Source organism: Bradyrhizobium campsiandrae (genome assembly GCF_014529705.1).
Taxonomy (GTDB): Bacteria; Pseudomonadota; Alphaproteobacteria; order Rhizobiales; family Xanthobacteraceae; genus Bradyrhizobium; species Bradyrhizobium campsiandrae.
On record NZ_JAANIH010000031.1, the window covers coordinates 55,626 to 96,147 of the forward strand.

General features: G+C 63.6%; 38 protein-coding genes and 1 pseudogene (1 of these 39 running past the window's edge). 10 read left to right on the top strand and 29 right to left on the bottom strand.

Annotation, left to right across the window (positions count from 1 at the left end; genetic code table 11):
• Together G8O24_RS22835 and G8O24_RS22840 are read left to right on the top strand one after the other, a co-directional pair.
• Positions 1-152 carry the end of a helix-turn-helix domain-containing GNAT family N-acetyltransferase gene (locus tag G8O24_RS22835; RefSeq protein WP_188103230.1) on the top strand. 721 nt of this gene lie to the left of the window's left edge, so only the last 152 of its 873 coding nucleotides appear in the window; its start codon lies off the left edge, out of view; it ends in the stop codon at positions 150-152.
• A gap of 58 nt (positions 153-210) precedes the next feature.
• A complete protein-coding gene (locus tag G8O24_RS22840; RefSeq protein ID WP_188103231.1) occupies positions 211-597 on the top strand; it encodes an ester cyclase in 387 nt (128 codons plus the stop codon).
• A 17-nt stretch (positions 598-614) separates the two neighbouring features.
• On the opposite strand, the gene G8O24_RS22845 is transcribed toward G8O24_RS22840, so the two are convergent.
• Positions 615-1,841 carry an MFS transporter gene (locus tag G8O24_RS22845; RefSeq protein ID WP_188103232.1) on the bottom strand — a complete coding sequence of 409 codons (1,227 nt, stop codon included), beginning with the start codon at positions 1,839-1,841 and terminating at the stop codon, positions 615-617.
• Between the two features lie 184 nt (positions 1,842-2,025).
• Between G8O24_RS22845 and G8O24_RS22850 the strand changes: the two genes are divergently transcribed.
• Entirely contained in the window at positions 2,026-2,487 is a 462-nt protein-coding gene (locus G8O24_RS22850) for a cupin domain-containing protein (RefSeq protein WP_188103233.1), read from the top strand.
• A gap of 11 nt (positions 2,488-2,498) precedes the next feature.
• Here the strand turns inward: G8O24_RS22850 and G8O24_RS22855 are convergent, their stop codons facing one another.
• Positions 2,499-3,077 carry a DUF308 domain-containing protein gene (locus G8O24_RS22855; RefSeq protein WP_188103235.1) on the bottom strand — a complete coding sequence of 193 codons (579 nt, stop codon included), beginning with the start codon at positions 3,075-3,077 and terminating at the stop codon, positions 2,499-2,501.
• An 80-nt stretch (positions 3,078-3,157) separates the two neighbouring features.
• Complete coding sequence (locus tag G8O24_RS22860; RefSeq protein ID WP_188103236.1) at positions 3,158-3,742, bottom strand: TetR/AcrR family transcriptional regulator; 585 nt, start codon at positions 3,740-3,742, stop codon at positions 3,158-3,160.
• Positions 3,743-3,820: 78 nt separating this feature from the next.
• Here G8O24_RS22860 and G8O24_RS22865 point away from each other — a divergent pair, with 78 nt between their 5' ends.
• The gene (locus G8O24_RS22865; RefSeq protein ID WP_188103238.1) at positions 3,821-4,330 is read left to right on the top strand and encodes a peptide deformylase; all 510 of its coding nucleotides are present in this window, start codon (positions 3,821-3,823) and stop codon (positions 4,328-4,330) included.
• A gap of 41 nt (positions 4,331-4,371) precedes the next feature.
• On the opposite strand, the gene G8O24_RS22870 is transcribed toward G8O24_RS22865, so the two are convergent.
• Complete coding sequence (locus G8O24_RS22870) at positions 4,372-5,250, bottom strand: AraC family transcriptional regulator (RefSeq protein ID WP_188103240.1); 879 nt, start codon at positions 5,248-5,250, stop codon at positions 4,372-4,374.
• A 173-nt stretch (positions 5,251-5,423) separates the two neighbouring features.
• On the opposite strand from G8O24_RS22870, the gene G8O24_RS22875 reads away from it, so the two are divergent.
• The gene (locus G8O24_RS22875; protein ID WP_244645958.1) at positions 5,424-5,915 is read left to right on the top strand and encodes a GFA family protein; all 492 of its coding nucleotides are present in this window, start codon (positions 5,424-5,426) and stop codon (positions 5,913-5,915) included.
• A gap of 33 nt (positions 5,916-5,948) precedes the next feature.
• Here G8O24_RS22875 and G8O24_RS22880 read toward each other — a convergent pair whose 3' ends face one another.
• Positions 5,949-6,602, bottom strand: a complete 654-nt coding sequence (locus G8O24_RS22880) for a glutathione S-transferase (protein WP_188103244.1) — start codon at positions 6,600-6,602, stop codon at positions 5,949-5,951.
• A gap of 113 nt (positions 6,603-6,715) precedes the next feature.
• Between G8O24_RS22880 and G8O24_RS22885 the strand changes: the two genes are divergently transcribed.
• On the top strand, positions 6,716-7,279 hold the full coding sequence (locus G8O24_RS22885) for a TetR/AcrR family transcriptional regulator (RefSeq protein ID WP_188103245.1): 564 nt from the start codon (positions 6,716-6,718) through the stop codon (positions 7,277-7,279).
• A gap of 181 nt (positions 7,280-7,460) precedes the next feature.
• Here the strand turns inward: G8O24_RS22885 and G8O24_RS22895 are convergent, their stop codons facing one another.
• The 13 genes from G8O24_RS22895 to G8O24_RS22955 form a co-directional block, all read right to left on the bottom strand.
• On the bottom strand, positions 7,461-7,703 hold the full coding sequence (locus tag G8O24_RS22895; RefSeq protein ID WP_188103249.1) for a type II toxin-antitoxin system Phd/YefM family antitoxin: 243 nt from the start codon (positions 7,701-7,703) through the stop codon (positions 7,461-7,463).
• A gap of 119 nt (positions 7,704-7,822) precedes the next feature.
• Positions 7,823-8,422 carry a hypothetical protein gene (locus G8O24_RS22900; protein WP_244645959.1) on the bottom strand — a complete coding sequence of 200 codons (600 nt, stop codon included), beginning with the start codon at positions 8,420-8,422 and terminating at the stop codon, positions 7,823-7,825.
• Between the two features lie 876 nt (positions 8,423-9,298).
• The gene (locus G8O24_RS22905; RefSeq protein ID WP_188103250.1) at positions 9,299-10,174 is read right to left on the bottom strand and encodes an ABC transporter permease; all 876 of its coding nucleotides are present in this window, start codon (positions 10,172-10,174) and stop codon (positions 9,299-9,301) included.
• Positions 10,171-11,004: an ABC transporter ATP-binding protein gene (locus tag G8O24_RS22910; RefSeq protein ID WP_188103252.1), complete on the bottom strand. Its 834-nt coding sequence runs from the start codon at positions 11,002-11,004 to the stop codon at positions 10,171-10,173. The genes G8O24_RS22905 and G8O24_RS22910 overlap by 4 nt, the downstream gene beginning before the upstream one ends.
• Positions 11,001-12,053, bottom strand: a complete 1,053-nt coding sequence (locus G8O24_RS22915) for an ABC transporter substrate-binding protein (RefSeq protein WP_244645960.1) — start codon at positions 12,051-12,053, stop codon at positions 11,001-11,003. The genes G8O24_RS22910 and G8O24_RS22915 overlap by 4 nt, the downstream gene beginning before the upstream one ends.
• Positions 12,050-13,189, bottom strand: coding sequence for a 3-isopropylmalate dehydrogenase (leuB, locus tag G8O24_RS22920; protein ID WP_188103254.1), 1,140 nt, complete (start codon positions 13,187-13,189; stop codon positions 12,050-12,052). Before leuB ends, G8O24_RS22915 begins: the two co-directional genes overlap by 4 nt.
• Positions 13,190-13,220: 31 nt before the next feature.
• The gene (gene leuD / locus G8O24_RS22925) at positions 13,221-13,847 is read right to left on the bottom strand and encodes a 3-isopropylmalate dehydratase small subunit (RefSeq protein WP_188103256.1); all 627 of its coding nucleotides are present in this window, start codon (positions 13,845-13,847) and stop codon (positions 13,221-13,223) included.
• Positions 13,848-15,257 (bottom strand): 3-isopropylmalate dehydratase large subunit, encoded by a 1,410-nt coding sequence (gene leuC, locus G8O24_RS22930; protein ID WP_188103258.1) that lies wholly within the window; start codon positions 15,255-15,257, stop codon positions 13,848-13,850. It abuts the gene before it with no gap.
• A 166-nt stretch (positions 15,258-15,423) separates the two neighbouring features.
• The gene (locus tag G8O24_RS22935) at positions 15,424-16,377 is read right to left on the bottom strand and encodes a LysR family transcriptional regulator (RefSeq protein ID WP_188103260.1); all 954 of its coding nucleotides are present in this window, start codon (positions 16,375-16,377) and stop codon (positions 15,424-15,426) included.
• 673 nt (positions 16,378-17,050) lie between these two features.
• A complete protein-coding gene (locus G8O24_RS22940; protein WP_188103262.1) occupies positions 17,051-17,338 on the bottom strand; it encodes a hypothetical protein in 288 nt (95 codons plus the stop codon).
• 39 nt (positions 17,339-17,377) lie between these two features.
• A complete protein-coding gene (locus G8O24_RS22945) occupies positions 17,378-18,538 on the bottom strand; it encodes a cytochrome P450 (protein ID WP_188103263.1) in 1,161 nt (386 codons plus the stop codon).
• Positions 18,525-19,877 (bottom strand): FAD-dependent oxidoreductase, encoded by a 1,353-nt coding sequence (locus G8O24_RS22950; RefSeq protein WP_188103265.1) that lies wholly within the window; start codon positions 19,875-19,877, stop codon positions 18,525-18,527. The genes G8O24_RS22945 and G8O24_RS22950 overlap by 14 nt, the downstream gene beginning before the upstream one ends.
• 24 nt (positions 19,878-19,901) lie before the next feature.
• Positions 19,902-21,212 (bottom strand): MFS transporter, encoded by a 1,311-nt coding sequence (locus G8O24_RS22955; RefSeq protein WP_188103267.1) that lies wholly within the window; start codon positions 21,210-21,212, stop codon positions 19,902-19,904.
• A gap of 109 nt (positions 21,213-21,321) precedes the next feature.
• Here G8O24_RS22955 and G8O24_RS22960 point away from each other — a divergent pair, with 109 nt between their 5' ends.
• Complete coding sequence (locus G8O24_RS22960; protein ID WP_188103268.1) at positions 21,322-22,281, top strand: LysR family transcriptional regulator; 960 nt, start codon at positions 21,322-21,324, stop codon at positions 22,279-22,281.
• 196 nt (positions 22,282-22,477) lie between these two features.
• Here G8O24_RS22960 and G8O24_RS22965 read toward each other — a convergent pair whose 3' ends face one another.
• The 10 genes from G8O24_RS22965 to G8O24_RS23010 form a co-directional block, all read right to left on the bottom strand.
• The gene (locus tag G8O24_RS22965; RefSeq protein WP_188103270.1) at positions 22,478-24,172 is read right to left on the bottom strand and encodes a GMC family oxidoreductase; all 1,695 of its coding nucleotides are present in this window, start codon (positions 24,170-24,172) and stop codon (positions 22,478-22,480) included.
• Positions 24,173-24,235: 63 nt separating this feature from the next.
• Positions 24,236-25,567, bottom strand: coding sequence for an MFS transporter (locus tag G8O24_RS22970; protein WP_188103272.1), 1,332 nt, complete (start codon positions 25,565-25,567; stop codon positions 24,236-24,238).
• Positions 25,568-25,644: 77 nt separating this feature from the next.
• A complete protein-coding gene (locus tag G8O24_RS22975) occupies positions 25,645-26,451 on the bottom strand; it encodes an enoyl-CoA hydratase/isomerase family protein (RefSeq protein WP_188103274.1) in 807 nt (268 codons plus the stop codon).
• A 31-nt stretch (positions 26,452-26,482) separates the two neighbouring features.
• Positions 26,483-28,027 (bottom strand): AMP-binding protein, encoded by a 1,545-nt coding sequence (locus tag G8O24_RS22980; RefSeq protein ID WP_188103276.1) that lies wholly within the window; start codon positions 28,025-28,027, stop codon positions 26,483-26,485.
• Positions 28,020-28,538, bottom strand: coding sequence for a (2Fe-2S)-binding protein (locus tag G8O24_RS22985; protein ID WP_188103278.1), 519 nt, complete (start codon positions 28,536-28,538; stop codon positions 28,020-28,022). The genes G8O24_RS22980 and G8O24_RS22985 overlap by 8 nt, the downstream gene beginning before the upstream one ends.
• Positions 28,535-29,350, bottom strand: coding sequence for an FAD binding domain-containing protein (locus tag G8O24_RS22990; RefSeq protein WP_188103280.1), 816 nt, complete (start codon positions 29,348-29,350; stop codon positions 28,535-28,537). Before G8O24_RS22990 ends, G8O24_RS22985 begins: the two co-directional genes overlap by 4 nt.
• The gene (locus G8O24_RS22995; protein WP_188103282.1) at positions 29,347-32,349 is read right to left on the bottom strand and encodes a xanthine dehydrogenase family protein molybdopterin-binding subunit; all 3,003 of its coding nucleotides are present in this window, start codon (positions 32,347-32,349) and stop codon (positions 29,347-29,349) included. Before G8O24_RS22995 ends, G8O24_RS22990 begins: the two co-directional genes overlap by 4 nt.
• Positions 32,350-32,492: 143 nt before the next feature.
• Complete coding sequence (locus G8O24_RS23000; RefSeq protein ID WP_188103284.1) at positions 32,493-33,332, bottom strand: helix-turn-helix transcriptional regulator; 840 nt, start codon at positions 33,330-33,332, stop codon at positions 32,493-32,495.
• Positions 33,333-33,456: 124 nt separating this feature from the next.
• On the bottom strand, positions 33,457-34,878 hold the full coding sequence (locus G8O24_RS23005; RefSeq protein WP_188103286.1) for a UbiD family decarboxylase: 1,422 nt from the start codon (positions 34,876-34,878) through the stop codon (positions 33,457-33,459).
• A gap of 29 nt (positions 34,879-34,907) precedes the next feature.
• Positions 34,908-35,528 carry a UbiX family flavin prenyltransferase gene (locus G8O24_RS23010; protein WP_188103287.1) on the bottom strand — a complete coding sequence of 207 codons (621 nt, stop codon included), beginning with the start codon at positions 35,526-35,528 and terminating at the stop codon, positions 34,908-34,910.
• 164 nt (positions 35,529-35,692) lie between these two features.
• Here G8O24_RS23010 and G8O24_RS23015 point away from each other — a divergent pair, with 164 nt between their 5' ends.
• Both G8O24_RS23015 and G8O24_RS23020 read left to right on the top strand, forming a co-directional pair.
• Complete coding sequence (locus tag G8O24_RS23015) at positions 35,693-36,664, top strand: LysR family transcriptional regulator (protein ID WP_188103304.1); 972 nt, start codon at positions 35,693-35,695, stop codon at positions 36,662-36,664.
• A gap of 211 nt (positions 36,665-36,875) precedes the next feature.
• Positions 36,876-37,916, top strand: coding sequence for a Bug family tripartite tricarboxylate transporter substrate binding protein (locus G8O24_RS23020; protein WP_188103289.1), 1,041 nt, complete (start codon positions 36,876-36,878; stop codon positions 37,914-37,916).
• 182 nt (positions 37,917-38,098) lie between these two features.
• Here the strand turns inward: G8O24_RS23020 and guaA are convergent, their stop codons facing one another.
• Positions 38,099-39,697, bottom strand: coding sequence for a glutamine-hydrolyzing GMP synthase (gene guaA, locus G8O24_RS23025; RefSeq protein ID WP_188103291.1), 1,599 nt, complete (start codon positions 39,695-39,697; stop codon positions 38,099-38,101).
• Positions 39,698-39,848: 151 nt separating this feature from the next.
• Here guaA and G8O24_RS23030 point away from each other — a divergent pair.
• Positions 39,849-40,219, top strand: a pseudogene (locus G8O24_RS23030) (nuclear transport factor 2 family protein).
• Positions 40,220-40,522: the final 303 nt, after the last annotated feature.

Below are 40,522 nucleotides of genomic sequence, written 5' to 3' on the forward strand. Positions count from 1 at the left end.
CCGCGCGCACGATCGGCATCACGCTGCTGCGTCTCGACACCAACAGCGCGCTGCCGGAGGCCGGTCAGCTCTACCGCACCACCGGCTGGCGCGAGATCGCGCGCTTCAATGATGATCCCTATCCGGATCTGTTCTTCGAAAAATCGCTCTAATCGGCGCGCCAATTCCCTTGCTCCCGCGTTAAGCCCCGGGGACCGCAGGAGCATCGCCATGACGTCAGCCGAACTCGCCGATCTCTATCGCAGCTACATTGCCTGCCTGAACCAGCAGGATTGGACGATGCTCGGGCAGTTCGTGCACGATGACGTCAGCCACAATGCGAAGCCATTGGGGCTCTCCGGCTATCGCGCCATGCTGGAGCAGGATTTTCGCCAGATTCCGGATCTGCAGTTCGACATCGAACTGCTGGTCTGCGAGCCGCCGCGCATTGCCGCAAGGCTCAAATTCGACTGCAGACCTGTCGGGCTTTTCCTCGGGCTTGCCGTCAACGGCAAGCGCGTGTCGTTTTGCGAGAACGTGATCTACGAAATCCGTGACGGAAAGATCTACCAGGTGTGGTCGATCATCGACAAGGCGGCGATCGAGGCGCAGCTCTGAGGCTGGCCTCGACCAACTCAGGCCGCCAAAGGCGCCGGTGCCGGCTCGCTTTGCGGCTTCGGGAACGGGCGGAACGTCATCGCCATCAGGAACGCGCCAAGGCCCATCGCCCAGGAGCCGATATAGAGCCAGGCGTAGCTGGAGAACGCATCGTAGATCATGCCGCCGGCGAGCGGCCCGGTCGCCATCCCGAGACTGCCGGCCATCGCGGTGCCGCCGATCACGGTGCCCATCATGCGCAGCGGAAAGTTCTCGCGGATGATCACCGCGTAGAGCGGCATGGTGCCGGCATAGATGAAGCCGAACACCATGGCGACCGCATAGAAGGTCGTGAGCTGGTGGGCGAAGACATAGGCGAGCGCGCCGAAGGCTTGCGCGAGCAGGCCCGAGACCAGCACGCGCTTGGCACCGAGACGGTCGCCCATCAGGCCGAAGGCGATGCGGCCGCCGAGACCGGCGAGGCCCTCGACGCTGTAGATCGTCACCGCCGAGATCAGCGGAATGCCGCAGGTCACGGCGTAGCTGACGGTGTGGATGATCGGGCCCGAATGGGTGGCGCAGCAGAAGAAATTGGTGGCGAGCAGGATCAGGAATTGCGGCGAGCGCAGCGCCTCGCTCCTGGACATCTCGGCTTGCGCGCCGCCCTCGCCCGCAGCCGCCATCGGCGGATTCGCCAGCGCCGGCGGACGGCGCACCAGGAGCGCGACCGGAATCATGATGGCGCCGACCACCAGCGCCACGATCTGCATCGCGGTGCGCCAGTCATGGTGCGAGACGAGCCAGGCCGCAAACGGCGACATCGTCATCGGGGCGACGCCCATGCCGGCCGAGACCAGCGACACCGCAAGGGCGCGATGGGTGTCGAACCAGCCGGTGACGGTCGCCATCATCGGCGCGAAGATCGCCGCGCAGGAGGCGCCGGTCAGGAGGCCGAACACGAACTGGAACACGATCAGCGAGGTCGCATGGCTGGCGGCGAACAGGCTCAGCGCCAGCACGGTCGATCCCGTCAGCACCACCGGCAGCGGACCGAACTTGTCCGTCAGCGTGCCCCAGATCATGCTGCTGAAGGCCATCGCCAGAAAGCCGATGGTCATGGCGCTGGAGATGCCGGTCACGGACCAACCGGTGTCCTTGGCGATCGGCTGCAGGAACACCGGCAGCGAAAACATGCCGCCGATGGCGACGCAACCGAGCAGGCCGCCGGCGGCGACGATCACCCAGCGATAGTTGGAAGAAGTCATTGTTGTCTCCCGTCAGGTCTGTCTCACGTGGAAGACGAATGGGAATGGCGAAAGCAGACAGCCGAGCCTAATTTATTTCGCGGGCCGCCGCGACCGCCGCCGGGAAATGGTTCCACCGCGACACCGCTGGGCGTGCGCGTCCGCGCTGCCGACTTTCCGGCAGCAGATGTCAGGAAGATCATTCATGCCAAAAATCGAAATTGCCGCTGTCCCGACCCGCAAGGGCTCCGGCTATCCTGCGCCCTTCGACGCCCCTTGCACCGAGCGCATCCGCAAGCGGCTCGGCGATGCCGGCGGCCTGTCTGATTTCGGCGTCAACTTGATGCGCCTGCCGCCGGGGAACTGGTCGAGCCAGCGGCACTGGCATTCGCATGAGGACGAATTCGTCTACGTGCTCGAAGGCGAAGTGATCCTCGTCGAGGACCACGGCGAAACCGCGCTACGCGCGGGCGACTGCGCCGCCTTCCCAAAGAACAGCGGCAACGGCCACCACATGATCAACCGCTCGGATAAGGTCGCCATCTATCTCGAAGTGGGGTCACGCTCGCCAGACGACCTCACCACCTGCTCCGACATCGACATGATGAGCGCAAATGCTGACGGACGGTTCGTGCACAAGGACGGCACGCCCTATCCCGAGACGTAAATCGCAAGGCGTCATGTCGCGACGCGCTTACGCCAATCAGCCACGGTGAGCCATAAGGCCGAGACCAGGAAATACAGCGCCCCCACCCCGGCATATCCGGCGACATTCGCGATCGACGGAACTGCCGGCGTCGTGGCCTGAAAGATGAAGAAGCCGCCCGCAAGCGCCGACTGACCGCCACTGAGCACCATGGCCCATTGCGCGCCGAAATTCTGCCAGCGCCGGATCGCGGTTCCCAGCTGGAGCAGGCCGGATAGGATCGCCCAGGCGCCGAACACACCAAGCACCCAATTCATACTCATTTGCAAGGCAAGGATGACCGCGACGGCGGTCACGAGGCTGACCAGGACGTTGAGCGCCTGCGTGCGGTTTTGCGAGAGGCCGCCGCTGCGCAAGGCGTCCACGCCATTGGCTGCGGCGTCCCATGCCGGATAGAGCACGAGCAGGACGCCGGCGATGACAGGAGATGACGATGCAACGGCAAAGGCGGCAACGACCCAGGCGACGGAGAACGCCGCCCGGAGGAAATAATATTGCTTGAGCCATTGTTCGCGATCGTCGCGAACGAGATCCATTTGATGATGAGCCATTGTCGTCTCCTTTACCTACTAGTTGGTAGCCTTAACCCACGGAGGCATGCCGGGCGTCGTTGCCGTCTCGCCGATGTCTCTCAGTGCTTCGCGGACAGCCGCTCCAGCAGCGGAGCGGTGATGACGCCAAACATCTTGGGATCGCCATAGGCGCGCGCCGACAGCATCGCGCCGTGAATGGTCGCCATGAATCCTTCCGCCTCGACCCGCGCCGTGCCGGAGAGCTTGAACTGTCCCTTCCGCTTGCCGCGCTCCAGCACCGATGTCAGCCAGGACGCCAGCGCGCGGAAATGCGAGCGGACTTCGAGCGCCACCTCCTCGGGAAGGATCGGAAGCTCGCTAGCCAGCAGCACGCAAACGCAGAAAGGCGCCGTCGCATCGCTGATGCACGCCTCCCAATACGCGACATAGCTCTCGAGCTGCTCGCGCGGATCGGGGACGTTGCGCTCGAGTGCTGCCAACCCCACCTCGGCCTCCTCGCGATAGCGTGACACGAGGATACGGACGAGATCGACCTTGCTGGCGAAATGGTGGTGGATGCTCGGCTTGCGGATGCCGACCACCTCCGCGACGTCGGCGTAGCTGAAGCCGTTGTAGCCACCCGCGATGATCAGCTTGCGGGCACAGGCCAGAATGTCGTCGGCGGTGGAGGAAACGTTGCTCATGCCCGTATAGCTACCTTCTAGTTGGTAGATCGTCAAGAACGGGATGCTTCACTCCCGCGTGAGTGCTAGGAGCCTTGAATGACCATTCGCCCGATCGTCCGCTATCCCGACCTCCGGCTCGCCCTGCCCGCTCGTCCCGTCACCACCTTCGACGACGGCTTGCGCGCGCTGGCGATCGATCTGCTGGACACCATGCGCGCCGCGCCGGGCATCGGGATCACGGCGCCGCATATCGGCGTGCCCCTGCGCGTCGTCGTGCTGGAGCTCGACGCCAAGACGGGAGCGCAGACCTATATCAATCCCAGGATTGAATGGGCCTCGCCCGAGATGATCCTTCACAAGGAGGGCAGCGTCTCGATGCCGGGCGTGAATGACGAAGTGCAGCGCCACGCGCGCGTGCGGATCAGTTATCAGGATCTCGACGGCGCCACGCAAACCGAGGAGTCCGACGGCTTGCGCGCCGTCTGCCATCAGCACGAGATCGACCAGCTCGACGGGATGTTCTGGATCCAACGGCTGTCGCGGCTCAAGCGTGAGCGGCTGGTGAAGAAGTTCGAGAAGATGTCGCGGAACTCACAGGTCTCGTAGGGCGAATCACCGCAAGCGTGATCCGTCCTGTCCGCGGTGCATCACTTCAGCGGCAGGAACACGTCCGCGACCGTCTCATGCTCCGGCACATCAGGGAAGAAGCTCAGCCGCTGGCAATAGATCGGGAAGTCACGCGCCTCCTCGCCGCTGGCCGGAAGCCAGTCGCGATAAAGAAACAGCGCGGCGGGCTCGAGATTGTCGGTGTAGCCGACGACGCGCAGCACGGCGCAGCGTCCGCCGGGGATCTCGCCGGCCTTGATGTCTTCGCCGCATCCGGCGATCGGCTGGTCGGTGCCGACGCAGAGGTCGATGCTGTAATCGGAAGGCTGCTCGGGCCGCCGCTCGGAGCGCCAGACCGTGAAGGTCGGATGAGCGCTGGGGTGCAGGCCTGTTGCCTTGCGCCAGGCGATGAAGCGCTGGATGGTGGCGCCCAGCGTTGCAGGGCTGCCCCGATGCTCCATGATCGCCACCCGCGTGGTGGGCACCTCGTGGATCGTCACGTCGTCAGGTGTAAAAGTCTTCATGAGCTTGCTCCTCGCGATGTCCAGAGGCCCGAAGGCCGCAAGCCACGGCTCCCAATCGGGAGATTTCTGGAACGATGACGGCGATTGGCCGAACCGTTGCCGAAAGGCGCGGGCGAAGGCATCGGGCGCGTCGTAACCGGCATCCATCCCAATCTCCGTGACGCTTTGGGCGCCAGCAAACGCCAGCCGGTACGAAGCCCGCTTCATGCGGGCCAGCTGGACATAGCGATGCACCGACAGCCCGAAGGTCGCGGTGAACTGCCGGTGGAAATGGAATTTCGAGAAGGCCGCAACCGCACTCAAGCTGTCCAGATCCAGATCAGCGTCGAGATGCCGGTCGATATGATCCAGCACCCGCCGCATCCGGGCCTGATAGTTCTGCAGTGCCGCCGTCATCGTCCCTCCTCCGTGGCGGCTCCAGTTCATCGCGGACGGGCCTGATGTGCTCGACCGATCTTGCGGTTTTGGACGGGAGATTTTCAACGACCAATTTCGAAAGAAAGCGCGTAGGATCGGAGCGCGAAGCGAGCCCCATCCTACAGGCTGAAACCATGCCCCCTGCTCCCGTCATGACGGCATCATGCGTTTGCGGCCGCGTCAAACTCAAGGCGTCAGGCAGTCCGATCATCAGCGCCACCTGCTATTGCAACGACTGCCAGAATGGCGCGGCTCAGATCGAGGCGTTGCCCCATGCACCCGCTGTGCGCGACCCCGACGGTGGCTCGAGCTACATCCTGTATCGAAAAGACCGCTTTGAATGCACTGACGGTGCCGAATTGCTGCGATCCTTCAAGCTCAAGGAGACGTCGCCGACCAACCGGGTGGCCGCGACCTGCTGCAACTCGGCCCTGTTCATGAATTTCGACCGGGGGCCGCACTGGGTCTCGGTCTACAGGAGCCGATGTCACGGCGAACTTCCGCCCCTTCGGGCCCGGATCTTCACCAGATCCAGGCCTGAAGGCGCCGTCCCTGCGGACGACGTGCCCAACTACAAGAGCTTCCCACCGAGCTTCATCATCAAGATGATCGCCTCGCGCATCGCCATGGCGCTGGGGCGATAGCCGCTCGACCGATCCTGCAAGCTACGAGCTGAATCAAGCTGCCTTGGTCGGCTCGGACATCGTTATCCGGTTCTTGACGCTGGGACGCTCCTGCATCCTTGCATACCATGCCAGAAGAGCCTCGCACCCCGCCGGCACCGGCACACTCAGGAGTCCCGCGAAGATCAGGCCGCCTATGAGGGTGATATCGGCCATCGTGAACGCCTCGCCGGCGATGAACGGCTGTTGCTTTAGAATGCCGTCAAAGTAGTGCATCCCCCTGAGGGCCTTGTCACGCTGGCGGAATCCCCATTCGGGGTTCTGATAGATCTCGACATGGGGCCCAAGACCCGGCGTGGCGTGGTGGAAATAGACGCTGATGGCATCGAGCACCTCCAGTTCAGCGCGCTTGCTCATCATGTGAATCACGCCCTTTTCGCGCGGGGTCCTGCCGGTCAGCGTCGGCGCGCCATCGAGCGCATCAAGGTACTCGGTAATGGCCGTGCACTCGCCAATGAAGGTCCCGTCGTCGAGTTCGAGCACCGGCAGGGTGCCGGAGTAGTTCTTGGCGAGGAATTCGGGCTTCTTGTGCTCGCCCTTGTAGAGATCGACCAATACGAACTGCGCGTGCGCCTGCAGGTTCTTTTCGGCCAGGGCGATACGGACGCGGGCCGGATATGGACCAGTTGGCCAATCGTAAATCTTCATCGTGATTCCTCTTTGTCTACCTGTCACTTGGTAGGTCCGATATGAAGACTTCCAATTCGGCTGGTCAAGCCCTACCTGTCACTTGGTAGATAACGAAGCAGTGAGGCGACGACGTGAGTTCAAGCGCTCGAGAGGCCATCTTGGCGGCAGCAAAGCGGACCGCGCAGGCGCACGGCTATGGCGGCCTGAACTTCCGCGATCTCGCCGATGAAGTCGGGATCAAGGCCGCCAGCATCTACCACCATTTTCCAAGCAAGGCCGATCTGGGCGCGGCCGTCGCGCGGCGTTACTGGGAGGACACCGCCGCCCAGCTCGAGGCGATGCTGGCGGAAACCGCCGATCCCGTCCGCTGCCTGCGTCGATATCCCGAAGTGTTTCGCAAAGCGCTCGAGAACGACAATCGCATGTGCCTCTGCAGCTTCATGTCCGCGGAAGTCGAGGACCTGCCGGGCGCGGTCAAGAAGGAAGTCCTGGCATTTGCCGATGTCAACGTGGCGTGGCTGAGCAAGCTGCTGGTGGCAGCTAGCCTGGTCAGTTCGAGAAAGAGCGAACAGCGCGCCCGCGCCATTTTCGCAGCCATCGCCGGCGCGCAGCTCATCGCCAGGAGCCGCTCCGATATTTCACTCTACGATTCGACGATCGACAATTATCGCGCTGCGGGTCTTCTGCCGGTGTAGATGGTTCTGACATCAGACCGCAGTGGGGCAGCGACGCCCTACTCCCACTCGATCGTCCCGGGCGGCTTGCTGGTCACGTCGTACACCATCACGTTCTCCGGGCCTGAAGGGCCGCCCGGCCGAACGGACTGTAGTGCATTTTTGTGCATTGTCAGCGTAACTCACAACAATCAACTTGGGATCAGAATTTAATCTTGCGCAACCTTGGTCGCTCGCGAGGCGGAATATCGCCTTCACGCAAGGGCGACGCCATCAGCGAGCGTACAATGCTCGGGACTTTCGACAATCGCAGCCATTCGTCGTAACTTAGGACAACAACCTGCTTTTTGCCGTGACGCGTGATCACGACGGGTTTGCCCTCGATGGCTTCATCGACGACCGCGGAGAGATTGGCCTTTGCATCACGAAGCTGAACTTTGCGCACGGCGTACCTCACTTAGTCGTAGCAGCCGTAGGATGGGTAGAGCGAAAGCGAAACCCATCAATTCTTTTCCGACGCGATGGGTTTCGCTGCGCTCTACCCATCCTACGGGCTACTGCTCATTAGCTATTGCGCTCGACCAGATCGGACCAGAACGTGATGTGCTTGACGGGTTGCGATAGCGGACGGCTCGGATCAACAAAGTCGCGCTCAAAATAGTCGGCCAAGTCAGCACCGTAATAGATCAGGTCGGACTGATAGATCGAGAAAACAGGGTTTCCTGGCTCATTTGGCTCCGCAGGCAAGTAACGATGCGAGACCAAAGGGATCAACTTAGGCGCGCTGCCGATGATCTTCTCAAGCACCTCCGATCGAGCCTCGGCCGTTCCAGGCTTATCGCCCCACTCCGGCCACCACAGGGCGTTGTTTTCAACATCGAATAGAAGCCCCTCCAAGGGCCACTTCAGCATCTCGCGAATTTCCTTGTCGTCCGAACGCCAATCGTAGCCAAGGATAGGCCGACGATCTCGTAGCAGAGCCACAAGATCCGGCGGAAATACAAGGCCGTACTTGGCCTGTGCAACATCAAGTTCGGACTGCGTATAGCCCTCCGCCCACAAGCGACCTTCCGCCCGACGCTTTCGCTGAAAATCACTGATGATCGGTTCGCCAAATTCGACCGACACGCCAGCGTTGCCTTCGTCCTTGTTGCCTTGCCCCATAGCGAAGCTCTCATATAAGCGGATCGAAGGCGCAACCTGCTCTTAGGATAGTGCACGAGACCGCGCTAATGCCCCCCTACTCCCACTCGATTATTTCGAACGACGTCTCGCCGTTGATTTGCAAGCAAAAATTTTCGAATCTGACGGACAAATGCCGACGGTATACCCGCCGCAATTTTTTGGTCTTGAATTCACAGGAAATCTTGAGCTGCTCGCGATGCCAGCGATTCCGCTACCTATCGAAGTCAATCGATCGAAGAACGCTGTGCGCGCTGTTCAAAGGCCCGAGTTTCCGTGCACTGGTGCTCAGGCCTCAAATACCGTCACAGATCCGAAACCTGGCGTTGCCGACGACTGGGCATCCGCCATATCGTTCTGCTTTGTGCCTAGGAGCAAATGGCATCAACCCGCCCTTTCATTGACATATCGGCCGGGTGCCGCTTCGCCGCGGACATAGAGATTATACTGAGCGGGGCGCGCGCTTGCACTTTGTCCTTTGCCCCCGGCGCGAGCTAGGCAATCCAGTCGTTCCACCAGCTGCCCTGCTTTTCCTGCGCGCCGGCAAGCCATGCCGCTGGATCTTCGCACCGCTGGTCGGAAAGCCAATAGCCCCTCTTGTTTCTCGCCGGCGGATTGATCGCGCCTGCGATATGGCCGCTTGCCCCCAGTACGAAACGGACGTCGCCGCTGAACAGCCCGGTGGTACTATGTGGATCGCCACGGCACGATGTGAATCCTCCATGGTCGCAAGGACGTAGGCCGGCATGTCGACCCGGTCGAAGCAAAATGCGGGTGGGGAAATGGCACGCCGCGCATCGCTTCAATTGGTGTAATGCATGCGGGCCAGACCGAGGGCGAGCGTTTCTGAGTACACTCCTATTCGGCGAAGTTGTGCTGCTGCCAGCGCAGCAGATAGGCCTGCAATCGCCAGATCAGTGCCGAAAGTGCAACGCCGACCAGCATCAGCACGATCACGGCGACCATCATGCCGGAGGCCTCCGCGCGCGCCTCGGATTCGATGATCAGTCGTCCGATCCCCCGCTCCGCGCCGATGAACTCGCCGACGATCACCCCGATCAGGGCGAAGGAGATCGCGGGCGTCAACGAGGCAAACACCCAGGCCATGGTCGAAGGAATGACCACGGTGCGGGTGATCTGCCACTCGCTGGCGCCTAGCAGCCGCGCAGCATTGACAAAACCCTCGTCGATCGAGCGGGCGCCCTCGAACGTGTTGAAGAACACAAGGAAGACGACCACAATCCACGAGGTGACGATCTTCGAGGTGTCACCGATGCCGAAGGCCAGCACGATGATCGGCGCCAGCGCGATGCGGGGGATCGAGTTGACCGCCGTGATGAACGGCTGGAAGATCGCGCTCAGGTGATCCGAGCGGCCGAGCACGAGGCCCGCCGCAAAACCGCTGACAACGCCGGTCAAGAAGCCGAAGAATGTGTTTTTCAAGGTGATGGCGGTCGCGACCCAGAGATTGTTCTCGGATCGCGCCATGCATCGGGTGAATTCGCCATTGAACCAGCCATTGAAAACGCCGAGCTTGGACTTGAGACAGCTCAGGGTCAGGAAGTGCTCGAAGATGTCGGACGGCTTGGAGACGAAATAGGGATCGAGCAGATCCGGCACCAGCCACGGAAGGCGACCGTGCAGATCGTAGCCCCACTGCCAGATCGAGAGGAGGCAGACGCAGATCAGCGCCTGCCAGGCGAACGTTCTTCCGGGGCGGCGCGCGCGCCTCATGGCTTGCGCCCCCTGATGAATTCCTCGCCCAGCGAGTGCCAAATCAGCTGGAACAGCTCGGCATAACGCGGCGTTTCCCGGATCTTCACGGCATTGCGCGGGCGGGCAAAATCCACCTCGAAAGTCTCCTTGATACGGCCGGGCCGCGCCGAAAACAGAATGATGCGGTCTGCCAGCGTCAGGGCCTCGCCGAGATCGTGGGTCACGAACAGCACGGTCTGCTTTTCGCGCTCCCAGATGCGCAGCAGCACATCGTGCATGTCGATCTTGGTATGGGTGTCGAGCGCGCCAAACGGCTCATCCATCAACAGAACCTGGGGCTCGACGACCAGCGTTCGCATCAGGGCTGCGCGCTGACGCATGCCGCCCGACAAGGCCGGGGGATACGCATTGCCGAAATCCTGCAGCCCGGCTTGCGTCAGGCAGGCCCGGACGCGCTCCTTCCGCTCTGCCACCGGGATACCAGCCAACTCGAGGCCATAGCCGATATTGTCGGCGACGGTGCGCCAGGGAAACAGGGTGTCGCGCTGAAAGACATAACCGACATTGGGCGTCGCCTGTCCGGGGACGACCGGCGTTCCATCAATCAGGATCTCGCCGCTGGTCGGCTTGACCAGCGTCGCGATCATATTGAGGACGGTACTCTTGCCCGAGCCGGACGGACCCAGCAAGGCAACGAATTCGCCGCGCCGAACGTTGAAGGAGACGTCGCGCACGGCCTCGATGGCCGCGCCCGCCAGCTGGAAGGTCTTGCACAATCCGCGGACGTCGATGCGCCGCAGGTCGGGCGGTGCGTCGACATAGCGCGTATGTAGGGCCTCCACGCTCAAGCCGGATAGGCCTTTCGTGCCGCTTCGATGAAGCTGGTATTGACGACATCGGCCATGGCGAGCGGCTTGATGCCGGTCATCTCACGAAACCAGACCTTCTGCCCGCGCGCGAAGCTCGCCGCATCGATGATGCCGTCGTAATCGGTGATCTTCTTCATGATTCCGATATCGAAAATATTCGCGTCGCGCGACGTGCTGCCGACGTAGGGCTCGATCGCATCATAGATCTCTTCGGGGGAGTGCCCCTTGATCCATTGGGTTGCCCGCCACAGCGCTGTGGCAAAGGCCTGCATTTTCTGCGGATCCTTGTCGATCGTCGATTGCAGCGTGAAGTGAGAGGTCACCGGGACCTTGCCGCCGATATATTTGGTCCAGACCGCCTCGTCCGTTCCGTCGAACAACAGCGCGCCCCAGCCCTGCTCGATCGAATCCTTCAGGATCGATGGCGAGTTGATGAGAACATCGACCTGCTTCGTTTTCAACGAACCCATCATGGTGTCGACATTGCCGGTACCGATCCAGGTCACCTTGTCGTCGAGTCCCATGGTTTCCATGTAGTAGGACGCCCAGACGTGGTTGGTGCCTCCCAGCGAGGACACGGCTACGATCGGCTTGCGTCCGTCAGGCCGCTTCCAGTTCGCGAAGGCCTCCAGCGTGGTGATTCCCTGATCCATCAGATCCTTGCGGATGATGAAGATCGCAGCATTGCTGCGGGTATCGACCGGCATCAGGACGCGGGCACTGCGGCCGTGATTGCTGAGCTGCATCGGATGGGTGATGTCGCCGATACCGATGTCGCCCTGGGACGAGGCGATGATCTCGCGCGTCTTCACGCCGCTACCGCCCTGGATCAGCTTGCAGTCGAGGCCTGCGTCTTTGAAGAACCCGGCGCGGTCGGCGACGAACTGGGACTGATAGACCGGAATGGCCACCGGATAGATCACGCGGCCCGACGGGCTATCCGCCCGTGCCCGCCCCGCCGCCAGGGAGACACCGGCGCCGGCGACGATGGTCAGCGCGGACCGTCTGGTGACCTGAGTTCTCATCATGCGTGCTCCCTCTCCCTGCCGGCGACCTTGTCGAGCGCGTTCAGCACCGCATCGCCCATCTCCTGGGTCGAAAGTCTTTTTGCGCCGGGTTCGGCGATATCGGCCGTTCTTGCGCCCCCCGCCAGAGCCGTATCCACGGCCTTCTCCAGCAGCGTGGCATCATCAGGCCGATTGAGGGTGAGACGCAACATCATTGCGACGCTGAGGATCGAGCCAAGTGGATTGGCGATGCCCTTGCCGGCAATGTCAGGCGCACTGCCGTGGACCGGCTCGTAGAGCGCCTTGCGACGGCCGAGCCGGTCCGGCGGCCCGAGCGAGACCGACGGCAGCATGCCGAGCGAGCCCGACGCCATAGCCGCGCAATCGGAGAGAATGTCGCCGAAGATGTTGCAGGTCACCATGACGTCGAACTGCGAGGGCGCCCGCACGATCTGCATGGCGGCGTTGTCGACATAGAGGTGCGTCAGCTCGATGTCGGAGAATTCCGCCTGATGCAACGCGGTGACCTCCTCGCGCCACAGCACGCTGGTTTCCAGCACATTGGCCTTGTCGACCGAGCAGACCCGCCCCTTGCGCGTCCGCGCCAGCTCGAACGCGGTTCGCGCCACCCGGCGGATCTGGCTGGTAGTATATTGCTGGGTGTTGAAGCCGCGGCGCTGGCCGTCCGGTAGCGTCTCGATGCCGCGCGGCTCGCCGAAATAGATGCCGCTGGTGAGCTCGCGGATGATGATGAAGTCAACATCCTTCAGCACCGAGGCCTTGAGCGACGCGGAATCCGCCAACGCCGGATTGGCGACAATGGGCCGGAGATTCGCATAGAGATCGTACTTGCTGCGCAGCGACAGCAGGCTTCCCACCTTGCGCGCTGCGGGAGGAACCTCCTTGGTTTCTGGGCCGCCGGTTGCACCCCAGAGGATCGCATCGGCCTCCTCCATCGCTTCGGCGGTGTCATCAGGCAATACCTTGCCGGTCGCGAGATAAGGGATGAGGCCGTATTGCGCTTCGCGCAGCGCCACGGGGATGCCACGCCGGGCCGAAAACCATTTGAGGATGCGGTGCGACTGGTCGGTCACTTCAGGGCCGATGCCTTCACCACCAACCACGGCGACCTTGATCATGTTCGAGAGCGTGTTCATGCCTGATGTGTCCTGCCGAAGATCTTGCCTGTTATCCTGCAAAGTGAATCCACGGCCGCGCGGCGCGGTCCGATGCCTGGAATGCGCGGATCTCGTGGTCGCGCCGTAGCGTCAGCGAAATCTCATCAAGGCCTTCGAGCAGACCCGCGCGACGGCGCGGATCGATGTCGAAGACATGCCGCACGCCCGATGGCGAAGTGACGGTCTGCTCCTGCAGATCGACACTGAGACGCCCCGCGCCCTGGCTCGCTTCGATTTCCGCGGCAAGGCCGTCGATGACGGCCTTGTCCAGCACCACCGGCAGGACGCCGTTCTGGAAGCAATTGGCGAAGAAGATGTCGCCGAAGCCGGATCCGATAATGGCACGGATGCCCATTTCCTGCAGCGCCCACACCGCCGCCTCGCGCGAGGAGCCGCAGCCAAAATTCGGCCCTGTCACCAGGATTTGCGCTCCGCGATAAGGATCTCGATTGAGGATAAATTCCGGATTCTCGGAGCCATCAGGCAGATAGCGAAGCGAGCCGAACGCCCATTTGCCGAGATGGCCGCGAACGGAGTTTCCGATCATGCGGTTGATGCTGATGATGACATCGGTGTCGACATTGGTGCGCATGATCGGCGCCGCGGTTGCGGTCAGCTTGGTGAAGGCTTGCGTCATCTAACGCTCCATGGTTCGGACATCAGCGATGGCGCCGGCCACCGCCGCCGCCACAGCCATGGCCGGGCTCGCCAGATGGGTACGGGCGCGCGGCCCCTGTCGGCCGATAAAATTGCGGTTCGACGTCGACACCGAGCGCTGGCCGGGCGGCACGGTGTCGCCGTTCGCGGCAAGGCACATCGAGCATCCCGGCTCGCGCCATTCAAAGCCGGCCTCGATGAATATCCTGTCGAGCCCCTCGGCCACCGCATCGCGCTTGACGGTCTCCGAGCCCGGCACGACCCAGGCCCGCACCCCAAGGGCAACTTTACGGCCGCGCGCGACCTCGGCCGCGGCCCTGAGATCGCTGAGACGGCTGTTGGTGCAGGAGCCGATGAAGACCCAGTCCACCGGCGTGCCCGCGATCGGCGCACCCGGCTTCAACCCCATATAGTCGAGCGCGATCTCGATAGCGCCGCGGCGCGCCGGATCGGCAATGTCGGCGGGGTCGGGCACGCGGCCATCGACGCCGAGGACATGCTCCGGGCTCGTGCCCCAGGTGATCTGCGGGATGATCGATCCGACATCGATCGACACCTCGCGATCGAACACGGCATCGCTGTCGCTCCGCAGCGTCCGCCAGGCCGCGACGGCGCGGTCCCACATCTCCCCTTGCGGCGCGTAGGGGCGGCCGCGGACATAGGCGAAGGTCGTCTCGTCGGGCGCAATCAGCCCCATCTTGGCGCCGAGTTCGACCGAGAGATTGCAGATGGTGAGCCGGCCCTCGATCGGCATGTCCCTGATCGCGCTGCCGGCATATTCGACGGCGTAACCGGTGCCGCCGGCGGCGCCGACATGGCCGATCAAGGCGAGGATGAGGTCCTTGGCCGTCACGCCGTAGGGCAGCTTGCCGTCGAACGTCACGCGCATGGTTTTCGGCCGGCGCTGGATGATGGTCTGGGTCGCCAGGACATGCGCAAGCTCGCTGGAGCCAATGCCGAATGCGAGCGCTCCTAACCCGCCATGGGTGCAGGTGTGACTGTCGCCGCAGACGATCAGGCAGCCCGGCAGGCTGAGTCCGAGCTCTGGCCCGATGACATGGACGATGCCCTGCCCGGGCTGGTCAATGTCGAACAGCTGGATGTTGCTGGCCGATGTCTCGGTGCGCAACGCGGCCAGCAGCTCCCACCCGGTCTTGATCGTGCCGGCGCGGCCCGCGGCCGTCGAAATCGCATGATCGGGCGTCGCGAACGTCAGCTCGGGATTGTGGACCGGAATGTTGCGGCTCTTGAGGTCGAGCAGGCCGCGGGAGCCGCCGAGATCATGGAGCAGATGGCGATCGACATGGAGTAGATCGGTGTCATCGCTGACATGGGCAATAACATGCTGGTCCCAGATTTTTGCCAGCAGCGTGCGGCCGTGCGTATCCACGATGCGTCCTCCCTGTCCGGCATCTGAAGTGCCGTATTGCCCCCGATCTTGCGGACCGGCTGCGCTGTTGGGAAGCAGGATAAAAAGCCATCGCGGAAATGTGCAGTGACGGTTGGGCAGCGCGCCATCGCGGCCGGCGATGGCAGGCGGTCTGCCCGGGGCGATGTCAGCCCCGGCTGCGGATGACCGTCAGCCGGTCGGAGACGCTGCCCGTGGCGAGGAGCGTATCGTCAGGAGAGCGCAAATGCTCAACCAGCAGCTTCGTCACCGGAGGCAGCGATTTGTAGTCACGCACGCCCATGACCAGCTCGCGCCGCGCCCAGGGCTCCTCAAGCGGGATGGTGGCGAGGCTGTCGATGCCGTAGCGGTCGCGAACGATCTCCAGCGGAACGATGCCGACCCCCATCCTGGCATCCACAACGCGAAACAGCGCATCGAAACTGCTCACGCGGATGCGCACCTTGAGATGCTGCCCGAGAGCCGCGGCGGCCCTGACACACAGCGTCTCGATCGAGCTGCCCTTCTCCAGGCTGACGAAGTCGAAGTCGACCAGCTCGCGGAAGCGCACGCCGCTCCGGCCCGCCAGTGGATGATCGCGCGTGACCAGTGCGACCAGGTTGTCGCTGCGATAGGGCAGCAGCTCCAGATCCTGTCCGTCGATGTTGCCGCCGAAGATGCCGATGTCGGCCCGGTTCTCCACCACCGCTCGCACGATCGCGGGGCTCAAGTCCTCCTCGATATCGATGTGCACCAGCGGATGCCGCTCCAGGAACTGGCTGAGCTCGTCGGCGAGGGCTTCGAGGATCGCGGACTTGTTGGCGCAGATCCGGATCAGCCCCCGCTTGCCCTGCCGGTAACCCGTCAGCTCGCTTTCGAGCTTGGCGAGATTGCCAAGGATGATGCGGGCATGCTCGAGCAGGGCAACCCCGGCCGGCGTCGGCTCGATCCCCTTAGAGTGGCGATGCAGCAGCTCGACCTGGAAGAGGTCCTCGATGTCGGAGATGCGGCGGCTGACCGCAGACGCGGCGATGTTCTTCTTTTCCGCCGCTTTCGCGATGCTCTGCTCCTCGACGATCGCAACAAACAGCTGCAGCGTAAGGAGATCGATCTTAGCCGTCATCTCTCCGCCCTTCAATCGGCTATCATTGGCGCCATTCTGTCGTTATTGGTCACCTGTAGGCTCGTGTAAACCGCTGGCTCGTCATCCCGTTGTGTCCTTTGGACACTATGTTCATCCAGCGGAACACCCTATCACACCTCGTTCTCAAAGTGTTCAGCGGTCGTTCTCGTTAACAGCCAAGATACAACCGAAAATGGCATTTGCGGTTGTGCAACCTTTGCCTTTTCTTCCTGGAAATCGAGACCCTCGGAAAAGCTTGCTCACGAAGTTTTTGTGCTTTCGAGTTGTGCCGTGCGGTCGCGTTGCAGGCCGCAGGAGCCATTTCAAAAACGGCGGCTGCAGCCCCCTTCTCTGGTACTCTTGTCCTAGGCTGCAGTCGTTGCGTGTGGAGACGACGCCAGCCTTGCAATCCGACTCTCGATCTACGGCCATCGTTTTCCTGCTGGAACGAAAACATTCAGAGACTTTTTGGGATGATGGACGCCCACTTCAGGCATCCTCGGTCAGAAGAAGCCGAATCCTGCGGCCAGGATCAAAGCGGCCACGAACTTCGGACGTTCGCCTGAGGCATCGGACATACGCCCAACTAGAAGCATGCTGACGGCACCACAGATGTAGGGTACAGCCGTCAGGAAACCGATCGCCGCCGCGCTGCCACCACCCCCGGCCTTGATCAGATACGGCGCCCAGAAATACGCCCGTAGGACGCGACCTGGATCAGGAAGTAGATGAAGCCCAGCAACAGCACGCCCGGCATCAGCAGCGAGCGCCACGCCGGATGCTCGGCGATCTCGCTCTTCTGCCGGTCGAGTTGCACCGAGATGAGACGACGTTCGCCGTCGCTCAGCCATCTCGCCTGCTCGATGCCGTCATCGAAGCGCAACAGGACAACCCGGCCGAGCGCAACGCACGGCAGGCCGCCAGCCACGAACAGCCATTGCCAGCCGGCGAGACCATGCACTCCGTTCTCGCACCGACAAGCAAGCGGTACGGGTATGGCTCAATGCACGGTGACGGGCAATCGCGCGAAGCCTCTAAGCGTGTTGTTGATGGCCCGCTCGGGTTCCCCCAGTTCGAAGCGAACGATGCGTCGCGCGAATGCCCTGACTAACGCGGTTATCTCCAGCTTCGCCAGATGCATTCCGACACAAACATGAGGTCCGAAGCCGAAGCCGAGTTGATCGCGAGCATCGCGCTCGGTATCGAACGTTTCCGGATCCCGCCATTTGCGCTCGTCCCGGTTGGCGGAGGCGTATAGCAGCAAGATCCTGGAGCCTGACTGTATTGTCCGGCCTTCACAGGTCAGTTCGCGAGTCGCTACCCTTGTGAAGCCCCGGATTGGGGACTCAAGCCGGATCGCTTCGTTGATAGCACCGGGGATCAGAGACACATCCGAGCGAACTTTATCCCATTGGTCCGGGTAGCGGCCGAACAGCCAGAGCAGACTGCCCGTCGCCAGGATCGTCGTATCGAGGCTCGGGCTGACGTAGTCGCGCATCATCGCGGGACATTTCGACCGCGGGACATGCCCCTCGTCGGCAGCTCTCCAGATCGCAGCGGCCCAGCCGTGTTGCGCGAGACCCTTCAGGGTCGCTTCGTCCGTGCAGTAGCGATGTAGTTCCTGGATGTGGGGAAGAGCGTCCCTGCCCCGATCGTTCATAGTGCCGAGCGCGTCGAAGGTCGCGCTCGCCCAGCGGAGCATATTCGCGCGTCCGACTTCGGGTAGCCCCACCAGCTTCGATACGATGGTCACAGGCAGGTGCTGGGCGCAATCGGCGATGCCGTCGAAGCTCTTCTGCCGCACGAGCCGCTCCACCAGACGCTCCGCCTCCTCTTCTATCGCGGGCACAATGCTCTGGAGGGCCGCTGCCGCCAGAGGAGCCTTGATGACCCTGCGCATCTTGTTATGTTCGGGCGGATCGGTCGTGATCGTGTTGCCCAGAGACTGCGTGTTGATGACGTCATTCGCGGCCACGCCCTGTGCGGACGAAAACGTTGTGTAGTCGCGCAGTGCGGCGCGGACCTCGTCGTAGCGTGCGAAGCACCACAGTCTGTGCTTGGACAGGAAGACAGCCGGCCCAAGATCGCGGATCGTACGATAGTGCCCGTAGGGCTCGAGTATCGCGTCGTCCGCATAGAGGTCGGCGTCATACGTGAGCATCTTCGCGCTCCCGGGCGATCTCGTCCTCCCCAAGATCGTCAGTCCAAGGATCCTTCCTGAATTCCTCGAGGTTGGGCCGCAGTCTTGCCGAAAGCTGGGATATGTCGATTTCGTGCACGCTTCTCGTCCCCCCGATGTCAAGGGCGTGGGCAGCTGCCTGGCCCATCGCGAAGCAAGGCCCCATCACTCGAACGGACGCGAGCGCCGCGCTATCGCCGTCGATGCACCGGCCGGCCGCGACCAAATTATCGGCATCGCGGTGGACCATGCTCCGAAGCGGCACGTAGTGCATGTGGTCGTCACCGTCGAACTTTTCCCAGCTCACGCCCTCGGCGGTCTCGTGGGCTTCGACCGGCCAGGAACACCGAGCTACGGCGTCTTGCGGCCTTTCACCGCTGCGCACCTCCTCGATCGAAAGCTGGTGGGCGGAAACGAACCAACGCGTCTGGCGGATTCCCGGGAGACCGTACGCGCGTATCCGAGCATCTCTCATAGAGGGAAATTCGGTCCGCAGGAATTCCAGAATTTTGTCTGCCTGGTCACGACCTTCCAGAGTGGCGCGGCTGGCTCCGATCGGATCCGTCGGATTGGGCATGTGGGTCAGGTTCACCGTCGCTATGTTGCGGCCCGGAAATGCGAAGATGAAGCCGTCCTCGCGCGCAAGCCCATACTGATTCCGCTTTTCTTTGAGAAGCCGCGCCACACGGAAGCCGTCGAATTCGAAGACAGCGCGTCGGTCGAAATTCTCGATCGTGACCATCTGCGTGCCCCAATGCGGCGTCGTCGGTTCCCTCACCTCCAGACCCGCATGCCAAGCGACAGTCGCATCGCCTGAGGCATCGACCACGCCCTTGCAGCGTACTTCGAGATCTCCCCACCGGGTAGTCACGAGAAGGGCGGTGACTTGCCGCCCTTCCATCTTGACCTCGCGCAGGACCGCACCCAGCACGACCTCCACGGTCGAATTCGACAGGGCTTCCTCGGCCCAACGACCGCAGAGGGTTTCGTCGTATTGCAAGACGACGGAGTTCAGCGCTCGCCGCGAATGAAGCGCCTTCGCCGCGTCCAAATAGCGGAGCATCTCGTCGACGGCACCGAATGTCACGCGTCGCGGCTTAGGCCCATTCGAATATAGCCCGCAAATGGTGCCAAGAAGCGTTCCGACCAATTGACCGCCGAGGGTCGGCATCGCTTCCAGAAGAACCGTTCGTCTTCCCAGGCGGGCGGATGTCAGGGCGGCCATGAGACCGGCGGCCCCTGCCCCGACCACGCAAATATCGGCATCGATCTTCTGCGTGTCGACGGTCTTCCGGACGATCCGTGTCCTCTTGTCGATCATCTCATCGCTCCATTTCGTTGGTGATCAGGCCGAAGCGGCGCTGGGCTGACCATCGCCTTCAGGCGATAATGTTTCCACGTGGATGGACCGATCGTAGATCCTCATAAGGAAGAAGGATGCGATGGCCACGATGCCGATCGGGAAGGCGGCCGCCCAGAACAGCTGCGCGACAGGCAGCGATATCGAAAGTAGAATCCCTCCGATAAACGGCCCGATGATCGAACCTACTTTTCCGATCCCGAGGGCCCATCCCAGCCCATTGGCGCGAATAGACGTCGGATAGATGCTTCCGGCAACGCCATGAAGGGAGTTCTGAACCCCGATCGTGAAGAAGCCTGCCGCCGTCGCCGCCGCGAGCAGCAACGCTTCGGACGAGTTGAGCAGGCCTAGCGAAGCGACTACGGGACAGGCGATGAGCGCCGAACCGACCAAGGCTCGCAAGCCAGAGCGGTCGATGATGTAGCCCACGACCAAGCCGCCGGCTGCGCCTCCCAAAAAGAAGCACGACAGAGCTAAAGCGGCAGCGCTCCTCGGCAACCCGGCCGTTTCGATGAGAACGGGAAGCCAGCTCACGAGCGCAAACAAGGTGATCGAGTTTGCCACATAGACGATCCAGAGAAGCGGGGTCATGATCGATCGGCCATCCCCGAAAAGCTGCACGAACGGCGAGATTGACTGAGTTTCAGCCCCTCCAACGACCAATGAAGCGGCGTTGGTTCGAGCTGCGGTCGCGGCAAGGAAACTCTGCGATTCCGGTAGCATCGCAATCAGCGCAACCGTGAGCATCAACGAAGCCGCGCCACCGACATGAAATATGATCGGCCAACCATGGGCCGGCACCAACTGGGCCGAAACGATACCGCCGAACGTGCCGCCGATTGCATAGCCCGCGAAGATAATGGTGATCGCGGTGACCCTGAGGTGCTTGGGGGCGAACTCGTTGGTCAATGCCACGGCGTTGGGCACGGCGCCGCCGAGGCCGATGCACGCCACGAAGCGGTAGGCCAGCAACTGATCCAAACTCGTCGCCCAGCCGGTCGCATAGGTAACGACGCCGAACAGGACCGAGCCAATCGCGATGGCTGTCTTGCGCCCCCAGCGATCCCCCACGTACCCGAAGAGGATGGAACCGGCCAATAGTCCGAGTAGCCCGGCGCTGAAGACTCCGCCAACAGCAAGCTTATCGACCTTCCAGGTTCGGATCATGTCCGGCACGGCGAAGGACAGCGCTGCAACGTCGTAGGAATCTGCAACCATCAATAGAAAGGAGAGAGCTGTGACCCGGACCGTCAATGCGGTCGAAGGACCCAAAGGGGATGCTCCGGATAGCGACATGTTTCCTCCAGGCTCGATTTTGATTTTCGAGACCAAAGTAGGCGCTGGACGATTGTTGGCAAATGCCGGAATATGCGTAAGTCATGCCATCAGGGCATAAGGCGGCCAGATGCAAATCCAACCCGAATCCATCCTTTCGTCACCGGATCTGGAAGTCAGGGATGGAGCCGGCGATCGGCGCAAATTGAGCCTGCGCCAGATCGAAGTTTTCCGGGCGGTCATGCTGTCCGGCTCGATTAACGGCGCGTCGCAGATGCTTCATGTATCTCAACCAGGCCTGTCGCGCGTCGTGAAAAGGACTGAAGACGTACTCGGCTTCAAGCTGTTCGAGCGTACGCGAGGCAGGCTCATCCCGACCAACGAGGCCGGTGTGCTGCTCAACTTGGTGGGACGTGTCTATCGTCAGCTAGACGAGCTCGGCGAGGCAGTGGACCGTTTAACTAAAGGCGACGGGGGCCTATTCCGACTGGGATGCACCGGCAGTCCAGGTCGGTGCCTTGTGCCGCGCGCCGTCGCTCAGATGCGCGCTGTCCTTCCTCAGCTCAACTTCCAAGTCGACGTTTTGCTCATCGACCAGATTATCGACTATCTGCTGTTTCAACGCGGCGAGTGCGTCGTGTCGGTCTTTCCGGTCAGGCATCCGCTCGTCACCTGCAAGCCAATCAGCAAGGGGGGAATCGTCGCGGTGGTGCCGCAGAGACACGACTTCGCCAGGAAGAAAGAAGTCACGGTGCGTGATCTTGCCCGCGAGCCACTGATAGCCTTCGAAGCCGCCACGCCGCATGGTGCGATGGTTTCGCAATTATTCGAGAAGGACCAGCTTACTGCGCGCATCGACTTTGTTGTCCGCCATATCGAGACCGCCATTAGCCTAGTCGCGAACGGGGTCGGAATAGCCTTGGTCGACGAGTTCTCTGTCGCCGAAGCTTCGGGCCTGCCAATCTCAGTCGTCCGCGTGAAGAACAGTCCGACGCTCAATTTGCATCTCAGTTGGAACAAAGACGTCGTGAGGTCGCAGTTCTTCAAGCGATTCGAGACTTTGCTGACGCGTCCCCTCGACAAGAAGTGAGGACCAGCGGATCGAACTCGAGATGCTTCCGTGCGTATGCTTTCAGCACTATGATATCAGTCGACGAACATAGACGCACATTGAGCCGAGACGGACCCCTCTTGGGCTTTGGCCGACTGTCAGCCAGTACCGTCAGCGGTCACTGGCCCACAACCCATTGATAGTCCGGTTTACCATGGTCGGGGCATCACAAAGCTTAACTTGACAAAAGCGCATCGCTGATCTTCTCGGCCGCCATGATCACGGGGATGTTGGTATTGGCCGTCGGCAACCGCGGCATGATCGAGGCATCCGCCACGAAAATATTGTCGCTGCCGATCACCCTGCCCTCGGGGTCGACCACCGCCATGGGGTCGGCGGAATCGCCCATGCGGCATGTTCCCACGGGGTGCCAGACGCCGAACACGCTCTGCCGCACGAAGGCTTCAAGGGCACGGTCGTCCGCCAGCGTCGCCCGGAAGGCGGTGCCGTTGAGCAGCACCAGCCGGATCAGGAGTTGCCGGAGAACCGCAGGCACGTCGAGCATCGGCCCAAGGATGGATGCGACGATGCGATTGACCGTGCCATACCGGCTCAGCCGCTTGATGCGCGGGGAATACGAGGCCGGGAAGAAGTCACCGGCCTCAGGATTGACCGCGGGATGGACGACCAGGCTCGCAAGCAGGCGGACGGACGCAATCATCCGTTCGAGATCACGCGGATCGGACAACAGGTTGAAATCGAAAACCGGAAAAGTCTTGGGATCGGCCGTCGCCAACTTCAGCGATCCGCTCGAATACGGCCGGTTGCACCAGAGGAAATAGAGCCCGAGCCGCGTGCCCAGCGCATGCCAGCCGCCGCGGGCCGAGGCCGTGATGTACATATCGGAGCGATCGCAGCCAAGATGTCCTGACGAGAAACGCATCGCCGCGAAATTTGGACGCCGCCAGGCCAGCGGCAGCCGCAGTGAGCGCGGCAGATACTGGCAGAAGGTCAGCGCGGGATGATCGCGCAGATTGCTGCCGACGCCAGGCCGATCGATCGCCACGGGAATGCCGAGCGCTTGCAGCGCAGCCCCGGGGCCAATGCCCGCTCGCATCAGGATCGCCGGCGATTGCAGCGCGCCGGCCGTGAGGATCACCCGGCCGGCGCCAACCCTGAGCTTCCGACTGCCACGCACAACCACCACGCCCGTTGTGCGACGACCATCAAGCTCGAGCCGCTCGACTTCACTGTCGGCCCAGACGGTCAGGTTCGGCCGCGCGCGCGTTGCCGCGTCGAGATAGCCGGCGGCCGTGGAGACGCGCCGGTCGTTGCGGTTGGAGAAAGCCGGCGGAAAGATGCCGTCTTCAAACTCGGCGTTCTGGTCCTTCCGGAACGGCAGGCCGGTCGCCGACAAGGCCTCGCCCACCGCGCGCCCGAACGCTGGCATCGCCTCGCGCGCGATGCGGCGGATCGGGATCGGGCCGCTTCTGCCGTGGAGCGGGCCGTCGAAATCCAGATCGGTCTCGAGCTTGAGGAAATATGGCAGCACGTCCGCCCAGCCCCAACCGCGTGCGCCGAGGTCGCGCCATTCATCATAGTCGCGCGGCAGGCCCCGATTAGCCGACTGCACGTTGATGCTGGAGCCGCCGCCCATCACCCGCCCCTGCTCATAGGCGCGGACGACCGGCCTGCCCTCGGCGTTGCGGCCCGCCGTTGCCGACAAGCCCGGCCAGATGTACTTGTCGCCGAAGAACAGCGGCATCGGATAGCTGTCGAGGATTTCCGGCGGCGTCGCCTCAGGCGGCGTGTCCATCCCGGCTTCGATCAGAAGCACGCGACGGCGTCCGTCCACGGAAAGCCTTTTGGCGAGCACGCAACCCGCCGACCCGCCGCCGACGATCACATCGTCGAAATGCAGCTCATCCATTTCAGTCTCGTTGCGCGTTGAGCGCGCCGGCGCAGCGGCTAGGCAGCCGCGCCGGCGCTGGGCTCAGCGGAAGTTGCCCTTGGTCTCGGGGATCACAACTGCGCCGATCAGGTAGATCACGAAGACGCCGACCGCGAAGGTGGCCAGCGACATCGGAATCTGCGCCGGGCTGGCGCTCACCAGCGAGACGAAGGTCGGCATCATGCCGCCCAGCGCAAAGCCGATGTTCCAGGACAGCCCGGTGCCGCTCGCGCGCAGCGCGGTCGGGAAACGCTCGTTGAGGAAGATCAGCACCGGCGCGTAGCCGGCATTGCCGATGAAGGCGATGGCGAGCGCATAGAGCGTGATCTGCGTCATGTCGGTTGTCGCTGCGAGATTGAGATAGCAGAGCGGCAGCAGCACCGTCGCTAGCGCGCCGATCAGCAGGAACGTCTTCTTGCGGCCAATGCGATCGCTCAGTGCGCCGATGAGCACGGCCGAGAAGAACGCCGAGACGCTTGCACCCATCAGGATCAGCGACGAGGTCTGGTTCGGGACCGCGTTGATGACCTTCAGGAAGCTCGGCAGGTAGCCCGAGGTCAGGTAATAGCCGGCGCCGCCGCCGAAGGTGATCAGCAGATTGACCAGCAGCACGCCGCGATATTCTCCGGAGAACACGTCCTTGACCGGCGCCTTCGAGACCTTCGCCTGCTCGTTGCCCTGTTCGCGCTTGAGTTCCTTGAAGTACGGGGATTCCTCGAGGTTGCGGAAAATGAACCAGCCGAGCAGCGAGCTCAACAGGCCTGAGAAGAACATGAAGCGCCAGCCCCACACCGCGAAGGCATCGCCGGGGAAGACCGACGAGGTGATCAGGAAGATGAAGGACGCGAGCAGCGCACCGATGCCGGCGCCGCCGCCGCCGACCAGGCCCGACATCGCGCCGCGCCAGTGCGGCGGCACCGACTCGGTGCCGATCGTGTGGGTGGACGCCACGACGCCGCCGACGAAGATGCCCTGCACCAGGCGCAGCATCAGGAACACGATCGGCGCGATCACGCCGACCTGCGCGATGGTCGGCAGCAGGCCGAACGCCGCCGTGCTGAGGCCGACGCCGACGATGGCGACGAGCATGGCCTGCTTGCGGCCGTGCACGTCGGCATAATGCCCGAACACTGCCGAGCCGAGCGGCCGCATCAGCAGCGTCACCGCGAAGGAGCCGTAGACCGCGGCAAGCGACAGCGCCGCATTGCTCGACGGAAAGAACAGCGCACCTACGACCGGCGCCACGTAGAGCAGAATGAACAAATCGAACAGATCGAGTGCCCATCCGAGCACCGATGCGATAATCGCATTGACCATCTGCTTGTTGTCGGCCGATGCCTCCGCACCCGCGACCAGCATATCCATCTCAGCCATGTTGTTTTACCTCCCCCGTTTGAATGGTGCCGCGGTCCGCGTCATTGCGAACCGCGTCATTGCGTTTGCGTCACGTCTCAGCGGCCGGTGAACTTCGGCGGACGCTTGGCGTTGAAGGCCTCGACGCCCTCCTTGAAGTCTTCCGACTGGCGCAGGCGGCTGTAGCAATGACCCTCGAGCTCGATGGCGATGGCCAGCGGCGAATCCTCGGTGTCGTTGAGCAGCTTCTTGGCGGTGCGCTGCGCCAGTGGCGAGAAGGTACGGAGTTCGTCGACCAGCCTGGCAGTCGCCTTCTCAAGCTCGGCGTCCGGCACGCATTCGGTCGCGATGCCCCACTCGTAAGCCTGCTTGGCCGAGATGCGCTTGGAGCGCATCACGATGTCCTTGGTGCGGGTGATCCCGACCATCTTCTGCAGGCGTGCCGAGCCGCCCGAGCCCGGGATCTGGCCGAGCTTCTGCTCCGGCAGCGCGTATTGGGTGGTCTCGGATGCGATGCGGAAGTCGCAGGCCAGCGACAGTTCGAAGCCGACGCCGAAGCAATAGCCGCGGTTGGCGACGACCACGGGCTTGGCGCAGCGCGCCGGCGCCGCGATGTTCCAAGCGAGCTTGGAGACGTGCTCGGGGCTCGCCTCCATGAAGCCGCCGATATTGCCGCCGCTGGAGAAGTGCTCGCCCTCACCGCGCACCACGATGACGCGAACGCGCGGATCCTCGTCCAGCGTCTCGAAGGTCAGCCGCAGCTGGTCGCGCTGCGGCATCGCCACGACGTTATAGGGCGGACGGCCCAGAATGATGTCGGCGTGCTCATGCGCCTCGTCGATCTCGACCTTGAACCCGTCGAGTTTTGCTAATCGCGGATCGGTAAACACATAGGCTGACGGCATTTCGGCTTCCTTCTGTTGATGGGTGTGACGATCAGGCCTCGTCCGATGGCGGGAGACGCTCGGCCGCGTATTCTCCGGCGACGAGCAGTCGCCGCAGCAGCTTGCCGACCGGCGATTTCGGGATCGCGTCGACGAAAACGTAGCGGCGCGGCCGCTTGAAATTGGCAAGACCCGAAGTGCGGCAGAATTGCTCGAGCTCGACGTCGGAAACGGCGCGGTTGCGCTTGACGAAGGCGGCGACGACCTTGCCCCACTTCTCGTCGGCAACGCCGACCACCGCAACTTCGTCGACCGCGGGATGCAGCGACAGGCAGCTCTCGATCTCGACTGGCGAGACGTTTTCGCCGCCGGTGATGATCATGTCGTCGACGCGGCCGGTGACGAACAAATCACCGTCCGGATCGACGAAGCCGGTGTCACCGGTAAAATACCAGCCCTCGCGCAGCGACTTTGCGTCGGCCTCGGGCCGCCGCCAGTAGCCTTCGAAGGCTTCGTCGCCCGCGAGCGTCGCGATGATCTCGCCCTCCTCGCCGACTGCGGCAAGCTCGGCCACCGACTTCGCAGCAATGCGCACGACCTTGACGTGCTGATTCAGTCCCGCCTTGCCGGCCGAGCCCGGCTTGGCGGCGGCGTTCTGGTCGATCGTAAACGTGTAGATCTCGGAGCTGCCGTAATGGTTGACGAACAGCTCCGGCTTGAATGCCTCGTTCAGCTTCTTCAACAGGCCATCGGTCATCGAGGCTCCGGCAAAGCCGAGCTTGCGCACGCTGGAGACGTCGGTCCTGGCAAAGGCCTCGTGATGGACGAGGTCGTGATAGAGGGTCGGCACCAGATAGAGGTTGGTGATCTCTTCCTTCGCGATCAGCGCGAGCGCCTGTCGGCTGTCATAGCGCGGCAGGCAGATGAAGGTGCCGCCGATCAGCGACATCGCCAGCAGCGAGCGGACGCCCATGGTGTGATAGAGCGGCATCACGCCGAGCGTGCGCTCGCCGCGGCCGTAGAGATTCTGGGCGACGTGGGCGATCGCCGCAGCGCGTTCGGCGCGGTGCCGACGCGGCACGCCTTTTGGGCGCGAGGTCGTCCCCGACGTGTAGAGCATGATCGACCAGGCATCGGCGCCGACGCGCGGCTCGGCATCCGGCGCGCCGTCCTTGAGCAGATCGGCAAAGCCCGTTGCATCGCCGATCCCGGGATCGACGGACACCCGCAGCGGCCTGCCCGAGAGCGCTGAGCCCTGCACCGCCTCGGCAGAGATATCCTGATAGAACACAGCGCGTGCCTCGGCGTTCTCGATGCAGTAATCGAGCTCGTCGGCCTTGGCGCGCCAGTTGATCGGCGTAATCACGAGCCCCGCGAACTGGCAGGCCCAGTGCAGGGTCGCGGCTTCCCAACGGTTCTGCAGCAGCGTCACGACATGGTCGCCGGGCTTGAGGCCGAGGCGGTCGAACGAGGCCACCAGCGCGGAAATCTTGTCGTACCATTGCCGATAGGTCAGGCGGAGGTCGCCGTCGACCAGGGCAATCGCGTTCGGATCGCGCGCGGCGCTGGCCATGAAGCTGCTGGCGAGATCAAGCATCTGACGTCTCTTTTTGAGGTGAAGCAAGCTGGGCGGCGGCTTCCAGCGCCGCCTGGATGATCGGGGTGTAGCCAGTGCAGCGGCAGATATGGCCGCTGAGGAGATCGCGGATATCCGCCTCGGTCGGCGTTGGATTTTTCGCGAGATAGTGGTCGAGCGACATCAGGATGCCGGCGGTGCAGAAGCCGCATTGGAGCGCGTGGTTGCGGCGGAACGCCTGTTGCAGCACGCCGAGCCTGTCGGCCGAGGGCGCGAGCCCCTCGACCGTCCTGAGTTCGCAACCGTCGACCTGCGCGGCGAGCGTCAGGCAGGACCGCGTCAACATCCCGTCGACGACGATGGTGCAGGCGCCGCAGACGCCGTGCTCGCAGCCGACATGGGTACCGGTCGCGCCCAATTGGTGCCGCAGGAAATCGGACAGCAGCATGCGCGGCTCGGCCTGCGCCTCGACCGGCTTGCCGTTGAGCGTGAAGCGCACGGAATGGCGCTGATCGGCCTTGAGACGGGTCATTGCAGCACCTCGTCGATCAGGTCGCGTCCGATCATGCGGACAAGGTCGCGGCGATAGCGCGCGGTGGCGTGGACGTCGTCGCGCGCGACGAGCTCGTAGGCGAAGGCGTTGAGGGCATCGTCGAGCGCGCAGCCATCAAGAACGGGCCAGTCGCGCGCGGTCGGGACGTCGGCGACGCCGCCGACAGCGAGACGCACGCCCGTTGGCGTCTTCATTGCAGCGCAGGCGACGATGGCGAAATCGCCGTGGCGGCGTGCGACCTCGCGGAAGGCAACGCGCGATCCCTTGACGACAGGCAACGAAATGCCTTCGATCAGTTCGTCGTCGGCACGCGCGGTCAGCATCATGCCGGCGAAGAAGTCTCTTGCCGCTACCCGGCGGCGGCGCCTGGCGCTACGGAGCAGCACCTCGCCGCCCAGCGCGACCAGCGCCAGCGGCATCTCGGCGCTGGGATCGGCATGGGCGAGCGAGCCGCAGATGGTGCCGCGGCTGCGGGTCTGCACGTGACCGACCCAGGGCAGCGCCAGCGCGACCAGCGGCAGTGTTTCGCCGAGCTGGGGCCAGGCCAAGAGATCGGCCTGACGCACGCCGGCGCCGATGACGACTGCATCGCCCTTGCGCTCGATCTGGCGGAGCTCGTTCAGCCGCATGATGTCGATCAGCAGCTTTGGCTTGGCGAGGCGCATGTTGAGCATCGCCATCAGCGATTGCCCGCCCGCGAGCACGCGGGCATCGCCGCCCTGCTGCGCGAGGCCTTCGAGGACGTCGCCAACGGTTTCTGCGCGGAGATAGTCGAAGGCGGGCGGCTTCATCGGCGCCCCCCGAACAGGCTGGCCACCTTCGCCAGCACGGCAAACAGCGAGAAGCCGCCGCCCTCTGCACTCCCGCCGCCGGCCTTGCGGGCGAGCGCGGTGACGAACTGGCCGATGATCACGCGTGTCGCGCCATCGAGCAGACGGCCGCCGATGCTGGCGACCTTGCCGCCGATCGCGGCGTCGTAGCTGTAGGTGAGTTTCGTGCCGCCGTTGCCGTCGGGGGCCAGCGTGATCCGTCCCTCGGCGTTACCAAACCCGAGCGCGCCGGTGGCGCCCCCGCGCAGGGTAACCGCGCGCGGCGGATCGAGGTCGAACAGCTCGACATCGGCACGGTAGCGGCCGCTGACGGGACCGATGCCGAGCGTGACGTCGGCTCGGAAATGCGTATCCGTGACCTTGTCAACGCGCTGGCAGCCGGGAATGACCGATTGCAGCGTGTCGGGATCGAGCAGCATGGCCCAGACCTGCTCGGGCGCGCCCTTCAGCGAGGCCTGCCCTTCGCCTCGCAGCCACCGGTCACCTTCGCGCGCGGGCGCGATCGTGGCACGACCGGCCGGCGGCAGCCGCTCGGCGCCGCGCACGAGTTCAGCGAGACGTGCCGGCGCCAGCGGCAACGTGAGGTCGGCCACGCCGAGCGCATCGGCGACGGCATTGGCGAGGCACACGGGCGTCGACATGCAATTGCCCTCGCCAACGCCCTTCGCGCCGAGCGGCGTGAACGGCGACGGCGTCTCCATGTGGAAGATCTCGGGCTCCGGCACCTCCGTGGTGGTCGGTAGCAAATAGTCGGCCAGCGTTCCGGTCAGAAAGCTGCCGTCCTCGGCATAGGCATACTCTTCGAGCAGCGCGGCCCCGAGCGCCTGCGTAAAACCGCCACGGATTTGGCCGTTGACCATGCCGGGATGCAAAATGGTGCCGCAATCGTGCATGGTGACGTAGCGATCGATCCGCGTCTCGAGCGTGGTCGGATCGATCTCCACGCCGCAGAAGTCGAAGATGAAACCGTGACAGAGCGAGGAGTTGATGCGGTCGTCGTCGTCGGGCGGCGTCAATTCCGGCGGCGTCCAGAACACGGTCTCGCGGATGGTCTGGCCGGCATCATCAGGGAGCGAGCCCGGCGACCAATGACTGAGCGCGGCGACGCGCGAGAACGCGATCCGGTTCTCCGGATTGTGCTTCGAGGCGACAAAGCCTTTTGCAAAGACGATGTCGGCGGCTTCGACATTGAGCTGGCTCGCCGCGATACGCACGAGACGACTGGCGACACGCTCGGCGGCGATCTTGGCCGTGCCCGCCACCGCGGCGGCAAAGCGGCTGGCGTAATTGCCAGACGCGATCGACCAGGCGTCCTTGGCGGTGTCGATCTCGGTGTTGACCCGAATGTCCTTGGGCTGAAGGCCAAAGACGTCGGCGACCACCTGTGACAGCACGGTGCGATGTCCCTGCCCTTGCGGCACCGAGGCGACATGAACCGTGACGCTGCCGACCGGATCGAGACCGACGGTCGCGGTCGCCTGCGCGCCGTTCTTGGGACCTGCCTTGCGGCGCTCGGCCGCCGTCAGCACGGTGGTGATGTAACCCATGTTGGAGACGCTGGGCTCGACCACGGCCGTGAACCCGATACCATAGAGCCCCCCCCGCGCCCGCACGTCATCGCGCTTCGCCTTCAGCTCCGCGAGCCTGCCTTGCTCGACTGCGCGCGCGACGGCTTCCTGGTAGTTGCCGGAATCGAGCAAGGCACCGGTGGCGGTGCGATAGGGAAACGCGTCGGCATCGATCAGATTGCGCTTGATGATTTCGAGTGGATCGAGAGCCAAGCCGATCGCGATGCGCTGCACCAGCCGTTCCAGCGCGAAATAAACCTGCGGGCCGCCAAAACCGCGGTTGAGACCGGTCGGCGTCTTGTTGGTGACGACGACGCGGTTGCGAATCTTGACGTGATGGATGTCGTAGGCGCCGGTCAGATTGCCGTGCATGCGATAGAGCGTCGCCGGCTCCGGCGCCCGCAGATGCGCACCGCAATCCTCGACCTGGTCCCAGTCGAGTGCGAGGATCCTTCCGTCGCTTGCCACCGCCGCCGACAAAGTCGTCGCGCGGTTGGTGGCCGACACCGAGGCGGTGAGATGCTCGAGCCGGTCCTCGATCCATTTCACCGGCCGGCCCGTGACGCGCGCAGCCGCCGCGATCAGCACGATGTAGGGAAATACGCCCTGCTTGACGCCGAAGCTGCCGCCGGAATCCGGCGGCGTGCGTAACCGCAGCCGGTTGCCCGGCACCTTCAGCGCACGCGCAATCACCGTGTGGATGCTGAACGGGCCCTGGAAATTGGCCAGAACTTCATAGGCATCTTCGCCGGCATCGTGCGAGGCGACGACGCCGTATGTTTCGATCGGCGTGCAGGAATTGCGGGGATAGCGGATGTCGATCGAGAAGCGATGCGGCGCGTCCGCAAAGGCCTTTTCGGGATCGCCATAGCGGAAGGCGCGATCGCTGGCGAGATTGCCGGGAAAGCCGTCGTGCAGCACCGGCGCACCCGGCGAGATCGCGCCAAGTGGATCGACGACGGCACCGCGCGGACGATACTCGACATTGATCAGCTCGGCCGCGTCTTCCGCACGCGCGCGATCGGTCGCGACCACCACGGCGACGGGCTCGCCGACATAGCGCACACGATCCATCGCAATGGGCCAGCACTCGACCGGCGCTTTCACGCCGACCACGAGACTCGTGGTGACGGCCTTGACGTCGCCGCCGGTCAGAACCGCGGCAACGCCCGGCAGGCGCTTTGCGGCTTCAACGTCGATCGAGAGAATGTCGGCATGGGCGTGCGGCGAGCGCAGGATGGTCGCATGCAGTGTGCCGGGCTGGACGCCGAGATCGTCAATGAAGCGGCCGCGGCCGGAGAGCAGCGCAGCGTCCTCGACGCGTTCGATCGAGCGTCCGACCCAGGGCGCGTCGCCCCGTCCCGGATTTGCGGATGTGACCGCCTGCAACATGTCCCGGCATACCTCCCGACGCGCTCTTTGACGCGACGGCGACAGTTGTCAGGACAGGGGGTGCAGGAGCCATACCGCCGGCTCTCACGACTTACCAAAACGTCTCATTCGAGAGCGTGCAGCGCAGCATCAATCCGCGAGCATCAACCCGCGAGACGCGAGACGTTGCGGAATTCGCGCGGGCTGACGCCGGCATGATCGCGGAAGAAGCGCGTGAAATGCGCCGGCTCCGGAAAACCAAAACGCTCGCTGAGCTCGCCGAGCGGCGTCTCCTCGCGCATCACCGCTTCCAGCGCGCGCTCCATGCGCACGACATTGAGATAGATCTTCGGCGAGACGCCGAGCGATGCGTCGAACAGGCGGAAGAACTGCGCGCGCGACAGGCCGGCACCCTTCACGAACTGGTCGACATTGGTGTAGGAATCCTGCACCCGCATCGCATCCATCGCGCGCCTGATCCGCCAGTCGCAGTTCACCGCGCTCATGCCGCGGATCGATCTCGGAAAGCTGCGCCATGGCGTGAAGCGCTCGATTACCGCGATCATCAGGTCCGACAGCGTCTGCTCGTGCGTCCGCACCGCGTCCGGATTGGCCATCATCTCGGCCGCCAGATGCAGCGTGAGCTGGCGGATGCGCGGCGACACCTCGCCCGAGGGCCGCTCGAAAAATCCGGGCGCGCCGCTCGCGGCCCATCCCGGCCGGAACTCCTTCAGCCATTCCGGCTCGATGTAGAGCGCCATAATCAGCGTGCGTGGACGATTGGCGTCGTGCACATAAGCATGCGGCTTCCAGCCGTCGACGAGCACCGCCGCCGTATCGGTCAGCGGCGTGACCTGGTCACCGACCATGAAGTGCGTGTCGGCGCCTTCGACCTTGAGCAGGACGTGGCAGTGATGATGGGCGTGGCGGACCAGCGGACGGTCCATGTCGAGCAGAGCAACCCTGCCGAAAGCGCCATGAGCGATGCGCAGGGCCGTCGACATCAGTTCCTTCCTCCCGGCATTGCGCTGCAAAATGGTTGGCTTGTCGGCGCGGCAATATAGGCAGCGTCAGCTACATATTCCAACCGCGCGAAGGGACGCAAGTTGCCTTCTCGCCGCAATCGGCTCATGGGCGCGCCTCCGCAAGCAACCGCGCCACCGCGGCGCCGGGATCGGCCTGCAACGCCGTGACGAGATCGACCTCCTCCTCGCCCTTCACCCGAATGCGCTTGAAGGCGAGCTCGGGCGCGCTGACCGGCGCGGTCGCATCGAGGCCCATCTTGGCGCCGATGCCGTTGTCCGTGGTCGGATCGAGCTTCGAGCCGAGCGCGCCCGATACGACCATGAGGTCGCGGTCGGCCTGGAAGCGCGTCGCCACCGCCCATTCGATCTCATCGGACGAGGAGATGTCGACGTCCTTGTCCACCACGATCACCTGCTTGATGTCGTAATGCGCGCCGAAGGCGGACATCATGATGTTCTTGGGCTCGCCGTCGTTGGCCTTGTCGATCTTGATCGCGAGATGATAGCGGCAGACGCCACCGCGCGTCAGGCGAACGTCGAGCACACCCGGAAAACTGCGGCGCAGATGCTGCAGCAGTGTCGCCTCGCGCGGCACACCGCCGAGGATCAGATGCTCAAAACCGCCGCCGACGATGGTGTGGAAGATCGGCGCCTTGCGATGCGTGATCGCATCGACCTCGATCACCTCGCGATTGGCGCGCGGGCCGTAATATTGGGGGAATTCGCCGAACGGTCCTTCCGGCTCGCGCACGCTCTGGAGAATCCGGCCTTCGATCACGATCTCCGCATGCGCAGGAACGCGGACCGAATTGGTGCGGCACTTCACGACATCGACCGGCGTGCCGAGCAGCGCGCCCGCGATCGCCATCTCGTCCTCGTCGAGCGCGGCGATCGCCTGCGAGGCCAGCATCAGCGCCGGATGCGCGCCGATCACGATCGCGATCTCCAGAGCCTGGCCAAGCTCCTCGGCCAGGCGATAGTAGGAGAACGTGTGCCGCGGCAGCAGCAGCACACCGATGCGGTTCTTGCTGGATATCTGGCAGCGGTGGATCGAGACGTTCTGCACGCCCGTCTTGGGATTGCGGGCGATCAACAGACCGGCCGTGATATAGGGCCCGCTGTCGCGCTCATTGTGCTTGGGCACTGGCAACTGGCGGAGCAGATCCACATCCTCGTGGACGACCTCCTGCACCGGCCCGCTCGCGACCTCATGCGTCGGCAACGGATGGCTCGCAGCCGCCAGGAAGCGCGGCAGCAACTGATCCTCGGTGACGCCGATGGATTCGGCGACCCAGTCGCGGCCAGCGAAGAGATTGGCAACGACGGGAATGGCATGGCCATCAGGACGCGGAAACAGCACGGCACTGTCGCGCTCCAGCCGCTTGGCGACCGCGGCCAGTTCGTCGGCCAGCGCAATGCCCTCGCGCGCGATGGCGAGCTTGCCGCGTTCGGCGAGATAAGCGAGCCAGGCGCGCAGATCGGCCGGCGCATTTGCCACTCGCCTCGCGGGATTTTTCATTTGCATGTAACTGGTCTTTCCTAGGAATCTTCAGATCAGGGCGCGATCTTGCGGAGCGACGGCGAGCGGCGCTTGAGCGCCTCGTCCTTGCCCCAGCGGCGCACCACGCCGATATCGATGTCGTAGAGGTCGAGCACGCGGCCGACGGTGTGCTCGACCATGTCGTCGAGACTTTCAGGCTTGGCATAGAAGGCAGGCACGGGCGGCGCGATGATCGCGCCCATCTCGGACAAGGCCGTCATCGTCCGGAGGTGCCCGGTGTGCAGCGGCGTCTCACGCACCATCAACACCAGGCGGCGGCGCTCCTTGAGCACGACATCGGCGGCGCGCGTCAGCAGCGTCGTGGTCGCGCCCGAGGCGATCTCGGACATCGAGCGCATCGAGCACGGCGCCACGATCATGCCGGCGGTGCGGAACGAGCCGCTGGAGATGGCGGACGCCATGTCGTCGATCGCATGACAGACATTGGCGAGCGCCCTCACCTCCGCAATCTTCAAATCGGTCTCATAGGCAAAGGTGAGCTCGGCCGTCTTGGACATCACCAGATGGGTCTCGACGCCGGCATTGCGCAGCAGCTGCAGCAGCCGCACGCCATAGGTGACGCCGGAGGCGCCGGAAATGCCGATGATCATCCGCTTGGGTGCAGCATCCTGCATAGGTCTGATTTCGCTCCCTGGGCGCGTCCTTGCGCAGCCCAAGGAGAGATTAGGCAATCCGATCCATCACCACAAATAATGATTGATTATATCATTCATCATCTGGGATGATGGCTACACGCACGGTCGACGAACGAGGGACGGACCCAGTGGAACTCAGGCAGATGCAATATTTCCTGTGCCTGGCCGAGGAAAAGAACGTCACCCGCGCCGCGCGCCAGCTCAACATCGTGCAGCCGGCGCTGAGCATGCAGATCGCCAAGCTCGAGGCGGAGCTCGGCCAGAAACTGTTCGACCGCAGCGTCCAGGGCATGACGCTGACCAGCGCCGGCGAGGCGCTGGTGCGGCTGACCGCGCCGATCCTACGCGATGCCGAATACGCCCGGCAGGAGATGGCCCAGCTCGGCGGACGCATCTCGGGCCGCGTCTCGGTCGGCCTCATCACATCGGTCGCGCAGAGCACCATGGCAAGCTCCTCAGCGACGGTCGCCAGCCGCTATCCCGAGATCACGCTGTCGGCCTGCGAGGGCTACACCGAAACGCTGGTGGACTGGGTCAACACCGGACAACTCGACCTCGCGCTGATCAACGTGCCACGCCGAAAAACGTCGCTTGCCGCGCACCACATCATGGACGAGGAGATGGTGTTCGCCTGCCGTAAGGACAGCGCGCTCCGGCTGCCGGCAAAGCTGCGCTTCGACCACATCGCGGGCTTCGACCTCGTGCTGCCCTCCAAGCGGCACGGCCTGCGGCTGATCCTGGACGAACAGGCGGCCGCCGTCGGAATCGATCTGAGGCCGCGGCTCGAGCTCGACACCCTGCCCGCGCTTTGCGACGTGATCGCGACCACCGATTTCGCCACGGTGCTGCCGACCATCGCGCTTCGACAATCGCTGGCAAGCGGCGCCATCCGGGCGCATCGCTTCGACGAACAGCGGATCGTTCGCTCGATCGCATGGGTGCATCATCCCCGGCGCGCGGTATCGGTGGCGGCGAAGGCCGTGCTTGATGTCATCAGCCATGATCTCGCGCAGGCCGCCGCCGTGGCGAGAGAATTCGTTGAGCCCGCCTCGACAGATTCGCGTCCGCCGTTCCGCAAGCTGCGCCGGGCGCCGCGGCGGAAAGCGATCTTCTGAATGCAGGATTTCTGCGCGGACAAGATGTCGCGCCCGCCGCAGAATGAGACGCATTGGTAAGTTCTGAGACGACCCAGCATGACGGTCGCACTGGCCTGCTCACTACGATCCAGGCCTAGAAAATCGCGACCTAGCGCTGATCCCCGACGGCTGTTGTCCCGGATGCTCCCTGGGCTCGCGGACAAGACACAGGCGGGAGATTCAGTCCGAGATGACAAAGTTCGGTGGCAGAGAAATCACGGACGGCATGCAGCAGCAGGGTGAGGGATTTCGTCCCGACCGCAGATCCCTTCTGTCCCTCGGCGCGGGCGCGGCGCTCGCCGCCGCCGGACTTAGTCCTGTCCAAGCGCAAGACTATCCCAGCCGCCCGGTCCAGGTGCTCGTGCCCTTTGCCGGCGGCAGCGCCAGCGACGTCATCACGCGCATCCTGCTCAACCGCATGTCTACGTCACTGGGGCAGGCCTTTGTGGTCGACAATCGTCCCGGTGCCGGCGGCAATATCGGGACGGCGGCCGCCGCGCACGCGGCGCCGGACGGCTATACGCTGCTGATGAGCACATCCGGTCCGCTGGCCGCGAACAAGTCGCTCCACAAGGAGCTACCCTACGATCCGCAGAAGGACCTCGCCCCGATCGGCCTGTTCGCGACGCTGCCGAATGTGATCGTGATCAATTCGCGGCTGCCGCCGAAATCGCTGAACGAGCTGATCGACTATGCCAAGGCGCATCCGCGGGAGCTGAACTACGGCACCGTCGGCGTCGGCTCGTCGCAGCATCTGGCGGCCGCCTATTTCGAGCAGCTCACGGGCACCGAGATCACCCACGTGCCCTATCGCAACATCGCCGCCTACACGCCGGACTTCATTGCGGGCCAGGTTCCGCTCGGCTTCCAGCTGCTACCCAACGTCATCAGCCTGATCAGCAGCGGCGATGCGCGCCCGCTCGCCGTCGCCAGCGACAAGCGCATGACCGCGCTGCCTGACGTGCCGACCGCGGCCGAGGCCGGCCTGAAAAACTACGAGAGCGCGGCCTGGCTCGCCCTGCTCGCGCCGGCCAATACCGAGAAGACCGTTGTCGACAAGCTCTACAAGACGATGGTCGAAGCCGTTGATGATCCGAGGGTGCGCGCCCTTTTCGTCGAGCAGGGCGCCGAGCCGTTGCTGATGGACCCACAGGGCCTGAGGGATTTCATGACATCCGAGACCACGAAATGGGCCGGGATCATCAAGAAGATCGGCATCGAGCCTATGTGACCCCGAAGCTTCGCCTCCCGTGGCTCTGGCTGTTCTGCGCGCAATAGTGCGCCACAATACTCCGCCCGCGGAAGCACGTGGAATTCAAGCACCGATCGAGGTTAAGTGGGTCAACGCTCGGATAGAGTAAGTGAGACGCTCGCATCAAACCACGCAAAATTGCGCGACAGCCGCCGCTTACACTACTCCCACTCAATCGTCCCCGGCGGTTTGCTCGTCACATCATACACCACCCGGTTCACGCCCTTCACCTCGTTGATGATGCGCGTCGCCGTCTCGCCCAAAAACTTCATGTCGAACTGGTAGAAGTCCGCGGTCATGCCGTCGGTGGAGGTGACGGCGCGCAGGCCTACGACGTAGTCGTAGGTGCGGCCGTCGCCCATGACGCCCACCGTCTTGACCGGGAGCAGCACGGCAAAAGCCTGCCAGATCTCGTCGTAGAGGCCGTGCTTGCGGATCTGGTCGATGTAGACGGCATCGGCCTTGCGCAGGATGTCGAGCTTGTCGCGGGTGATCTCGCCGGGGCAGCGGATGGCAAGGCCCGGGCCTGGGAACGGGTGGCGGCCGACGAAGATTTCGGGAAGGCCGAGCTCGCGCCCTAACTTGCGCACCTCATCCTTGAACAGCTCGCGCAGGGGCTCGACGAGCTTCATGTTCATGCGCTCGGGCAGGCCGCCGACATTGTGGTGCGACTTGATCGTCACCGAGGGGCCGCCGGTGAAGGAGACGCTCTCGATCACGTCGGGATAGAGCGTGCCTTGCGCCAGGAAGTCGGCGCCGCCGATCTTCTTGGCTTCCTGCTCGAACACCTCGATGAAGAGGCGGCCGATGGTCTTGCGCTTGGTTTCGGGGTCGGTGACGCCTTCGAGCTCGCCCAAGAACTGTTTTGACGCATCCACGTGCACGAGCGGGATGTTGTAGTGGTGGCGGAAGAGGTCGACGACCTGCTCGGCCTCGTTGAGGCGCATCAATCCGTGATCCACGAAAACACACGTCAGCTGGTCGCCGATGGCCTCATGAATCAGCACGGCTGCGACGGCGGAATCGACGCCGCCGGAGAGACCGCAGATCACCCGGCCCTTGCCGACCTGCGCGCGGATTTTTGCGATCTCCTCCTCGCGGAAGGCGCGCATGGTCCAGTCACCGGTGAGGCCGGCGATCTTGCGGACGAAATTGCGGATGAGTTTCGCGCCGTCGGGCGTGTGCACCACTTCGGGGTGGAACATCAGGCCGTAATATTTGCGCTTCTCGTCCTGGATGATCGCGAACGGCGCGTTCGGCGAGGTGCCGGCGACCGAGAAGCCCGGCGGCATCTTGGTGATGCGGTCGCCATGGCTCATCCAGACCTGGTTCTTGCTGCCCGACAACCAGACGTCCTCGAATAGCTTGCTGTCGGCCTTGACCTCGACATCGGCGCGGCCGAATTCGCGGTGATGGCCGCCCTCGACCTCGCCGCCTAACTGCGCCGCCATGGTCATCTGGCCGTAGCAGATGCCCATCACGGGCACGCCGGAGGCGAAGATTACTTGCGGGGCGCGGGGCGAGCCGGCCTCGTGGACCGATTCAGGGCCGCCGGAGAGAATCACCGCTTTGGGCTTCATCTCCTTGAAGGCTTGTTCGGCCTTGTTGAACGGGACGATCTCGCAATAGACGCCGTCCTCGCGCACGCGACGCGCGATCAGCTGCGTCACCTGGCTGCCGAAATCGACGATGAGAATCTTGTCGTGCGCCGAGGCCACCGAGGGCGTCGACGCGGAGCGGTCGTTCTGTGCTGCTGTCATGGCAAGCAGATACGCTGGCCGCGCCCGGCCCGCAACTCCGCGCTCGCGCGCGCCCACATGCTTCTTTGGGCATGGACAAATGAATATAGGTAAGTATTATTGACCTAATTTGCCCTACTCCGCAACAAGGGGCCGATCAGGGAGAATATCCATGTCCCAGCATCACCAGCCGTCACAGCTTGCCGCGCTCGGCCGCATCTGGGTCGAGGCGTGGAACGCGCGCGATCTCGAACGCGTGCTCAGCCTCTATGACGAGGCCGCCGTGATGACCTCGGACCGCATCCCGGCAATGGGTTCGATGCCAGCGGCACCGTGCACGGCAAGGACGCACTTCGCGCCTATTGGAGCAAGGCGCTCGTCCTGCTGCCGGAGCTGCACTTCTCGCTAATCGATGTCTTCGTCAGCCCGGATAGCGTGGTGGTGTTCTACGAGAACGAGCGGGGCAAGAAGATCTGCGAATATCTGCGGGTGAATGATGCGGGGCTGATCATGCAGGGCTCGGCGAACCATCTGCCGCATTGACGTCGCTGTCTTCATGGCGAGCGCAGCTCTCGTAGCAACCATTAAAGCGCCGCCCCGATTGCCGTTGAGCATGACGCCGCGCTTTCGGCCGTCAAGGCGTGGCCTGGGGACAGCGGATGTGAGGAGAGATATGAGCGACGGCCAGCCTTGACGGCCGCTGCGCGCGGCGTCGTTGAGGCGGCAGGTCGGGACGAAGAAACGGTCGCCTGATCGAACAAAGAAACGCGGGTCAGAGGGCGGGCAGCTTGGCGAGTTGAGGCACCTCGGCCAGCCAGGGAGTTCCGCGGGCGACGACGGCGTTGA

Excerpts from the sequence above, each read along its gene's own strand:
- G8O24_RS22975 (WP_188103274.1), bottom strand. The coding sequence starts at position 26,451 with ATGCCGTCAGCCTATGTGTTTACCGATCCGCGATTAGCAAAACTCGAC.
- G8O24_RS22955 (WP_188103267.1), bottom strand. The coding sequence starts at position 21,212 with ATGTCGCTATCCGGAGCATCCCCTTTGGGTCCTTCGACCGCATTGACG.
- G8O24_RS22980 (WP_188103276.1), bottom strand. The coding sequence starts at position 28,027 with ATGCTTGATCTCGCCAGCAGCTTCATGGCCAGCGCCGCGCGCGATCCG.
- G8O24_RS22970 (WP_188103272.1), bottom strand. The coding sequence starts at position 25,567 with ATGGCTGAGATGGATATGCTGGTCGCGGGTGCGGAGGCATCGGCCGAC.
- G8O24_RS22935 (WP_188103260.1), bottom strand. The coding sequence starts at position 16,377 with ATGACGGCTAAGATCGATCTCCTTACGCTGCAGCTGTTTGTTGCGATC.
- guaA (WP_188103291.1), bottom strand. The coding sequence starts at position 39,697 with ATGACAGCAGCACAGAACGACCGCTCCGCGTCGACGCCCTCGGTGGCC.
- G8O24_RS23020 (WP_188103289.1), top strand. The coding sequence starts at position 36,876 with ATGACAAAGTTCGGTGGCAGAGAAATCACGGACGGCATGCAGCAGCAG.
- G8O24_RS22905 (WP_188103250.1), bottom strand. The coding sequence starts at position 10,174 with ATGAGGCGCGCGCGCCGCCCCGGAAGAACGTTCGCCTGGCAGGCGCTG.
- G8O24_RS22880 (WP_188103244.1), bottom strand. The coding sequence starts at position 6,602 with ATGAAGATTTACGATTGGCCAACTGGTCCATATCCGGCCCGCGTCCGT.
- G8O24_RS22840 (WP_188103231.1), top strand. The coding sequence starts at position 211 with ATGACGTCAGCCGAACTCGCCGATCTCTATCGCAGCTACATTGCCTGC.
- G8O24_RS22990 (WP_188103280.1), bottom strand. The coding sequence starts at position 29,350 with ATGAAGCCGCCCGCCTTCGACTATCTCCGCGCAGAAACCGTTGGCGAC.
- G8O24_RS22855 (WP_188103235.1), bottom strand. The coding sequence starts at position 3,077 with ATGGCTCATCATCAAATGGATCTCGTTCGCGACGATCGCGAACAATGG.
- G8O24_RS22995 (WP_188103282.1), bottom strand. The coding sequence starts at position 32,349 with ATGTTGCAGGCGGTCACATCCGCAAATCCGGGACGGGGCGACGCGCCC.
- leuB (WP_188103254.1), bottom strand. The coding sequence starts at position 13,189 with ATGAACACGCTCTCGAACATGATCAAGGTCGCCGTGGTTGGTGGTGAA.
- G8O24_RS23000 (WP_188103284.1), bottom strand. The coding sequence starts at position 33,332 with ATGTCGACGGCCCTGCGCATCGCTCATGGCGCTTTCGGCAGGGTTGCT.
- G8O24_RS22850 (WP_188103233.1), top strand. The coding sequence starts at position 2,026 with ATGCCAAAAATCGAAATTGCCGCTGTCCCGACCCGCAAGGGCTCCGGC.
- G8O24_RS22870 (WP_188103240.1), bottom strand. The coding sequence starts at position 5,250 with ATGACGGCGGCACTGCAGAACTATCAGGCCCGGATGCGGCGGGTGCTG.
- G8O24_RS23005 (WP_188103286.1), bottom strand. The coding sequence starts at position 34,878 with ATGCAAATGAAAAATCCCGCGAGGCGAGTGGCAAATGCGCCGGCCGAT.
- G8O24_RS22945 (WP_188103263.1), bottom strand. The coding sequence starts at position 18,538 with ATGCTCACGTATGACGCCGACCTCTATGCGGACGACGCGATACTCGAG.
- G8O24_RS23015 (WP_188103304.1), top strand. The coding sequence starts at position 35,693 with ATGCAATATTTCCTGTGCCTGGCCGAGGAAAAGAACGTCACCCGCGCC.
- G8O24_RS22965 (WP_188103270.1), bottom strand. The coding sequence starts at position 24,172 with ATGGATGAGCTGCATTTCGACGATGTGATCGTCGGCGGCGGGTCGGCG.
- leuD (WP_188103256.1), bottom strand. The coding sequence starts at position 13,847 with ATGACGCAAGCCTTCACCAAGCTGACCGCAACCGCGGCGCCGATCATG.
- G8O24_RS22865 (WP_188103238.1), top strand. The coding sequence starts at position 3,821 with ATGACCATTCGCCCGATCGTCCGCTATCCCGACCTCCGGCTCGCCCTG.
- G8O24_RS23010 (WP_188103287.1), bottom strand. The coding sequence starts at position 35,528 with ATGCAGGATGCTGCACCCAAGCGGATGATCATCGGCATTTCCGGCGCC.
- G8O24_RS22875 (WP_244645958.1), top strand. The coding sequence starts at position 5,424 with ATGACGGCATCATGCGTTTGCGGCCGCGTCAAACTCAAGGCGTCAGGC.
- G8O24_RS22900 (WP_244645959.1), bottom strand. The coding sequence starts at position 8,422 with ATGGGGCAAGGCAACAAGGACGAAGGCAACGCTGGCGTGTCGGTCGAA.
- G8O24_RS22915 (WP_244645960.1), bottom strand. The coding sequence starts at position 12,053 with ATGATGAGAACTCAGGTCACCAGACGGTCCGCGCTGACCATCGTCGCC.
- G8O24_RS22845 (WP_188103232.1), bottom strand. The coding sequence starts at position 1,841 with ATGACTTCTTCCAACTATCGCTGGGTGATCGTCGCCGCCGGCGGCCTG.
- G8O24_RS22985 (WP_188103278.1), bottom strand. The coding sequence starts at position 28,538 with ATGACCCGTCTCAAGGCCGATCAGCGCCATTCCGTGCGCTTCACGCTC.
- G8O24_RS22950 (WP_188103265.1), bottom strand. The coding sequence starts at position 19,877 with ATGATCGACAAGAGGACACGGATCGTCCGGAAGACCGTCGACACGCAG.
- G8O24_RS22860 (WP_188103236.1), bottom strand. The coding sequence starts at position 3,742 with ATGAGCAACGTTTCCTCCACCGCCGACGACATTCTGGCCTGTGCCCGC.
- G8O24_RS22960 (WP_188103268.1), top strand. The coding sequence starts at position 21,322 with ATGCAAATCCAACCCGAATCCATCCTTTCGTCACCGGATCTGGAAGTC.